Source organism: Empedobacter sp. UBA5924 (genome assembly GCF_002431085.1).
In the GTDB taxonomy this organism is placed as follows: domain Bacteria; phylum Bacteroidota; class Bacteroidia; order Flavobacteriales; family Weeksellaceae; genus Empedobacter; species Empedobacter falsenii_B.
In genome coordinates this window covers 1-44,567 of sequence record NZ_DJDM01000006.1, presented here as the reverse complement: position 1 = coordinate 44,567, position 44,567 = coordinate 1, and the positions used below count along the sequence as shown (strand labels likewise).

The following is a 44,567-nucleotide window of genomic DNA, read 5'->3' as shown; positions in this document are numbered from 1 at the left end:
ATTTAAAATGCACAACGGGTATATATTAATTATTTTAGTACTAAAATACAAAAAAAGGTAGACTTTTTGTATTATTTATTTTAACTTTGGTTACAAATTAATTATCGTCATGAAAAAATTAATGTTTTTAGGTGCTTTTGCTTTAGGCGTTACAAGTTTATTTGCTCAAACACTTAGTTTAGAAAAAGAAGAAATTCAATTTGGAAATATAAAGTTGAATACCGAAGTAACAGCTAAGATGAAAGTAACCAACTCAGGTGATAAACCTTTAATTCTTAAAAGCGTTGTTGGTTCTTGTGGATGTACAGTTCCTGAATATCCTACAACACCTATCGAACCAGGAAAATCTGCGGATATTACCGTTAAATATTCAAGTGGTTCTGTGACTGGAGATTTCAATAAATCTGTAACAATCACATCTAACGATCCAGTTTCTTCTCGAAAAATTTTCAGAATAAAAGGAAAAGCGGAATAATTGTAAAGCAAGTTAAATAACTTGCTTTTTTAAGTTAAATAACTTGCTTTTTTCTTTTTATAAATTAAAAACCATTATCTACCTAATAATCTTGAAGTCACATGATTACTAAATATTTCAATTTCATTTGATTTTAGGAACTTAACCTTCATTGTTCCATCAAAATCTTCAACAGAAATGATTTCAATTTCATCATTCAAATGAATATTTTTTGAATTCAAATACTTCAAAAATTCATCAGAAGAACCAATAACAGCGCATATTTCTACTTTATCACCTTCTTTAAATTCGGCCAATTTTTTGTAATTGATAATTTCTATTTTTCCATTTTTATCTGGAATTGGAGAACCATGCGGATCTAATTTAGGAAAATTCAATAATTCGTCCATTTTATCGAAAAAAATTGGACTTTGAATATGTTCTATTTGCTCAGCAATTTCATGAACTTGTTCCCAACCAAATCCCATTTTATCTACCAAAAACATCTCTGTTAATCGGTGTTTTCTTACAATCAAAGAAGCTTTCAGAATTCCTTTATCAGATAACCGAAGTGGTTTATACGATTCATAAATCACCAATTCTTTTTCAGCTAATTTTTTCATCATACTGTTTACAGTAGGCATTTTTATTTCCAAATGCTTACTCAAATCCTTCACATTCACTTCTCCTTTCCCATTTTCAGAAAGATGAAATAATGCTTTTAGGTAATTTTCTTCGACCAATGAATTCATGGAAACAAATATAGTTGAAAATTAAGTAAAATTTAAAAATTCATTTTTAATAATATTTTTGTTAGATTTGTCTAACTTTTTAATTTGATTATAAATTTTACTTAACATGAAAACAACATTTTATTTATTCATCACCTTAACCTCCATTCTATCAAATGCTCAGGAACAAAAAGATTCTATTTATATGGAAGATTCTTCAGAAAATTTAGATGAGATTGTAATTACAGGAACAATGAAAGCTGTAAGAAAATCTGATAGTCCAGTTCCAATTGAAATCTATACACCAAAGTTTTTTCAAAAAAATCCAACACCTTCATTATTTGACGCTGTACAATTAATAAATGGTGTTCAACCACAACTAAACTGTAATGTTTGTAACACAGGTGATATTCATATTAACGGAATGGAAGGTCCATATACCATGATTTTAATTGACGGAATGCCAATTGTTTCTTCTTTATCTACTGTTTATGGTTTGAGCGGAATTCCGAACTCTTTGGTAGAACGAATAGAAGTTGTAAAAGGACCAGCATCTTCCCTTTATGGAACAGAAGCCATGGGTGGTATAATTAATGTAATTACGAAATCTCCTAAATCTGCTCCAAAATTATCTTTGGATGCTTTTACAACTTCTTGGTTGGAAACCAATCTTGATGGTGGATACAAATACAATTTAGGAGAAAAGGTAAATAGTTTATTTGGTTTTAATTACTTTAAATATGGTAATAAGAAAGATAAAAATAACGACGGTTTTACGGATGTAACGTTACAAGATCGCATCACGTTATTCAATAAATTTGATTTTGAACGTCAAAAAAATAGAACAGCATCAGTAGCTTTACGTTATTTATACGAAGATAGATGGGGAGGTCAAATGAATTGGAAAAGAAAACTACACAGAGGAAGTGACGAAGTTTATGCCGAAAGTATTATGACAAATCGTTTTGAAGCGATAGGAATGTATCAATTACCTATAAAAGAAAAAATAATGACTCAATTTTCTTATAATTTTCATCAACAGAATTCATTTTATGGTCCAGAATCTTATCAAGGAAAACAACAAGTTATTTTTGCTCAAGCTTATTGGGATAAGATAATTGGACAACATAGCTTACTTTTAGGATCTTCATTTAAATATACTTATTATGATGATAACACAAGAGGTACTGGAGAATATGATGAGGATAATAATCTAATCAAGAATAACCCAATGAATACACAGATTCCTGGTATTTTTGTACAAGACGAATGGACATTAAATTCTGAAAACAAATTATTACTTGGTTATCGATTTGATTATGATAAAACACATAAAGGAATACATTCTCCAAGAATTGCATACAAATTTTCACCTTCATCTCATCATACTTTAAGAGCAAGTTTTGGTACGGGATTTCGTGTTGTGAATGTCTTCACAGAAGATCATCGTGCATTAACTGGAGCTAGACAAGTAGTTTTTAAAAATGAATTAAAACCTGAAAAATCATATAATGGAAATATTAATTATGTATTCAAACTACCAACTTCTTTCACCGCTTTAAACTTTGATTTTACAACATTCTATTCTTATTTCACAAACAAAATTATTGCTGATACAGATACTGACGAAACAAAGATTATCTATGACAATTTAGATGGACACGCAATATCTCAAGGAGTTTCTTTAAACATAGATGCAACATTTGACTTTCCTCTAAAAATAATGCTTGGCGCAACCTATATGGATGTATACAAAAAAGAAGATGGAGAAAAAGAAGTTCAATATCATGCACCAAAATGGTCTGGAAATTTCTTAGCAAGTTATACATTCAAAAAAGGTTTTACTGTTGATTTAACCGCCAATTATAATGACAAAATGAAATTACCTCAAGTAGAAAATGATTATCGACCAGAATATTCAAAACCAACTGTTATTGCAAATATTCAATTAAGTAAATCATTTAAGAATAATATTGAAATCTATGGTGGAATCAAAAATATTTTTAATGTTTTACCAAAAGGCGATGTTATTGCTCGTTGGTGGGACCCATTCGGAGAACCTGGAAATGGCGTTACTCCTCCTAAAGGAAGAAACGATGTTATTTTTGAACCAAATGATTACAGCTATACACCTATGCAGGGAACAAGAGGTTTTATAGGTGTTCGATACAATTTACGTTAATGAAAATCTGGTACTTCATATTCATTTTATCATCATTGAATCTCCAAGCACAGATTTCATTAGAAAAATTTAATTCAATTTCTAATGAAAATCCTAAACCAATTCTACTTTATTTTTCGACAAATTGGTGTAGTTACTGTATGATTCAAAAGAAACAATTAAAAAAGGATAAAGAATTACTTCAAATTCTAAATAATGACATTTATTTTATTGAATTTGAAGCAGAAACAAATGAATCTATTATCTTTTTAAACAAAAAATATGAACCTAAATCGAATAAAAAAACTCACCTATTTTTAGAAGAATTCATTGATAAAAATGAACAAATTAGTTATCCATATTGGGTTTTAATCTCAAAAGATTATAAAATTGAAATGACTTATACTGGATTAATTAAAAATAAACCCCTAAAACTTTTATTGGAAAAGTATTTACAAAAACCTTAATTTTTAGATTTACAAAAAAGCCTCAATTAATATTGAGGCTTTTTAATCACAAAAATTTACTCAAACGCAATTATCGAAAGTTTTGGATTTTCAATAGTCTCTTTTTGTTTGAGCTTTTCTATATCAATCACACCAACAATATGATTGTAATTTTTACTCTGATAACGTTCTTCTATTTCATCAAAAATATTTGAAACATCATCTGCTTGATTCTCAAAACCGATATAAATTCGCTTCTTTCCTGTTTGATTAAAAACTCCTTCTTCTTTGTTTTCATATTTTCGAATCGAATATTGATAATCATATTTCAACGCAGAAATATCACTCAAAACAGCCGAAGAAGTTGGGAAACGCCCTGCTCCTTTTCCATATAAAAATTGCTCATCTGAAAGCGAACTTCCAATCAAAACTCCATTATATTCGTTATTCACAAGCGCAATTGTTTTATTTAATTCAACAAAAGTTGGCAAAACTGTTGATGTAATTTCACCCGTTTGATGATTAATTTTAGAATTAGCAATCAACTTTATTGTATAATTTTTTTCTTTTGCGTATTTAAAATCTTCAACTTTCAATGAAGTAATTCCTTTTCGAATAACTTGATCAACATCAATCTTTTTACCGAAAGCATGCAACGTAATAATTGCTAATTTACTCGACGCATCAAAACCTTCTACATCAGCCGTTGGATCAGCTTCTGCAAAACCACTTTCTTGCGCTGCTTTTAAGGCATCTTGATACGACTCATTTTCATTCGCCATTTTCGTCAAAATGTAATTTGTTGTCCCATTTACAATTCCAGATACATAATTCAATAAATCGTTATCAAAATATTCTTCTAGATTTCTAATAATCGGAACTGACCCGCAAACAGAGGCTTCATAAAGAAAAGAAACATTGTTTTGTGCTTGCAAATCCAATAATTCTTTGTGATGATCTGCAATCAATTTTTTATTTGCACTTACCACATGTTTACCTTTATTGAACGCTTTTATAATGATATCATGTGCCGCATCAGCATCCGAAATTAACTCAACAACAACATTTATTTCATCGTCATTTAAAATATCATCCGCATTAGTCGAAAATAATTCAGACGGAGCATTTCTAGATTTAGAATTATCTTTAATTACAATTTTTTTAATTGCAGCATTCAATTGTGGTTTTTCTTCCAATACCTTGTAAATTCCTTCTCCTACAACTCCAAATCCGAACAATCCGATATTTATTTTTTTCATTTATTTGTTTTGTTTTTAATTATTTACCAAAGAAAAGTGAAGAAAAAAAATGGTTCAATCGCATAAAAACAATTGAACCATTTTGAATAAAGAATATTATTGAAGATTGGTTTACAGTAGTTTTTATTCATCTTTCCTATAAGGATGGATTTAGCACCTTGATTCATTAATCAGGTTGCTAAAGTTTCTTTGGGCCATTTCCCTCCACTTTTCTTGATAAAATGTAAATTTTAATGAACTATTTCTGAGGACAAATTTAGGCGAAAGAATTCTATATATCCAAATTAATTTCATTTCTTTAATTTAATATTTTCCGTAATTATAGATAAAAATACACAAATAATGAATTTTATTCTATAAATATTTATAGACAAAAATAATTTTCTAAAAAATACAATTAAAAGAAAAAACAAATCTTAATAATTTTTAATAAAACCCTATTTTTATTAAAAATATTCTAAAAACTACAATTTTCAATAACTAATTAAAATATTATTTCTTTAAAATAGTAATTTTAAAGAAATATTTTCTAAAATAAATTTCAAAAATGACCTATTAGAGATTTTGAACTATTTCAAACAAAAATTATTTCTATGAACCAAATTCTAAACTCGTTTTTTTTATTCTTGATTTTTTTATTCTCAATACTTTAAATAATTTTGCACATAGCTTTATAAAGAAAGATGGAGGGAATAGGCCCGTTGAAATCTTAGCAACCCAAAGTATAGTTGGGTGCTAAATCCTACTCAAATAGAGAAAGATAAGGACACTCACCTCACACTTCTTCCCATAAGGCTTTTAAAATATTTAGAATGAAATTAGTTGATATACTAAAAGAGCGTATTGTTATTTTAGATGGTGCGATGGGAACAATGATCCAAAAGCTTAATTTACAAGAAGAAGATTATCGTGGAGAACGATTCAAGGATTTTCATACTTCTTTAAAAGGAAATAACGATTTATTGGTTTTAACGCAACCGCAAATTATCAAAAATATTCACCGAGAATATTTGGCTGCTGGCGCGGATTTGATCGAAACAAATACGTTCAATGCCAATATTATTTCTATGGTTGATTATGATATGGTTGATTTGGTTGATGAATTAAACTACGAAGCCGTTCGTTTAGCGAAAGAAGCTTGTGAAGAGTTTTCTACGCCAGATAAGCCTCGTTTTGTTGTTGGTTCTTTAGGCCCTACAAACAAGACAGCCTCTATTTCGCCACAAGTAAATGATCCGAGTTATCGCGATGTGGATTTTGATTTATTGGCAAATGTTTATTATCGTCAAGCAAAAACAATGTTAGAAGCTGGTGCCGATATTTTACTTGTCGAAACTATTTTTGATACGTTGAATGCAAAAGCAGCATTTTATGGAATTCAAGATGCAATAGAAAAAACAGGAATTAATGTTCCATTAATGGCTTCTGGTACAATTACAGATAAATCTGGACGCACCCTTTCTGGGCAAACAACCGAAGCTTTCTTGATTTCATTAGAACATATTGATTTAATTTCAGTTGGATTAAATTGTGCTTTAGGTGCAACAGATTTGATTCCATATTTGGAAGTTTTAGCCGAAAAAGCGCCATTTTATGTGAGCGCATATCCAAATGCCGGTTTACCAAATGCTTTCGGAGGATATGATGAAACTCCTGAAATGATGCGAGATTTTATCAAACCCTTCTTGGATAAAAAATTGGTAAATATTTTAGGCGGATGTTGTGGAACTACACCTGACCATATCAAATTGATGGCAGATTTAGCAAAAGAATACGAACCTCGAAAAATTAATGTAGAATGTCAAGCGTAAAAATTCAACTTTCTGGATTAGAACCTTTAATTGTACGTGAAAATTCAAACTTTGTAAATGTTGGTGAACGTACAAATGTAACTGGTTCTAAAAAATTCTTGCGATTAATCAAAGAAGAAAAATTTGAAGAAGCACTTCAAGTTGCACGTGATCAAGTAGATGGCGGCGCGCAAATTATCGACATCAATATGGATGAAGGTATGCTTGATGGTGTGGCTTCTATGGTAAAATATTTACGTTTGATTGCTTCTGAACCTGATATTTCGAAAGTGCCAATTATGATTGATTCTTCGAAATGGGAAATTATCGAAGCTGGTCTGAAAAATGTTCAAGGTAAAGCAATTGTGAACTCAATTTCTTTGAAAGAAGGAGAAGAATTATTTATTGAACATGCCAAAAAAATTAAGCGTTTTGGTGCTGCAACAGTGGTTATGGCGTTTGATGAAAAAGGTCAAGCAGATAATTATGAACGTCGAATCGAAATTGTAAAACGTTCGTATGATATTTTGGTGAATGAAGTAAATTTCAATCCAAGAGATATCATTTTTGATGTGAATATTTTCCCAGTTGCAACAGGAATGGACGAGCATCGACGAAATGCAATCGATTTTTTTGATGCAACAAAATGGATCAAAGAAAATCTTCCGCATGCATTAGTTTCTGGTGGAGTTTCGAATGTTTCGTTTTCATTCCGTGGAAATAATGCGGTTCGCGAAGCGATGCATACAGCGTTTTTGTATCATGCCATCAAACATGGAATGGATATGGGAATCGTCAATCCAGAAATGATTGAGATTTATGATGATATTCCAAAAGATTTATTAGAACACGTTGAAGATGTATTATTGGATCGACGTGATGATGCAACAGAGCGTTTGATTGATTTTGCCGAACATCTAAAAGGTGTTACAAAAGAGAAAAAGAAAGATGATGCTTGGCGCGAATTACCTTTGGAAAAACGAATTGAAATTTCTTTAGTAAAAGGAATTACAGAATTTATTGATGAAGATACTGCCGAAGCTTTAGAAAAAATCGGTTCTCCTTTACGCGTTATTGAAGGTCCTTTGATGGATGGAATGAATGTCGTTGGAGATCTTTTTGGAAGCGGAAAAATGTTCTTACCTCAGGTGGTGAAATCAGCGCGTGTAATGAAAAAGTCGGTTGCTTATCTAACCCCTTTTTTAGAGGAAGAAAAACTTAGAAATAAAACAGATAAAGAGCCTTCAAAAATCTTAATGGCCACTGTAAAAGGAGATGTTCACGATATTGGAAAAAATATTGTTTCTGTCGTTTTAAGCTGTAATGGTTTCGAAATTATAGATTTAGGTGTAATGGTTTCTTCTGAAACAATTTTAGATGAAGCGCAAAAAAATAATGTCGATGTGATTGGTCTTTCAGGATTGATTACGCCTTCGTTGGATGAAATGGTGCATGTTGCCAAAGAAATGAAACGTCTTAATCTTGATATTCCACTGATGATTGGTGGCGCAACAACTTCTAAGGCACATACAGCTGTAAAAATTGCACCAGAATATGACAAAGCAATTCATGTTTTAGATGCTTCTCGTTCGGTTACGATTTGTCAAAAATTGATTGGAAATCAACAGGAGGAATTGCTAACAGAAACTACTACTGATTACATAAAAATTAGAGAAGGTTTCTTAAATCGTGCTGTATCAAAGGAATACTTATCGATTGAAGATGCTCGAAAAAATAAACTAAAAGTTGATTTTGAAGAAAATAAACCTTTTAAACCAAATAAATTAGGTGTTTTTACACATCAAACAACAGTTTCTGAATTAAGAGATTTTATCGATTGGACGCCATTTTTCAAAACATGGGATTTACATGGTAAATTTCCTGCGATTTTAGATGATGAAATTGTCGGAACAAATGCCAAAGAATTATATGTAGATGCTTTGTCAATGTTAAATAAAATTGAAGCTGAAAATTTAGCTAAACCGAAAGCTGTTTTTGGACTTTTTAAAGCGAATACAGTAAACGATGATACGATTGAATTGTTTGATGAAAATAATAATAAAATAGAGGAGTTTTATACACTTCGTCAACAAGCGAAAAAATCGAAAAAACAACCAAATATTTCGATTGCTGATTTTATTGCGCCGAAAGATTCAGCAATTCAAGATTATATCGGTGCATTTGCTGTCACAGCTGGTCATGAAATTGAAGAAGTTGCTAATGCTTACGAAACAAATTTAGATGATTACAATTCGATTATGGTGAAAGCAATTGCCGATCGTCTAGCTGAAGCTTATGCAGAATATTTGCACAAATATGTTCGTACAGAAGTTTGGGGTTATGCGAAAGATGAAACTTTATCAAATGACGAATTAATTTCAGAAAAATATAAAGGAATTCGCCCTGCTCCTGGTTATCCTGCATGTCCTGACCATTTAGAAAAAGAAACAATTTTCAAAATTTTGGATGTAGAGAAAAATGCAGGGATTGAGTTAACAAGTTCGTTGGCGATGTATCCAGTTTCATCTGTTTCGGGTTATTATTTTGGAAATCCAGAAGCAAAATATTTCGGAGTTGGTAAAATAAAATTGGATCAGGTTGAAGATTTTGCGAAACGTAAAAATATAGAACTTGATAAAGCTGAACGTTGGTTGAGTCCTAATTTGGCGTAAAAGCGTTAAGTAAAAATAAAATTTATCATTCAAAATGAGCATTTCGAAATAAAGAATCTCAGATTCCTCGACAAGCTCGGAATGACAACGAACGTAGAACAAAATAAAAAAATGCGTTAGGGATTGTAGTGAAAATCCTTTTTTGTTGATTGGACGAAGTCGAAATTAACAAAAAAGATTGTAACGAAAAGCCCGCCCGAAGGAAACGCCCATATAAAAGAAAATATATAATCGAAATTCGAGATTCGAACTTCGCTAAACGATAAAATAAAGAATGAAAGTTACCGAACATATAGAACGCGCAAACGGAAAACCATTATTTTCTGTAGAGATTTTACCGCCTTTGAAAGGACAAGATGTCAATGCGACGTTCAAAACTTTAGACCCGTTAGTTGAGTTAAATCCAGCTTTTATCGATGTAACTTATCATCGTCAAGAGTATATTTACAAACAGAAAGAAAATGGGTTATTGAAACGTTATCAGGTACGAAAACGTCCTGGTACAGTTGCAATTTGTGCTGCAATACAGAATCATTATAAGATAGACGCAATTCCGCATTTGATTTGTGGTGGATTTACAAAAGAAGATACAGAAGATGCGTTAATCGATTTGAATTTCTTGGGAATTGACAATCTTTTGGTTTTACGTGGAGATCCTATAAAATCGGAAAAATCTTTTGTTCCTGAAGTTGGTGGACATGCAAATGCTTCGGAATTGATTGAGCAAATTACTGCTTTGAATACAGGAAATTATCTAGACGACGAACTACAAGAATCGCATGCAATGGATTTTTGTATTGGTGTAGCGGGTTATCCTGAGAAGCATTTCGAATCACCAAATCTTGCAATGGATTTGTATTATTTGAAAAAGAAAGTGGAATTGGGAGCTGATTATATCGTGACGCAAATGTTTTTTGATAATCAGAAATATTTTGATTTCGTTAAAAAATGTCGCGAAATGGATATTAATATTCCGATTATTCCGGGTATAAAACCTTTGACAACTTTCAATCAACTAACGTCGATTCCACAAAATTTCTATTTGGACTTACCAGAAGCTTTGGCAATGGAAGTTTTGAAGTCGAAAGATAAGGAACGAATCAAGGAAATCGGAATTGAATGGTGTATTCAACAATGTAAAGAGTTGATCGATTTTGGTGTTCCTGGATTACATTTTTATACAATGAGTAATTCTATAAATACAAAAAGAATCGCTGAGGCAGTTTATTAAAATAACAATAGTTGGTTGTTTATCTTTTCACAAATAAACAACCAAAATTATTAATTAAATTAATACGTAAAAATTAATCCATAGAAAAATTGTTTTTCCCCCTTATAGTCTTATAACTCATCATTACAGCGATAAGCGAAATAATTGTAACCGAGAAACTGATGTTCAAGATAAAATCCGCATGATCTACATTTAACATTTTTAAAAAGACAGAAACAAGAAGTAAAATACTACTTACAAGGAAGAACTTAATTGTGTTCTTAAAAATCAATTTATTCATATTGTGTTAAATTTTGGTTAAATAAAAATAAATAAAAAATTATATAATCCAATTTTTTTTTGACTTATTCAATATTAAATTTTAAATAACAAACGTTAGTAAAACTTTATTTATCTGCACATTACATTAACTGAATTAAATCTAAATTCCTTATTTTTGATCATATAAAACTATAAATGGATCTTTTTAACGATTTATTTGACGGACAACAAAATCTACTTCCAAAAGATGGAACTGTAAATTATTTTGGACAAATTATGACCGATGAAAAAGCGCATCATTATTATTCTATATTATTAAATGAAATTGAATGGAAAAACGATCAAGCAATAATATTTGGAAAATTGATAGAAACTAAACGAAAAATTGCTTGGTATGGAGATTTTCCATTTGCTTATACCTATTCCAAAATCATGAAAACAGCTTTGCCTTGGACTGATACTTTACTTGAATTAAAAAAATTAGCTGAGGAAAAAACTGGCGAAACTTATAATTCTTGTTTGGTAAATTTATATCACGATGGTTCCGAAGGGATGGCTTGGCATAGTGATGGTGAAAAACAATTGAAACGTCATGGCGCAATTGCCTCGCTAAGTTTCGGCGCTGAACGTAAATTTGGTTTTAAACATAAAGAAACTAAAGAAGTAATTGCTTTAAATCTTGCAAGTGGTAGTTTATTAGTTATGAAAAATGAAACACAAGATTATTGGCTGCATCGCTTACCTCCTACTAAAAAAGTAAATTCGCCACGAATTAATCTAACATTCAGAACAATAGATTTGGAGCAATAATTATTTTTGCTTGGAGATTTCAGCTTTATAAAAAGTCAAACTTTGTTGATTAAATTTATTCAGAAATGCATCATTAAAATCATTCAAAGAAATAACATCCAAATCAATTTTAGTTTTTAGCGTTGGTAAAGCAATCACTTTATTTGATGATTTATCCAAACTATTCCATTTCGCAATAAACTCTTTTGTAGCTGTAATAAAAGTTGATTCGCCATTTTCTTTCGAATAATCATCCGAAACTATTGAACGTTTTATGGCAGATAATTCAATCTTTTTTGTCTGACGATTGTATCGAAAATAAGATGTAAACAAAACATCTCCTATTTTATTGATAATCTTGAAACCTTTCTTTGTTTCCTCAATCTTCGTATTACGATCCAATTCATTAAAAGCTAAACTACTCTGCTTTTTATATTCAGTATCAGAAAGTAAAAACTCTATTTTATTCGTTTCAAAATTAATTGAAACCTTGTCAAACTTTCCATCGCCATCCAAATCTTTCACAATCGATTGTTTGGCAAAAGTTAGTAAACTCATGCTCAAAAATAACGATATGAAAAATGTTAATCTCATCAGAAAGTATAATCTCTTAAATTTTATTTAAAGATACCACAAAAAAAGCTCCAAAAAGGAGCTTTAACTATTTAATAACAGGATTTATATCCAAAATATTTTCTTTTCGATATTTTTCGATAAAATCATCTGTAAAATTTTCGCTTCCTAACAATTTATTTTCTTGTAAAACCTTTTTAATATCAAGCTTTTTATAAGCTTGTAACATCGGTTCAGAAATCGCTTTATACGTAAAATGCCACGGTTCATATTTGAATCCTTTTCTCGCTGAATTATCCGTGTACACCAAATAAAAACCATATTTAGATGCATTTTCATCTAACCAAAGTTTAAATTTATGCATTGATCCTCCTTCGTTAAAATGTTTCTCATTCAACGGATCTGCTGGTATTCCGCGCGTTCCGTCTATAATATCCAAATCAGTTCCCCAATGGTGACGAGAAGTTCCTGGAATGGTAGAATATTCAATAATCTTTTCGATGTTTTCTTTCGCTGCAATTTTCTTCGCTTGATTTGCTTTATACTTGCGCTCCCAAATTCCGTTTTGATACGTATAATTTCTATAGCTCGAAATCACTTGTATTTTAAAACCTGCTTTTTGTGCATCAGCTTTCATTAATTCAAATTGTTTTGCAACTTCTGGCAACAATTTATACCCATTTCCAACCATCGTAGGGTTGCCTTTACCAATCAATTCAGCCGTTGTAAAAGTAGGTAAAATAGTATCTGTTTCTTCTGGAGTTTGATCGCTGTTACCGAAAGCACAACCAGCATTTAGCATAAAAGCAAGTAAAATTAAATAAGAAAATTTCATAATATTAAATTGAGACATTATGGTAAGTATTAGATTTTGGTTTATTTTTATCAAAATTAAAGAATAAAAGTGGAGATTGTTATAATAATCGTATTGATTTTATTGAACGGAATTTTTTCCATGTCAGAAATGGCACTTGTTTCGTCAAGAAAATTCAAATTAGAAAATCAAATGAAGAAAGGAAGTTCTGGTGCTAAAACGGCTTTAGAACTTGCTGAGAATCCGAACAAATTTTTATCAACCGTACAAATCGGAATTACCCTTATTGGTATCTTATTAGGGGTTTTCTCGGGTGATAAACTAACTGCAAATTTAACAGAATTTTTAACATCTATTTCTTTCATTGCACCTTACGCCAAAACACTTTCTCCAATTATTATGGTAGTAATCATCACTTATTTTTCGATTGTATTTGGCGAATTATTACCAAAACGTTTGGGAATGAAATTTCCTGAAATGGTTTCTACTATTGTTTCGAAACCGATGAAATGGTTATCTATCATCACTTCTCCATTCGTTTGGTTGTTAACAGTTACCAATAATTTTTTCTTAAAATTGTTTGGTATTAAAGACGATAGCAGCGAAGTTGTTTCGGAAGAAGAAATTAAAAATATCATCAAAGAAAGTACAGAAGGTGGTGAAATTCAGGAAAAAGAACACGAAATCTTAGAACGTGTTTTCGAGCTTGGAGATCGTCGTGTGAACACGTTAGCAACGCATCGTTCGGAAATTGCTTCATTAGATATTTCGGATGATTATGAGAAAGCACGTGCAAAAGTTAAGAAAAATAAATATTCAGCCTACCCTGTTACGAAGAACAATAATCTGGACGAAATCGTTGGTATCTTGAAACTAAAAGATATGTTTGGTGTAAGTAAGGAAGATTTTAGCCTGAAAAAATTTATACACAAACCTATTTTTGTCAATGAAAATTCGTTTAGTTATCCTTTGTTGGAAATGTTACAGAATTCACAAGCACATTTTGCCATTATTTTAGACGAATATGGTACGACGGCTGGAATTGTAACAATAAACGATATTTTGGACGAATTGGTTGGTGATACACCAGAGAACCAAGACGAAGATTACGAAATCGTAGAACGTGAAGATGGTACATGGTTGATCGATGGGCAATTTTCGATCTATGAATTCGAGAAGTTTTTTGAGATTGATATCGACGAAGACATCGAAAATAGATATGTTACCGTTGCTGGAATTTTCTTAGATAAATACAAAACCATTCCAAATGTTGGTGATAAGGTAGAAGTAGAAGATTTGACACTAGAAATTGTAGACAAAGACGGTAATCGTATTGATAAAATATTGGCATATCGTAAGAAATAAAAAACTCAACCAAATGGTTGAGTTTTTTATTAACTCACTAATTTATTTTTTGAGCAGTAATATAATTTTCTCCATTAGCACTAATCCCTAGACCAGTAAATAGATTTATAGCGATGCTGTCTGGGTAGTGGTATTTGAATTATTCTAATTAGAATATTTTCTAGAACCTTGTCAAAATGTTGTAATTTGTTGTTTCTCTTGTCCCTTCACCTATTATATTAATTCAATAACTGAAAAGGCTGTTTTATAATAAATTATAAAACAGCCTTTTATTAAATTACTAAATATTAAATCTTCCTAATGTCCTCCTTCAGATTTAACTTCACCAAGATTTATTCCTTGTTTTTTAAGAATTTTAGGCGTTGCAATTGCATAAAATACAAGATACACAAAACATAAAATACAAACAATATAACTAGAATGAACAGTTGATAAATCTGCAATATACCCTTGGAATATACTTACTAATCCTCCTCCCATAATCATCATAATTAAGAAGTTACTTCCTTGCGAAGTGTTTTTTCCTAAACCATTAATTGCTAATGCAAAAATACAAGGCCATAATGTACTACAGAACAAACCAACACTTGTAATAGAATAAATAGAGACTAAACCAGTTGTATTCATTCCGATTAATAATGCTACAATTCCAATAATTGAGAAAGTTAATAACATTTTAGCAGGGTTTCCATTTGTCCATAAAGAAGCTAAAATCATTATTAAAATAATTACACTATATAGATAAAATGGTTTCAAATCATGCCCTGCAATGTAATTAACTAATAAGAAAATCCCAAAAGCTAAATAAGGTGCTATAAATTTAAGAGCCAATGTTTTTGTCTTATCTAAACCAAATGCTTCTGCTGCACCACCCCAACGACCAATCATCATACTTGCCCAATATAACGAAACATATGGTGTTACTCCTTGTATATCGAACCCTAATTCATTGTGCATATATGCTGGTAAATTACTTACAGTAGAAACTTCTACACCTACATATAAGAAGATCGCAAGCATTCCTAATAATAATTGAGGATATTTTAAGGCTGATGATTTATCATTTTTTGAAGTTGCAATCGCACTATCCTCTTCTTGTTCTGGATGATTTGGTAAAGACGAAAATTTCAAGAAAATAGCAACAGCTAAAAAAGCAACACCCAAACACAAATATGGAATTTTAACTGCTTCTATACTCAAAGTTGTTTCTCCTTCTCCTCCTGCACCAAAAATTGCATAAGCAACAATTAAAGGTCCAATTGTAGTTCCTAAGTTATTAATACCTCCAGCTAATGTTAAACGTTGAGATCCAGTACTTGCATCTCCTAAAGCAATTGCAAGCGGATTAGCAACAGTTTGTTGCAACGAAAAACCTAGACCTACAGTAAACAAACCTGTTAACATTAAAGGAAATGATCCTGTATTGGCTGCTGGAATAAAAAAAAGCGTTCCAATAGCTGATAAAAGAAGTCCAAAAGATAATGAATTCTTATACCCAAATTTATTGATTAAATCTTGTTTAGCTAATAATGAAACGCCCATATAAATTAAAGCTCCAACCGTATAAGCGATATAATAAGCTACTGCGACTAATTGACTTTCGGCTTGGGATAAATCAAATGATTTTTTAAAAACTGGAATTAAAATTTCATTACTTGCCGCTACGAATCCCCAAAAGAAGAATACTGTAACCAGTGGGATAAATTGACCCCAATTAGTTTTTTGTGATTGACTCATGTGTTTTGATATAATTTTTTTTTAAATATTGGTTGATGATTGCCTAAACAACCAGCTTATAAATATAGGTTATTTATAGTTTAATTTACAAATAGGTGAATGCTTAAATATTATACAGCACAAAGAAAAAAACTATATATTCAATAAATAAATATTATTTTTTTACAGATCAAATAATAATTAATAGATTATTTTTAACAAAAACATGTTAAATGTATTTAAAATTTAATTTCTCACTTTTTTATAAATCAAAAAAAAACTGTCCGATTAAGACAGTTTTCATTGTGTATTTATTCTTTATTTCACAGGAGTTTCTCTCGCAGCTTCGTATATAATCGAATCTCTTTGCTCTTGCGTCAAGTCATATTTGTAATCAAATATTGCAGATTCCCAATCTCCATATCCAACATTCGGCAATACAATAAATCGTTTTCCAAATTCAGATTTTAAAGTTTCTACAGCTGCCGCTCTTTCTTTTTCAGATTTATGATTATCAAATAAAGAAGAAAAATCTGTTAAACTATCTCCTAACAATAAAACAATGTCATAATCTTTCGAAATATTTTGACGACGTGCTTCTTTGCTACTTTCTTTACTTCTCAAAATCAAATTCTGAGCACTTTGAATTGGATAATTGTATTTTTCTAAATTTGCCAAAGTTCCAGGACGCTCTACTTCGTATCGATTTGTAACGTAAAAAATCTGAACACCTTTACTCGCTGCATACTGAAAAAACTCTTGAGAACCAGCCAAAGGAGTTGCAATTCCTTTCGACGTCCAATTTGCCCAAGTTTCTTGCGACCACGTTTTTCCTTGACGCGCCATTTCTACTGCATAGTACGAATTATCCAAAAAAGTTTCGTCAATATCCGTTACAATCGCTAAAGGTTTTGCGCCTTTTGTCGCAATTGCTTCATCCAATCTCATTTTAGCAACATTATAAGCTTGCTGGCTTAAGGCTTGATATTCAGCAGCACGTTGTTGAAAAAATGCAGCATAAATTTTACCATCAACTTGTAAACTTTTTTGCTGAACTGGTTGTTGTTCAGTAACTATTTTTGGTGTTTGACAAGCTGTTAATCCAAAAAGCATCAAGCTTCCAAGCATCAATTGTATATGTTTCATATCTCTAAATTCTGAAATGCAAAATTAAGCCTTACAATTCAAATCAAAAAATCAGATTACTGAATGTATTTAATCGATTCGAAAGTTGTTTGATGAAAATAGTTTTTGAACTGATGATGTTCTCCATTAATTTCTATATCAATTTCCAGATAATCGTTTTGATTAAAATGAATTAAATCTGTTTCGAAAAAATAAATATTTCGGATAACGTGAGAATCAGGTAAAATGGTATTTTTCAATAAAATATCATTTGTCCCCATTGCCAATTCTCCATAAAATGTAACATCAGCTTTGATTTTTTTTTGAGAAAAATTTGAATAAAAATCAGCTTCAACGATATTTATACGAACTGTTTTTTCGGTATTATTTTGAATAGAAATTAAGAATTCTAATGTATTTTTTTTCTTTGTTACCGAATCTATTTTTACTTGAAATTCTGAAATTTGTTGATTAGAATCATCAATCAAATCATCATTTTTTTCAATTTTTAAAAACGATATTTTTGGTTCTTCTTCTTTCGGAAGTGGTTTTTCAATTGGAACTGTTTTTAATTTTTTGTAAATAACAAACAGCACTAACAATACAAGTAAAATGAATAAATATTTCATTTTACAAATTTAGAAATTAAATCGTTTTTCTGATTTCGAAAAAATGATTTGTTTCGTTTTAGACAATTTTTTTTCTGAAACGAAAAGCACAAAAAGCTAAAACAAATACACTTCCTGCTACAGCAAAACTAATAGGATTTGAAGATTTAGAGCTATTTTCAGTAAAATTTGTTTGTATTAATTGACTATTTAAACCAGAAGATTGAGCAAATGAAATAGTTGTACTTGCAATGAATAGTAATAAAAATTTGAAGAGAGTTTTCATAATAATGAATTAAATAAAAAGTTTGGTTTTGATATTAAGAATCGATAAAACAAATACAATGCCTAATTTTCTTAAAATTAAATAATTTGCAATTTAGTAATGCCACTCAAATTCAATAATCAATTTTTTGGAGCATAACAATTAGGAGATAAAATATAAACTATTTATCAAAACCCTATAAACAAAATAACTCAATTCATTTTCAGAATTGAGTTATTTATTAATGATGTAAAAACTTTAATCTAGTTCTATTTTCACGAAATGATTGTCCAATAAATGATCAATTAAATCTTGCGATTTATAATCAATCGGATCTTTTATTTGTTCTTTTGCTTTTGTATGTTCTTCAATTCGATGCAAAGCTTTATAAAAGCGTCGAACTTCGTTCAGATTCTTCAAAATTAATTTTGGAGCTTCTGCTTTTTCACCATTTTCTTCTTTGCATATCATCGTAAAATAAGACGAATTACAATGTTTAATTTCACTTGTTTGGATATTTTGACTTTCTACTCGAATTCCTACGACGATTGACGTTCTTCCGACATAGTTTACCGATGCTTTTAGCGTTAATAATTCTCCTACTTCTACTGGCGTTAAGAAATCTACTCTATCCACAGACGCCGTAACACAGTATTTTCCAGAATATTTGGAAGCACATGCGAATGCAATTTGATCGAGTAGAGAAAGAATGAATCCACCGTGTATTTTTCCACTAAAATTGGAATGTGACGGAAGCATTAATTGCGAAAAAGTTACCAATGAACTTTTTACCGTTTTGTAAATCATTTTATCTATTGTTGTGTGTGTGTTCAATTTGTAGTAATTAAGTTTAGACTGTAAAATTCATCTGCAATTTCGCGATTATTAGACAAACGAGGAACTTTATTTTGTCCACCTAATTTCCCTATCGATTTCATATAATGCTGAAAACCTTCTGTTTTAACTTCAGAAACGACAAGCGGACGCAAGATATTTCCCGTAATCAAATCATCATAATACGTATTTTGGCGACGCATTTGTGTATCTAATTCTTGATTAAAAATAGTTATATCTTGTGGTTTTTGATCAAATTCTATTAACCATTCGTGATATGGCAAACCTTCTGCTGGATTAACTTGAGGCGCAACTGTAAACTCATTTACACTCGCTGGATATTTTTCTAAAGTTTTTTGCAACGCCTGTTCCACTTCGTGACCAATTACATGCTCACCAAAAGCAGATGTATAATGTTTAATTCGACCAGAAACAACAATTCTATAAGGTTTTATCGAAGTAAAACGAACTGTGTCACCAATATTATATCCCCACAAACCTGCGTTTGTATTGAGAATTAGAACATAATCTTTTCCTACTTCAACATCTTTCAATGAAATTCGGGTTGGATTTTCATCAAAAAACTCTTCAACTGGAACAAATTCATAAAAAATTCCATTATTCAATAAAAGTAATAAATCATCATTTTTTTGAGAATCTTGATACGCAATAAACCCTTCTGAAGCTGGATATGTCTGAATACAATCTATTTTTCGACCAATTAGTTGATTCACTTTATCGCGATAAGGTTCATAATTTACACCTCCTGTTACCATTAGTTGTAAATTCTTAAAAATCGACTGAACGTTTTCTTTTTCAGAAACTTTAATCAATCGTTCAAAATACATAATCAACCAAGGCGGAATCCCAGAAATCAGCGTCATATCAGCTTTCACCGTTTCATCCACTACCCTATCCACTTTTGTTTCCCAATCTTCAATCACATTTGTTTCATAAGATGGTAAACGATTTTTTTGCAAATAATTTGGAACAAAATGTGCGCTAATTCCAGAAAGTCGACCTACTTTCAATCCATTTTTCTCTTCAAGAATTGGACTTCCTTGTAAGAAAATCATTTTTCCGTCAACAAAATTAGAATTCTTTGTTTCATTAATATAAAACAATAAAGCATTTCGAGCAGAATTTATATGAGATGGAACAGATTCTTTTGTAAGCGGAATATATTTGGCTCCAGAAGTAGTTCCTGAAGTTTTAGCTAAATAAAGAGGTTTTCCAGGCCACAGAATATCAGGTTTCCCTTCAATTACTTCATCAAAATAATGTTTCAAACCTTCATAATCATTGATTGGAATTTGCGATTTGAAATCTTCATAATTTTTGATTGATTCAAAATGATGATCAACTCCAAACTTTGTATTTTTTGCAGCAATAATCAATTCATTTAGAATTTTGTCTTGTGTTTCTAGCGGATTATTTATCCACTTTTGTTCTTTGTTGACAATGTATTTTGCAAAAATTTTCGCTAAAAAAGCTTTCATGCTGTTCCTTTAAAACATTATTATTGGTCGAATTTAAACGAATATTCTAAATAATTTAACAACAATTGCAATGATTTTTCTTAGTCAAATCACTAATTACATTAAAGCTAAAACGTTAGCTATCATTTTATAATCATCCCGTAAAAAGTCGCTTCTCTATTATTTCTATTCCACATAAAATTATCTTATTTTTTCGAAGGATACAAGATTTTTTCTAATCGAACGTTTTATTGTAGATTTGTTTTTATTCGCTATCATGAAAAAGATTGTACTGAGTATCTTCGCCGCAAGTTTTTTAATCGGCTGTTCTACGCAAAAAAATAGTTTCAAAAACCGACAATATCACAAGATGACATCGTGGTTTAATGGAGTATTCAATGCTGAGGATGAGTTAGAAAAAAAGAACACAGAACTACAAACAAATTATGTAGAAAATTACTCGAAGATTTTACCTGTTGGAATAGAATATTTTTCTGTTTCGGACTCTGCTAATTTAGGTGAATTTAATACGCCCAATTTTGGTATTGGAAGTGGAAATCGAAATAATCAAGATAAAGTAGAAAAACCTGTTGGATTTGCTGCTGTAGAGGCAAAAGCTTCGAAAGCAATCGAAAAACATTCGATGTTAATTAAAGGAAAAGAAAATAATCCTTTGATGGGTCGCGCTTATTTATTGATTGGAAAATCATTATTTTATCAAAAAAAATACTTTGAAGCGCTTGATGCTTTAAACTATGTTGTCAAAAATTTCAAAGATTCTAAATACGCGCAAGAAGCGCATGTTTACAAAACTGTTGCCGAAATAAAAGGTGGAAATTACTTTGATGGAATCGAAACTTTACAAAAACTTTACGAAAACGATCCGTATAAAAGTAAAGAATTAAAAACAATGATTGCGCGTACCTATGCTCAATTTTTAATTGATCAAAAAAAGTACGAAGAAGCACTTGATCCATTGCAAAAAGCCGAATATTTTTCTACAAATAAAGATGAACGAGTTCGAATATTTTATACGTTAGGACAAGTTTTTTCTAAATTAGGAAAACAACAAGAAGCTGGTGAAGCTTTCACGCAAGTTTATAAAATGAAGCCTGGATTTGATATGGAAATCAAATCGCAGTTGGCGATTGCAGCTAATTTTGATCCAAAAATTAATAATTACGGAAATTACAAGCAAAACTTGTTGGACATCTCGAATAAAGGAATTTATGCATCGAAGAAAAACGAGTTATATTACGGAATTTCTGAAATGGCTTTTCGAGCTGACAAAATGGATGATGCTGTAGAATATGCAAAATTGAGTTTGAAGGAACCAATGTCTGATCCTTATATTCGTGGGCGCGCTTTCGAAAATTATGGTGATATAAAGTTCAAGCAAAACGATTATGTTTACGCATCGGCTTATTATGATTCGGCACAAACAAGTTATAATTTGCCAGAAGATCAAACGCGTATTCAGAAACGAAATGATGTTTTGAAAAAATTGATGGAAAAACATTATTTAGTTCAGAAAAATGATTCAATTCTAAAACTTGCTGCACTTCCAAAAGAAGATCAATCAAAATTCTTCACAGATTATATTGAAAAATTAAAGAAAAAAGAAGAAAAGCAAGCTATAGAAGAGCAAAAAGAAATGGAAACTTTTCAGTTAGAGAATAAAACAGCAAGTTTTACGACGAGTTTCAATAATGCTGATAAAGGAAAATTCTATTTCTATAATCAAAATTTAAAATCGACTGGACAGCAAGAATTCCAACGTATTTGGGGAGGAATTTCGTTGAAAGATAATTGGAGAAATTCGAATGCGATAAGTACTGTAATTGAGGACAAACAGAATGAATTGACAGGGCAAATTGCTGCTGGCGATCCAAGACGTTTTGAACTTGATTATTATTTAGATCAAATTCCAACTTCTCAAAAAGCATTGAATGAGTTGAAAGTTGTGAGAGATACAACGCAATTGTCTTTAGGTACTGGATATTTTGATATTTTCAATAACTCAGAATTAGCTGGAAAAGAGTTGAAAGCCTTGGTTGCTTCGCCTCCAAAATCGGAAGATGTGTTATTAAAAGCGACTTATCAATTGTATCGTATTTATAAAAATCGTGATCAAAAATTAGAAGATGAATACAAAAATATCATTCTAACAAAATATCCAAATACGATTTATGCAGGTTATATTCTTAATCCAGAAGTTGAATACATCACTGCTGAAACAAAAGAAGCTTTAGAAGCCTACAAAGTTGCATACACGTTGTATCAAGATAAAAAATATGATGACGTAAAGAAAAAAGTACAAGAAGCAATTGTGAAATTTCCGACAGAAATTATCGTTGCTAAATTTGCTTTATTAAATGCTTATGCAATCAAACAAACTGGAAAAGATAGCGATTTTGAGCAAGCTTTAGAAATTGTAGTTACCGCTTATGACGGAACTGAAGAAGCTAAGCAAGCAAAACGTTTGTTGGATAAATTGCGTAACACCAACCGAAAAACTACTGAAAATCAAAAGATTGAAGAAAACCAACCACAAATTAATGCTGTAGATAGATCACCTACACAAATCATTGAAAAAGAAATAAATCAACCGAAGAATAACAATGATGATAAAAATGTTCTTAAAAAAACTGTAAAAGAATCAAATACAGTTAGTCTTGAAGGAGGGGATACGAATTATTAAAATATAAATTAAATTAACACCATGAAAACAATTCATTACATCTTATTCTCTCTTTCCGTTTTGGTTGGAGGAAATGTAATCGCACAACAAACAAAAACTTATGACATTCCTTTGGTTGGAAATGCTTTTGAAGTCGGTCATAAAGAAGGATCATCTTCTACAGTTACAAAAGTGAATGCTTTAATTTCTCCACAAACTAAAAATGTAACAAAAACGTATTTCAAAGTTTTAGGAACTGGAAATGTTAATATTCAATTAAAGGGTGAAGCTAAAAATGACGCTCAATTAAATGTTGGTTTCAATAAAAAAACAAAAAAATACAATTGGAAATCTACTGATAAAACTATTTCTGTAGGTACATTCGCTATTTCAAAACCGGGTTATGTTTCTGTTGATTTAAGCGGATTGAAAGGCGAAATCCCTATTACAGATTTGATAGTTAGTGGAACTGCAGTAGACAACGGAATTATTTATAGCAACGATCCGCAGTACTATTATTGGGCGAGACGTGGACCTTCTTGCCATTTGGCTTACGAAATCCCTACAGAGAAAAATGTTTCATATTACTACAATGAAATCGTTGTACCAAAAGACGCTGATATAATTGGTTCTTATTATATGGCAAACGGTTTTGGAGAAGGATATTTCGGAATTCAAGCTAATTCACAAACGGAAAGACGTATTTTGTTTTCAGTTTGGAGTCCTTTCGTAACTGATGACCCAAAAAGTATTCCTGATGATGAAAAAATCGTTTTGTTAAAGAAAGGAGACAATGTGAAAACAGGAGAATTCGGTAACGAAGGTTCTGGTGGACAAAGTTATATGAAATACAATTGGAAAGCCGATACAACGTATAAATTCTTATTGAAAGGTGTTCCAAATGGTGATAATTCGACAACTTATACAGCTTGGTTTTTTATGCCAGAAACGAATAATTGGCAAATCATCGCAAGCTTTAAACGCCCTAAAACAAATACATACCTAAAAAGATTTCACTCTTTCCTATAAAATTTTATGCCAACACAAGGTTACTTAACTAGAAAAGTAAACTTCAACAATCAATGGGTTTATGATGGAGAATGGAAAAAAGTAAATGGAGCAAAATTAACTGTTGATGCAACTTATAAAGCAAATCAACGTATTGATGCAACTGGAGGAACAACATCTACTGGATATTTCTTGAAGATGGGAGGCTTTTTTAATGAAATTGAACAACCTGGAACAGCTTTCAAGTTTGATAACAAACAAACTGCACCACAAATTGATTTTTCGAAATTACAATAATCAATATTGTATAAACTAAATAAAAAATCGGTTGGAATTATCCAACCGATTTTTTATTTACCTCAACTTCATATCACCATCTTTTATCCAGTTTTTCTTTTTCATGAAAATGTAAATTAAATATGAAATAATTGCTGGAGCAATGATTTGCAAAATTAATATTGAAGTTAAAATATATGAAGTATCATATTTAGATTTCATAGCATTGAAAGTTCCTATTTGTCCAACCAAACCACAAGAACCCATCCCCGATTCTAGAGCTGTATTTTCCATATTGAAATAAATAATTGCAATTGGACCTATAATCGCTGAAGCTAAAGTTGGTGGAATCCAAATTTTCCAATTTTTATAAATGTTCGGAACCTGTAACATACTTGTCCCTAATCCTTGTGCTAAAACACCTTTCAAACCATTATCCTTAAAACTGATTGTAGCAAATCCAATCATTTGTGCACAACAACCTATTGTTGCAGCTCCAGCTGCTGAACCGTCTAATTCTAACATTAGACACAAAGCAGCTGATGAAATTGGTAAAGTCAAAACCATACCGACAATTACAGCAATTACAACTCCCATTATCAAAGGATTAGAATCGGTTGAAAATATAATTATTTCACCAATCCATTTCATCATTTGTTGAACAGAAGGACCAATGATTTGTGCTAAGATTACTCCAACCAAAACAGTAATAATCGGTGTAATTACAATATCTATACGTGTTTCGCCTGCTACCATTTTTCCCACTTCAACCGCTACAATTGTCGCTATAAAAACACCTAAAGGTCCACCTAATTGATATGCTGCAATTCCTATAACTGCTGACGAAAATAACACCAATTGAGGTGCTCGTAAACTATAAGCAATAGCCAATGCTATCGCAGGTCCTGTCGCTTGATTCGCAACTGGCCAAACAATATCAGTTAAAAAAGAAATATCTAACTCTTCACCAATAGTTTTCAAAATTGTACCAACCAATAAAGTCGCAAATAAACCATAAGCCATTGCGCCCATTGCATCGATAAAATATCGTTTTGCAGAAATTTGTATATCTTTTTTGAGTAGGAAATTTTTCATGTTTGAAATTAAAAAAATCTATTATTTGTATAAAAAACTAATCTATTTCATTCTCTTTTTTACACCAATCAAGCATATATTCATATAAATCAGTCATATTAATTGATGGATTTTCTTTGTACTTTGCAAGCATTACTTGATTAAAATCTGTAAATTTCGCAAAACCTCTCATATTACTCATCATTCCATTCAATTCTGGCAAATATTTATCCAAATCTGTTTTGCTATAATTATCATGAACATATAATATATAAACAGCAAAAGTCATGTATTCGTTAAAAACCTTGTAAGGTGATTCATACATATCAGTTATTGTAGGTTTCGCCCACTTTTTACGATTTGACAATGCTTCATTGATTTGTTTCACATATTTATCAGAAACAGGATTTACATAATTATGATCGATTTCAGTAAATACAACACGTGATTCTAACAATTCATTTTGCGTAGGAGTCAATTTTGAATCAAAATCTGCACGAGCAATGAACATAATAGTTTGTGTAAATCCGTTATCCTCAAAACGCGATGTAGAATGCGCTCCATAAATTAACGGCGAAAAATATACTGCGTATGAACCATAACCAAATCCGAACTTTTTATCCAACCAATTTTGCATTTTCTGAATTGGATTTAATTGATTATACCTTTGCAAAAGTTCTGTATAATACGGTTGGTTGTTCTTATAGAATACTCTAAAATTACTCACTTTTGCAAAATCTTGGAACACTTTTGCATCTTTCATCGGATCAAACGTATACCAGCCTTTTGCCATTTGACCTATGTTTCCATTATTTTTAATCTCTCCGTTTTTATCAAAATTATATGCACAAGCATTCATTTTCAAGGCATAATAATAGCGATAACTTGTATTAGAAAACATATTTCCTTTGTAATCCTCAATATACTGTAAATCTGTAATATATTTTTTAATCGTATCTATCGCAGGATGATTCAAATAAGGCTTAAAGTACTCTTTTACTTGTTTATAATATTCTGTTTTGGTGTCAAACATATTAATTTCTTTCTCAGCATCGGGATGCAAAGCCATTAAAATATTGACCAATTCACTCACTTCCGGAATCGCAACTTCAGTTTTTCCTTTATATTTATTGATATAATCTTTTGTAAAATTTACGTTAGGTGCAATTCCAATAATACGTTGATAAGCGGTATCTTTCTTATTCTGAATGATTAAAAAATCAATCGTTTCACCTTTTTTTAAATCAAAAGAAAGATTATTCTTTCCATCAGAATAAATCACTTCACTCTTTTCATTTGAAACTTCTGCCATAAAAACATCTGGCTTAATTTTAGAATTAATAGCCCAAGATTTGCTTGATATTTTACCATTTACTTTTATTTCAAGCATTTTTTCATTGGTATGTAAAACTTTTTGTGCAAAACTTGGCATTGCTAACAAGGTGAATAAAGCTACAATTACATTTTTTTTCATATTAGTTTATAAGTATTTTTAAAAGAAAACAACCCCATCAAAAGATGAGGCTGTTAAAGTATTATTAATAAAAAAATTACATATTTCTACGGTACTGTCCGCCTACTTCGAATAAGGCAGAAGTGATTTGTCCTAATGAACAAACTTTGGTTGCTTCCATCAACACTTCAAAAATATTTTGATTGTTAATAGCCGCTTGTTGTGCAGTTTCTAATGCACTTTCAGCTTGTTGTTCATTAATTTTATTCAAGTTTTCTTTAGTTTTAATTTGAAATTGTTTTTCCTCTTCTGTTGCACGAATAACCTCCGCAGGAACCACTGTTGGCGAACCTTTTGAACTTAAGAACGTATTTACACCAATAATTGGGAACGTTCCGTTGTGTTTCAATGTTTCGTAATACAATGATTCTTCCTGAATTTTAGAACGTTGATACATCGTTTCCATCGCTCCTAAAACGCCACCACGTTCTGTAATACGATCAAATTCTTGTAAAACTGCTTCTTCTACTAAATCCGTTAATTCTTCAATTATAAATGAACCTTGAATTGGATTTTCGTTCTTCGCTAAACCTAATTCTTTATTGATAATCAACTGAATAGCCATTGCACGGCGAACCGATTCTTCTGTTGGCGTTGTAATTGCTTCATCGTACGCATTGGTATGTAACGAGTTACAGTTGTCGTAAATCGCATATAAAGCTTGCAACGTCGTACGAATATCGTTGAAATCAATTTCTTGCGCGTGTAACGATCGACCCGAAGTTTGAATATGGTATTTCAACATTTGTGCACGTTCGTTAGCTCCGTATTTATTTTTCAAGGCTTTTGCCCAAATTTTACGCGCCACACGACCAATTACTGAATATTCTGGATCGATACCATTGGAGAAGAAAAACGATAAGTTTGGCCCAAACGCATTGATATCCATTCCGCGAGATAAATAATACTCAACATACGTAAATCCGTTAGCTAACGTAAACGCTAACTGCGTAATAGGATTCGCTCCTGCTTCAGCAATATGGTAACCCGAAATAGAAACCGAATAAAAATTACGTACATTTTGATTGATGAAATATTCTTGCACATCGCCCATTAAACGCAACGCAAATTCTGTTGAGAAAATACACGTATTTTGTGCTTGGTCTTCTTTTAAAATATCTGCCTGAACAGTTCCACGAACCTGAGCTAACGTATTTTTCTTAATTTCAGCATAAACTTCTGCAGGTAAAACCTGATCACCAGTTACACCCAAAAGCATTAACCCCAAACCATCATTTCCTTCTGGTAAATCGCCATTATAACGAGGTCTTTCCAAACCTTTGTCTTCGTAAATAGCTTTGATTTTTGCTTCAATTTCAGTTTCTAAACCATTTTCTTTGATGTATTTTTCACAATTTTGATCAATTGCGGCATTCATAAAGAAACCTAACAACATAGGCGCAGGACCGTTAATCGTCATAGAAACCGAAGTAGCTGGATGTGATAAATCGAAACCAGAATATAATTTCTTCGCATCATCTAAACAACAAATCGAAACTCCAGCATTACCAATTTTTCCGTAAATATCAGGACGATGACCTGGATCATTTCCATACAAAGTTACCGAATCAAACGCTGTAGACAAACGCTTTGCTGGCATTCCTTTCGATACATAATGGAAACGACGATTGGTACGCTCTGGTCCACCTTCACCCGCAAACATACGCGTTGGATCCTCACCTTCACGTTTAAATGGATATAATCCCGAAGTAAAAGGAAACTCACCCGGTACGTTTTCTTGTAAAACCCAACGTAAAATATCGCCCCAAGCTTCGTACTTTGGCAATGCAATTTTAGGGATTTGTAAATGCGATAAAGACTCAGAATGTGTCTGAATTTTAATTTCTTTATCACGCACTTTAAATGTATAAACTGGATTTTTATATTTGTTTACCTTTTCGTCCCAAGTCGTGATTACTTCCCAGTTGAAAGGATCTAAATTCATTTTTAATTTATCAAATTCAGCTAAAAGAATTTTAACTAAATCTGCATTTTCAGTTCCAGAAATATCAATTCCGTGTTGAGAAATTGTTGGCTTTTTTCCAGAAAGTGTTTCAATTGTTTTAAAGAAACCATATAGTTTTTGAGCTACATCTCTCTGTGCATTTGCACGAACATCATATCCACGATTATTTTCAGCAATCTCTGATAAATAACGCGTTCTTGATGGTGGAATAACAAAGATTTTCTCTGACATTTCTTTTGTAATTTGAAAAGAAGATTTCAAATCTGCATTTGTTTTTTCAACCACTTTATCAATGATTGATTGGTATAATTGATTGGTTCCTGGATCGTTAAATTGTGAAGCAATTGTTCCAAAAACAGGCATTTCATCAGGATTTATATCCCAAAGATTATGATTACGTTGGTATTGTTTTTTTACATCGCGTAAGGCATCTAACGCACCACGTTTATCGAATTTATTAATCGCCACAATGTCAGCAAAATCTAACATATCAATCTTCTCTAATTGCGTTGCAGCACCAAATTCTGGCGTCATGATATACAATGAAGCATCAGAATGATCTAAAATTTCGGTATCTGACTGACCAATTCCAGAAGTTTCTAAAATAATCAAATCATATTTCGCAGCTTTCAACACCTGAATCGCTTCCTCCACATATTTCGATAACGCTAAATTTGATTGACGAGTAGCCAGCGAACGCATATAAACACGAGGATTGTTGATAGAATTCATTCGAATACGATCTCCTAACAAAGCACCACCCGTTTTCTTTTTTGATGGATCGACAGAAACCAAAGCAATTGATTTTTCTGGAAAATCAATCAAAAAACGACGCACTAATTCATCTACCATAGACGATTTTCCTGCTCCTCCTGTTCCCGTAATTCCTAAAACCGGTGCAGATTTATCAGCTACTTTATCGAAATCAAATGCCTTCAAAAAATCTTCTTCACGATTTTCTGCCAACGAAATTAGTCGCGCAATCGTCGTGATATCTTTATCTTCTAATGATTGATAAACATCTTTTCCTTCTGGCAATTCTAATGGCCCTGTCGGAAAATCTGCTTTCTCCACCATATCATTAATCATTCCTTGCAAACCTAATTCGCGACCATCATCAGGAGAGTATAAACGTGTAATTCCGTAATCCATCAACTCTTTAATTTCTGACGGTAAAATTACTCCACCTCCACCTCCAACGATGCGGATATGACCCGCTCCTTTTTCTTGAAGCAAATCGTACATATATTTGAAATATTCGTTGTGACCTCCTTGATAAGATGTCATTGCAATTGCATTTGCATCTTCTTGTATCGCAGTATTTACAACATCTTCAACCGATTTATCGTGACCTAAATGGATTACCTCGCAACCCGTTGCTTGAATAATGCGACGCATAATATTAATCGACGCATCATGCCCATCAAACAAAGCAGCAGCAGTTACAATACGTACTTTGTTTTTAGGAGTGTATACTTCTTGTATTGGATGTACAAACTTTTCTTTCTTTTCTTCTTGAGTAATTTGTGACATTTATTTGTGATTTTGATTTTTTATGACTCTTGCTAAGATAACATAAATTTCAATGTTTTTCGTGCAGATAAAATTATCATATTCAATAAAATATTAATGTTTTATTAATAAATCACTATAATTTATATTGATTTATTTACAATATATTATTAACTTTAAAGAGAACTATTTTAGAATTCTACTTATGAATACTTATTCTCTAAAAGATCTATCAGATCTGTCAAGACTAGATGAACAAATGATTGTTTTATGGGATAAAAAGTTCAAATTGTTTAACGAGGATAAGATTGATAAAAATTCATTATTTAACCACGATCACTTAAAAAAAGTTATTATTATTTCTTTTTTAATTGAATCAAACAAAAAATATACAGTAGAAAATTTAAGTGTAAAATCACTTTCAGAAATACAACTTTTATCCGAATTTGAAATTCAAAATTATATCCAGAAAAACAAAAGTTATGAACCAATTATTGTGTTATTAATCTGTTCTTGTTTTTCATATGATACACGTTTCTTTGACGCTATTCTTACACTTTGTTTCAATAAAATTGGAATCGAAAAATGTTGTATAGATATTGTTTTTCCTTTTTTAAGCAAAATGTCTATCATTATGGAAAAGTATACTATTCAAGAATCGGTTATTTCGTTTTCTAAAAACCTAATTAGAAAACATCTTTTTTATTTGATTAAATCAATTCCATATTCAGATCAAAATTCTCGTAAATGGCTTTTATTTTTACCTGAAAAAGAAAATGAAGATTTAGAATTAATTTATACTCATCTTCTTTTAAAAATTAATAACGAAAAAGGAATTTATTTAGGGGAAAATCAGAGTTTAAATTCTATTTTAGAATGTATTGAAAATACTCAAATAACACATATTTTTATTTATATCTCTAAAAATTATGATTCCACTTCTCTTGAAATTTATCTCGAATCAATCACGAAAAATCTTCCAAATGTTACCATTTTTGTAGCTACTTATACTATTCTAAAAGAAAAAATAACCGAAAAAGTTCCGTATATAAACGTAAACACCCCAACAGCTTTTAATTCTTATTTACAAAAAATTATGGCGATGTAAATTATTTACTTTTGATTTCCCAATTTATAGGTTGTAGATTCTTACTTTTCAAAAAATTATTAGTTTTCGAAAAAGGTTTACTTCCCCAAAAACCTCTGTAAGCTCCTAATGGAGAAGGATGAGCAGATTCTATAACAACATGCTTATTTCGGTCAATTTTTGCTCCTTTTTTTTGAGCATAAGCTCCCCAAAGTATAAAAACTAAATTTTCTTTTTGATCAGAAAGCTTCTGTATTACAGCATCTGTAAATATTTCCCAACCTTTTTTCTGGTGCGAACCTGCCTTAGAAGCTTCAACCGTCAATGTTGCATTTAATAATAATACACCTTGTTTAGCCCATGTTTCCAAATTTCCAGAAGTAGAAATTCTTATTCCTAAATCATCATTCAACTCTTTATAAATATTTTGCAAACTTGGAGGTAATTTAATTCCATCGACAACCGAAAAAGACAAACCATTTGCTTGTCCAATCCCATGATAAGGATCTTGACCAATCAAAACCACTTTAACATCATCAAAAGGCGTATAATCTAATGCAGAAAATATTTTGGATGCGGGAGGATATATTGTTTTTGTTTCATACTCATTTCGTACAAAATCTGTCAATATTTTAAAGTAATCTTTTTCAAATTCATTCTTTAAAACTTCTTTCCAAGAAGCATCTAATTTCACATCCATTTTCATATATTTATACAGAAACAAAATTAACCAATTTTAACCTCTATGAAAAAGTTTCTTTACCTAATTCCCTTTTTTATACTAAATTCTTGTATAGATTTTGCTGATGATGATCCTTATGATTTAGGCCGGAAAATTGAAAATAATATAAAAGTTTTGAATACAGATATGATATATAATGCAGACCGAACATACAACATAAGCACTGAAGTGAAGAATAAAAACAAGGATTTTTCAGTAAAAGTTAAATTAACTTTTGAATTTAAAAATCCAAATCCGACAATCAATTCCGAAACTTTAACTATTGATTTAAAACCAAATGAAACTAAAAAATCAGTTTTCAGAAGTAGCAAAGCAAATACTAACACAGATCAAATGACATATATTAATAAGGTCAAAATTAATGTCATTCACTTTGATCGGTCATAAAAAATCACGGATTTCAAAGTATTTCATGATTTTGAATTTGTCGAAATTTTATCCGTAATTTTGCGTTAATGCAAATATCAGAACAAACTTTAAAAGATTTAGAATTTAATGCGGTTCAAAAAGAAATCGCAGAATTTGCTTATACAGAAAAGGTTGAGGCACTTATTTTTAACTTAAAACCTTATCAGGATCACCAACTTTTGGTACAAGATCTACAAACGACAAACGAATATTTAACAAGTTTCGAGACGGGAAATCGTTTTCCGTTTTCAGAATATTATATTTTAGATGAAAATCTAAACCGATTAGAAATTGAGAATTATTATTTGCCTGCAGAAGAATTCTTCAAAATCAAGGCAAATACGCTTCAAGTGAAAGAAATCTTGAAATATTTGACAGCTTTCAACGAATATGCACCTGTTTTGTTTGAGAAAGCTTCAACGATTACTTACGAAAAAAATATCATAAAATTAATCGATCAAGTATTCAATAAATTTGGAGAAATCAAGGACGACGCAAGTCCTGAACTGAAAATTGTACGCGATCGTTTGCGTCATTTGAATGGACGAATTACCGAATTATTCAATAAATCGATGTCTTATCATTCGGATTATTTGGATGACATTCGTGAATCTGTTGTTGGAAATCGTCGCGTTTTGGCCGTTAAATCTGCTTTGAGAAAACGTGTGAAAGGGCAATTTTTAGGTACTTCTAAAACTGGATCGATTACGTTTATTGAGCCAGAAAGTGTACAAAATCCTCGTCGTGAATGGGAAGAATTAAAAGAAGAAGAAAAACATTTGGTTATTCAGATTTTATTAGATTTAACTGCTCAAATTGCAGAATACAAACCAAATCTTGAAGAATATCAAACGTTTTTAGAATACATCGATTTTACACAAGCGAAAGCAAATTATGCTTTTTTGATTAATGGAATTTTACCTCAACTTTCTGAGAATCGAATTATCAAATTAGTCGATGCTTATCATCCTGTTTTATTTTTAAACAATAAAAGAAAAGCTCAAAAAACGATTCCGCAGAGTTTAGAAATTAACGAAGATTGTCGAATTATCATTATTTCTGGTCCAAATGCTGGAGGAAAATCAATTACGTTAAAAACAATTGGTTTACTTCAAATTATGATTCAGAGTGGTGTTTTAGTTCCTGTAAAAGATCAAAGTCAATTTGGATTTTTTAATCAAATTTTCACAGATATTGGAGATAATCAATCCATTGAAAATCATTTATCAACATACAGTTATCGTCTAAAACAAATGTCCTATTTCTTGAAGAATGCAGACGATAAAACATTATTGTTAGTTGATGAATTTGGGACAGGTTCTGATCCAGAATTGGGTGGAGCTTTGGCCGAAGTTTTCTTTGAAGAATTTTATGAACGTAATTCTTTCGGTGTTTTTACGACGCATTATACAAATATCAAATTGAGCGCAGAAAGTTTGCCAGAAGCGATAAATGCTTGTATGTTGTTTGATAAAAAAACATTGGAACCACTTTATCGTTTGGAAATTGGACAAGCCGGAAGTTCATTTACATTTGAGGTTGCTGAGAAAAATAAAATTCCGTTTCGTTTGATTAATCGTGCGAAGAAAAAAGTTGAACGTGAAAAAGTGAGTTTGGATAAAACTATTTTAAAACTTCAACAAGAAAAATTTGAAATTCAGAAAACAAAAGATCATGTTGAAGAGTTGCGCGAAACAAATCTTGAGCACAACGAAAAATTAGAGCAAACGAATGAAAAAATTCAGCAAAAACTATATGATTTTCAGCAATTATATGATCGCGAGCAAAAACGTTTGAAACTTGGAGAACGTATTTCAGACATGGCGGATTCTTACTTGAAAACGAAAAATAAAAAGCAAATGATTTCGAATTTCTTGAAATTAATTGAAATGGAAAACTCGAAAAAAACGAAAGAAGTTCAACGATTAAAGAAAATTGAAAAGATTGTAGAGAAAGAAGTTAAACGCGAGTTAAAAGAAAATTCAGAAACAATTTCTCAACAAAAAGAAGTCATCGAAAAGAAAGAAAAAGCAGCTACTCAGAAAAAAATTGATGCGTTGAAAGTTGGTGATCGTGTCAAAATTCATGGTTCGTCTAGTGTTGGAACAATTGATAAGATAAAAAAAGAAATTGTTTTTGTAAATTACGGTTTATTTACAACTCAAATCAATGTTAATGAGGTATATAAAATTTAGTTTTTTCGTTTAATTAAAAAGTTTTCAATCTTGTTTGTGGCAAGATGATGACATTAAACACTATTCTTGTTCTTTTATAATAGATGTAACAAATTGAAATAACACATTGAGTGATTGTAAATATATAGTTACTATCAACAATCGAGGAATGATGAATGAAAAAGGTATTTTTTAATTTAAGTTTAAGAATTCTTCAAAAATTTACACAAAAAATTCAGCTATATAAACTGTTAAATCTGGTGTTAATAATATTCCGGTTGAAATTAGCAACTGTAATTATGAAGATGAAATAATCGAAGTTTGTTTTATGCAATACAAATAACACACGATATATAAATTATTTATAAAAGATTAATTACCCAAACTTTATTTCTAAATATTACTAATTGTGCATTCGCACAAACGAATAATAACTGGGGTTGGTTAATTGGAAATTGGGGAGGAATTGGTATTGGAAAACCTGGCGAAGGAAAAGGAACTTTTTCTTTTGGTCATCAATTAAATAACAATATTATTGTCCGAAAAAGTCATTCTGAATATCCTTCACGAGATTCTAAAAAAATGACAGTATATGATGATTTACTGGTTGTTTATTTAGATGAAAATAAAAATTTATCGAAAGCTATTTATTTTGATAACGAAGGTCATATTATCAATTATTCGATTACTTATCCCGAAAAAAAGATTACATTTCTGAGTGAAACAAAACCCAATCAACCCATATTTAGATTGATTTACTCGCTACTCGAAAATAATGAAGTTAACACAGCTTTTGAAATTTCAATGGATGGAAAAAATTTTAATACCTATATCGAAAGAAAAATTAAAAAAATATAAAACGAAAAAGGTTAGTGAATTCACTAACCTTTTTCGTTTTAATATCTTAATCTTTCTCTATGCCTTGTGAACTTATCATTAAATCATAATTATCACAGTCGTTTTTAAATAAAATTTAATTCATTTTAAATAATCATCAACATAATGAATATCATTCTTTAGGGTAAATAATCTTCGTAAATTAGCGTATAAATAAGATAAAAAGGCTGTTGTATTGAATTTCAATAGAATATTAACTCAATAATTATTATTAATCATATATCATAAATATAATTTATAGTATAATCTATATTTGAAATTGAAAATATATGGACAGTTTAAAATATCAGTCTAAATTTGTATCAGTAAAAGAGATAAAAACTATTACAAGTTTTATCACATCGAGAAGTAAAAAACAAAATATAAAAAATTAAAATTATGTCATTAGTAGGAAAAAAAGCGCCTTTATTCACAGCGCCAGCAGTAATTGATGGAGACGAAATCGTAGAAAACTTTTCAATGCCAATCGGAGAGAAAAACATCGTTTTATTCTTCTACCCAAAAGATTTTACATTTGTTTGTCCAACAGAATTACACGCATTCCAAGCTAAATTAGCTGAATTCGAAAAAAGAGATGCTGTTGTAATCGCTGCTTCTTGTGATTCAGAAGAAACTCACTTAGCGTGGTTAAACACTGCAAAAGATAACGGAGGTATCGAAGGTGTTACTTACCCAATCGTTGCTGACTTAGCAAAAACTATCGCTATGGATTACGGAGTTTTAGCTGGTGAGTATGTTTACAATGAAGAAAATGATTCTTTAAAATTTGAAGGAGCTCCAGTTGCTTACCGTGGTACTTTCATCATCGACAAAAATGGTGTTGTTCGTCACGAAACAATCAACGATTTACCATTAGGACGTAACATCGATGAGTATGTACGTTTATTAGATGCAATTTTACACGTTGAGAAATATGGTGAAGTTTGTCCAGCAAACTGGGAAGAAGGAAAAGATGCTATGAACGCTACTAAAGATGGTGTAGCTTCTTACTTAGCTTCTCACTAAAAATAACTTGAAAATCTTTTGATTTTCAAAATTCACGAAGAGGCTGTCTAAAAAATTTGACAGGAGATTTTAACGAATTCATTTTCAATAAAAATCACTAAGCTCAACACTTAGACAGCCTTTTTTATACCCAATTTTTAACTTATAAAAATTAATAAAATGTTTGCAGAATTAGAACAAGATAACTTAGCACAAGTAGTTGCTGATAACAATATAGTAATTGTACAATATGGTGCTGGATGGTGTGGAAACTGCCGTTTAGTAAAACCAAAATTCAAAAAATTAGCGGCTGAATATGAAGGTCAAGCTGAGTTTTTATATGTTGATGCTGAAAAATTAGTAGAATCAAGAAAATTAGCTGAAGTTCCAAATTTACCAACTTTCGCGGTTTTCAAAGGAGGAGAAAATGTAGGACAAGTAACTGCGTCTAAAATTGATGCTGTAAAAGAATTGATCAATGAAGTTGCCGGTATTTAAGAATTTAGCAAAAAACGTTTCTATTGAAGCAATGGAAACAGCTTTAGAAGTTTTGGAAGTTTATGCTGATTCTCCAGCTGTAAAGGAGCCAGAACAAGAAGTAATTGGAGAAATGATTTCTAACATTTGTGGAGCTATGGAAATGAAGCAAATGATGGAAGAAGAAGGATTGGACGAGCGTACTGCTGCCAATACTTTTATGCAACGCGTAATGGGTTCGATTGATAAATAATTTTATCAATTAGTTAGTATAGAAAAAGGATTTCAATTGAAATCCTTTTTTGGTTTTATATAATTAATGTTGAATCCTATAAATAATCTTCAATATCACCCTTACCTTCACGTAAAACCTCTACTCCATCCGTCATATCAACAACAGTAGACGCAATATTATCTCCATAACCACTATCAATGACAGCATCTACAAGCTTCTCCCATTTTTCAAAAATCAATTCAGGATCTGTTGTATATTCTACAATTTCATCTTCATCATAAATAGAAGTTGAAGCAATAGGATTTCCTAATTTTTCGACAATCATTTGCGGAACAGCATGATCTGGAACACGAATACCAACCGTTTTTTTACCTTTGTAAGCAACAGGTAAATTGCGCGATGCATTCATGACAAATGTAAAAGGACCTGGTAAAGCGCGTTTCAAAATTTTGAACGTACTGTTATCAATTGGTAAAGTATATTGTGACAAATGGCTTAAATCATTACAAACAATAGAAAAATGAGATTTTTCAAGTTTAACACCTTTCAATCGAGCAAGTTTCTCCATTGCTTTAATATTCGTAATATCACATCCTAATCCATACACAGTATCGGAAGGATAAATAATTAAACCTCCATTTTGTAAAATCTTAACCACTTGATCAATCGCTTTTTCTTGTGGATTTTCTGGATGAATTCTGATATAATCTGCCATTTGTAAATCTTTATTCAAAGATACGAAATAGTTAACAATTCTTTTCGAAATCTATTCTATCTCCTAACCTTTAGCTAAACCTATTATTTTCTTAACTATTGTGACAAGTACCACAACCAATAATCCTGCAATCAAAGCAATCAAAGCTTCGCTAATCATCATTGGAATTGCTGTAGGTAAATGATGATGAATATAATCGATGTTATGAACAAATATCCCGCCTGAAACCAATAAAAGCGCAACAGTCCCTACAAATCCTAAAATTTTGATCACATATGGTAATGCATCAACCAAAAAATGTCCTAATTTAGAAACAGCTCCTTTGTCGTGTGATGCTTTTATCAGTTTAAAACCTGCATCATCCATACGAACAATTAAGGTTACAATCCCGTAAACACCAATGGTTGCTAAAATTGCAATAAACGAAACTGTAAAAACTTGTGTCAACATTGGTTGTTCCAAAACTGTACTCAATGCAATAATCACAATTTCTATCGAAAGGATAAAGTCCGTAATAATCGCAGATTTCACTTTTGATTTTTCCGAAACTTGCTTCTTATCTTCTACTTTATCTTCATGAATAACTTCTGAACCTTTTTTTGGACGGTGAAAAATAAACTCGATTATTTTCTCTACACCTTCAAAAGCTAAATAAAAACCTCCCAAAATCAAAACATATTTTATCACTTCTGGCATATAATGATTTAGTGTCAAAACAATTGGAACAATGATCAATTTATTGATAAAAGAGCCTTTTGTTATTGCCCATAAAACTGGTATTTCGCGCGAAGATAAAAATCCCGTTGCTTTCTCAGCATTTACAGCCAAATCATCTCCTAAAATCCCTGCTGTTTTACTCGCTGCTACTTTACTTGTAACCGCTACATCATCCATCAATGCTGCAATATCATCTAAAATTGCAAATATTCCTGAAGCCATATTATTGTTATTTTTTGGTTCGTAAAAGTAAAAAAAAATGTCAAATCTTTATAGATTATTTTTATGTTCTTTCGACGATTCATTTCAAGTAAATTGCACTCCAAATTCTGACTATAAACCTGATTAATTTTAAACTAAATTAAGTCCTTTCGGAAACTAATCATTAATTTTAAAGAGAAATATATTAAGCTTATAAAATGGAAAATTCTTTCGGTCAGTTAAAGAAACATATTCAAATTTTCACTTCAATTTCTGAAGAAGAATTTCACGATTCAGTCCAATATTTTGAGAAATTTTCGGTGAAGAAAAAAGAAATGATTCATAAAGCTGGAACAGTTTGTACGTACAATTATTTTATTATTTCTGGATGTATTCGATTATTTTTCATCAATGAAAAAGGTGTAGAACAAACCATTGATTTTGCTATCGAAAATTGGTGGTTGACAGATTTGTTTTCTTACATTAATCAACAAAGTTCTGAGTTTTATATTCAAGCTGTAGAAAATGCAATTATTATGAAAATGAGTAAAACGAACGAAGAAATTTTATGCGAAAAACATCCTATTTTCAATTCGTATTTCAAACAAATTTATCAAAAAGCAAATGCTGCTGCTCAAATGCGTTCCAAATATTTGAAAGAGTTTTCGAAAGAGGAGTTTTATCTTCACTTCAAGAAAAATTTTCCTGAGTTTTTACAACGTGTTCCGCAATATTTATTAGCTTCTTATTTAGGTTTCACACCCGAATATTTAAGCGAAATCCGAAAGAAAGAGTTTTCTTAAACCAGTTTAATTTTATTGAATAAATAATCAACGAACTTTGTAAAAAATTAAGAAATGAAATCACGATTAAACATTCAAAAATTAGAACCAAAAGCTTACGAAGCAATGTATGGTCTAGAGAATTATTTAGCAAATTCTGAATTAGATAAATTACATTTAGAACTTATTAAAATCAAAGCTTCACAAATCAATGGTTGTGCTTTTTGTATTAATATGCACACCAAAGACGCGATGAAATTAGGCGAAACAAATCAACGTATTTTTTTGTTGAATGCGTGGCGAGAAACGACACTTTTTACAGAAGAAGAGCGTGTGATATTGGAGATGACAGAAGAAATTACAAATATTAGTCAACATGGTTTATCAGAAGAAACTTATCAAAAAGCATTAACACTTTTTTCTGAAAATTATATTGCGATTATCATTATTGCAATTACCACGATTAATGCTTGGAATAGAATTGCAATCAGTTCTCATATGACGGTTTAAAATTTTAGCTTCAGAAATCTGAAGCTTTTTTTGTGCTAAAAATCGGCTTTCGGATTAAAATAGTTTATTTTTGAGTCTTGAAGTAAAATTGATATGAATATTTACGATTTAATTGTTGACGATAAGGAAGAAATTTCTTTGAATGATGTTTTTTTAGATGATCAAAATCTTGCTCAAGTAAAACAACTTATCAAAGAACATAGATATATAGAGGAATTGAGTAAATATAATTTACCTGTCAATAATAAAATTTTGTTGCATGGATTTTCAGGTTGTGGAAAAACAACAACTGCAAAAGCAATTGCAAATGAAATCGGAAAACCAATATTGATTTTGAATTTAAGTAATATTGTTTCATCAAGAATTGGTGAAACTTCGCAAAATATTCGAATGCTTTTTGATAAAGCTGCTCGTGAAAAAGCAATTCTATTTTTGGATGAGTTTGACCAAATCGGAAAAGCGCGTGGAAATGATGACAAAGATGTTGGCGAAATGCGTCGTTTAGTGAACACAGTAATTCAATTAATTGATTATTTGCCACAAAATTCGTTGTTGATAGCCGCAACAAATCATCCACATATTATTGATGTTGCATTGTTGAGAAGATTTCAATTAAAAATTGATTTCAAAATGCCAACTTCTGAAATGTTAGATGTTTATTATGATAAACTTTTAAACGATTTACCAAAAGATATTCAATCACTCAAACGAAAATATAACGTTTCATTTGCAGAAGCTAAAGATTATGCACTTACAAACGCAAAAGCATTACTGATTGAAAAATTAGAACGTCAAGCAAATTCTTAAAACCAAAATATGGAAGACGAATTAATTTATTTCAGAGAACTTTTGGACACTGATGTAGCACGACTTTTCGAAATTTATTCGAATGCAAAAGCCATGAAATACCGCGAAACCGCTCCAATGAAAACAATCGAAGATTCGTACAAAATGCTGGAAAGAGATAAAGAAAAAAAGAATTCTGGATATGAATTTCGTTTTGCTGTTATCGAAAAATCTTCTGAAACCTTGATTGGTACTGTGATGTTTCAACCTGTTCACGACAAAGCGATTATTGGCTATTCGATTGATGAACAATTTTGGAACAGAGGTTACGCAACACGAATCATCAATCTGATTTCGAAAGAGTTGAAATCGAGAAAATATATGCTGATTGAAGCTTGGGTGAAAAAAGAAAATATCGCCTCGTCTAAAGCCTTATTAAAAAATAATTTTCAACAGATTTCGCAAACAATTTATCCGAAAAATCATCTTTTTCAATTAAGATTTACTTATTCTTAAGTTTTACTTAAGATAAGTCTTTAAGCATTAATTTCTAAAATCATCGTCCTAATTTTGTAACAGAATAAAATTTCTGGTCATGATTTTTACTATTTTTCTCCTATTTATTGGAGCTATTTTAGCATTTTGGATAAGTGCAATTTGTGGCGGTGGCGCAAGTTTAATCTTAATTCCAATCCTCAATCTTATTATTCCAACTTCGTTAGTCCCTTTTTCGTTAACAATCGGAACATTTACAAGTTCTGCCTCTCGAATAGCGGCTTTCAGAAAATCTGTACATTGGAAAATCTTCTTTTGGTTCGTGCCATTTTCGATTCCAGCAGTTTTAATGGGCGCTTATTTAATCAAATTTATCAACCCAATTTATTTACAAATTATTGTAGCTGTATTATTGATTTCAAATGTTCCACAATTATTTCTAAACAAAAAACAACAAGACAATGAAGAAAAACCTTCACCAAAATATATTTTGGCCATTGTTGGTTTTTTAGCTGGATTCGTTTCTGGAATAACAGGAGCAATAGGTTTATTATTCAATAGATTTTATTTAAAATATGGATTAACAAAAGAAGAAATTATTGCAACGCGAGCTGCCAACGAAATTATACTTCATATCATAAAATTAATCATTTATATTGTTCTTGCTTTATACTCAAAGAACGCATTATTACTTGGATTGACGATTGCAATTGCCTCAATTATTTCTTCTTATACGGTCAAATATATTTTACCTTATTTTAGCGATTTTATTTTCAGAAAAGTTGGCTATGCAGCGATGGTTATTTCTGGAATTACACTTTTTTATACAAGTTCCCAAAAAATCATTCAAGAAGATAAAGTTCAACTTACAACAACAAGTAAAGGTGACGAAAATGAAACCACTTTAAAATGGCGAAACAGCGATTTTGTGATGGAATATTCGTTAGATGGTGAATTTGAGATTGAACGTCCAATTCAACCGAATGAATTACCTAAAAATTTATTAAAGAAATACAATGAAATTTTACCTAATTACGATAAAATCCATCTCGAAAAAGTATTCAGAATTGGAGAAGATAGTTATGAGTTTTATTGTTACAAAGACAATAAACTGACCAAATTTGAACTGAAAGAATAGAAGATTGAACAATTAATTTTTACGAAACATTATTTTTGATAAATTATTCTTAAGTTTAACCAACATTACTATAAAAAATTTATGAATACAAAAGATAATCCCAAACTAATACGAGCTTGGATTTCTTACGACTGGGCAAATTCTGTTCATTCTTTAGTTATTGCCTCTGCTATTTTTCCGGTTTATTACACTTTAATGACCTATGATGCGAACGATCACCCAATTAAATTTTTAGGATTATTACCAGAGTCCGCATTCAATTTTTCATTGGCAATTGCTTTCTTTTTTGTGATTGTTTTGTCTCCTGTTTTATCTTCAATTGCAGATTTAATCGGAAATAAAATAAAATTTCTTCGCTTTTTTTGCTATTTAGGATCTTTCTCATGCATCGGAATGTTTTTCTTTACATCAAGCGATTTAGTTTGGTTAGCTTTATTACTCAATATCACTGCAAGCATAGGTTTTTGGGGAAGTTTAGTTTTTTACAACGCCTATTTACCAGAAATTGTCTCAGACGAAAAAATGGACAAAGTTTCGGCGCAAGGTTATATGTTTGGTTATATTGGTTCTGTCATTTTATTGACGATTTGTTTGGCAATGATACAATTCGCCCCAGAAGAACAACAAGCAATGTTTACTCGAATAAGTTTCTTATTAACAGGAATTTGGTGGTTAGGATTTGGACAAATTGCATTAAGTAAATTACCAAACCACAAATATGATCGCGAAATTCCAAAAGATATCATCAAATCGAGTTTTAGAAATTTAAAACATACCTTCAAAGATCTTAATCAATACAAAAATATTCGTGTTTTTTTGGCTGGATTTTTCTTTTACAGTTTAGCAATGCAAACTATCTTTTTGATGGCGGCAATGTTTGGAAGTTCAGAAATAGGAATGGAATCTTCAGAATTGATTATGACCATTTTATTAATTCAAATTGAAGCTGTTTTAGGTGCATGGTTATTCTCTTTTCTATCAGGAAAAATAGGAAATAAGAAAACCTTATTAATCGGGATTTTTATCTGGATTATTACATGTATTATTGGTTATTTGATTAATAAAAATGATCCTAATGTAAAAACTCAATTTTACGTAATGGCTGCAATGGTTGGTCTTGTAATGGGAGGTTTGCAAGCTTTATCACGTTCTACATACGCCAAATTATTACCAGAAACAGAAGATACTACAACCTATTTTAGCTTTTACGATGTTTTCGAAAAATTTGCCTTATTTTTAGGTTTAGTTATTTATGGATTATTGATTGAATATTCTGGCGGAATGAAAGCTTCGGCACTTGCAATGGGCGTTTCGTTTGCGATTAGTTTCGTTATTTTATTGTTCTATAAAATGGAAAAGAAGTAAAGTCATTTATATCAAATAAAAAAATAAACCCCAATATTTTAAATCAATATTGGGGTTTATTTTTAACAATTTACAATCTTCCTTTTTCCGAACTACTTTTTGATTGTTCTATTGTGAATGATTTTCCGAAATTGTATCGAATTCCAACACGATAATAGCGAGCGGATTGTCCTGTATAAACAAATTTTGTATCGTTACTAAAACTTTGATCTTGCCAAGCTCTATCTTTAAATAGTCTCTCCTTAAACTACTT

General features: G+C 30.9%; 38 protein-coding genes, 1 pseudogene and 2 riboswitches. Of the genes and pseudogenes, 23 read left to right on the top strand and 16 right to left on the bottom strand.

Annotated features, from left to right (window positions below; translation table 11 throughout):
• Positions 1–109: 109 nt before the first annotated feature.
• On the top strand, positions 110–475 hold the full coding sequence (locus B3792_RS01350) for a DUF1573 domain-containing protein (RefSeq protein WP_038334454.1): 366 nt from the start codon (positions 110–112) through the stop codon (positions 473–475).
• A gap of 74 nt (positions 476–549) precedes the next feature.
• On the opposite strand, the gene B3792_RS01345 is transcribed toward B3792_RS01350, so the two are convergent.
• Positions 550–1,206, bottom strand: coding sequence for a metal-dependent transcriptional regulator (locus B3792_RS01345; RefSeq protein ID WP_286496173.1), 657 nt, complete (start codon positions 1,204–1,206; stop codon positions 550–552).
• Between the two features lie 106 nt (positions 1,207–1,312).
• Between B3792_RS01345 and B3792_RS01340 the strand changes: the two genes are divergently transcribed.
• Complete coding sequence (locus B3792_RS01340) at positions 1,313–3,367, top strand: TonB-dependent receptor plug domain-containing protein (protein WP_221856803.1); 2,055 nt, start codon at positions 1,313–1,315, stop codon at positions 3,365–3,367.
• Positions 3,367–3,813, top strand: coding sequence for a thioredoxin fold domain-containing protein (locus tag B3792_RS01335; RefSeq protein ID WP_125350313.1), 447 nt, complete (start codon positions 3,367–3,369; stop codon positions 3,811–3,813). Before B3792_RS01340 ends, B3792_RS01335 begins: the two co-directional genes overlap by 1 nt.
• Before the next feature lie 56 nt (positions 3,814–3,869).
• Here the strand turns inward: B3792_RS01335 and B3792_RS01330 are convergent, their stop codons facing one another.
• Positions 3,870–5,051, bottom strand: coding sequence for a homoserine dehydrogenase (locus B3792_RS01330; protein ID WP_221856801.1), 1,182 nt, complete (start codon positions 5,049–5,051; stop codon positions 3,870–3,872).
• A 124-nt stretch (positions 5,052–5,175) separates the two neighbouring features.
• A riboswitch (SAM riboswitch) is annotated at positions 5,176–5,274 on the bottom strand.
• Between the two features lie 445 nt (positions 5,275–5,719).
• A riboswitch (SAM riboswitch) is annotated at positions 5,720–5,818 on the top strand.
• A gap of 45 nt (positions 5,819–5,863) precedes the next feature.
• Here B3792_RS01330 and B3792_RS01325 point away from each other — a divergent pair.
• The 4 genes from B3792_RS01325 to B3792_RS01310 all read left to right on the top strand — a co-directional run bounded on the left by B3792_RS01325 (position 5,864) and on the right by B3792_RS01310 (position 11,815).
• Positions 5,864–6,862: a homocysteine S-methyltransferase family protein gene (locus tag B3792_RS01325; protein ID WP_291068656.1), complete on the top strand. Its 999-nt coding sequence runs from the start codon at positions 5,864–5,866 to the stop codon at positions 6,860–6,862.
• Complete coding sequence (gene metH, locus B3792_RS01320; RefSeq protein WP_291068654.1) at positions 6,850–9,513, top strand: methionine synthase; 2,664 nt, start codon at positions 6,850–6,852, stop codon at positions 9,511–9,513. The genes B3792_RS01325 and metH overlap by 13 nt, the downstream gene beginning before the upstream one ends.
• Before the next feature lie 274 nt (positions 9,514–9,787).
• Complete coding sequence (metF, locus tag B3792_RS01315) at positions 9,788–10,744, top strand: methylenetetrahydrofolate reductase [NAD(P)H] (RefSeq protein WP_125350316.1); 957 nt, start codon at positions 9,788–9,790, stop codon at positions 10,742–10,744.
• A gap of 456 nt (positions 10,745–11,200) precedes the next feature.
• Positions 11,201–11,815, top strand: a complete 615-nt coding sequence (locus B3792_RS01310) for an alpha-ketoglutarate-dependent dioxygenase AlkB family protein (protein ID WP_219035071.1) — start codon at positions 11,201–11,203, stop codon at positions 11,813–11,815.
• Here the strand turns inward: B3792_RS01310 and B3792_RS01305 are convergent, their stop codons facing one another.
• Both B3792_RS01305 and B3792_RS01300 read right to left on the bottom strand, forming a co-directional pair.
• A complete protein-coding gene (locus B3792_RS01305) occupies positions 11,816–12,352 on the bottom strand; it encodes a hypothetical protein (protein ID WP_219035070.1) in 537 nt (178 codons plus the stop codon).
• A gap of 103 nt (positions 12,353–12,455) precedes the next feature.
• Complete coding sequence (locus B3792_RS01300; protein WP_280037621.1) at positions 12,456–13,202, bottom strand: M15 family metallopeptidase; 747 nt, start codon at positions 13,200–13,202, stop codon at positions 12,456–12,458.
• Positions 13,203–13,271: 69 nt separating this feature from the next.
• Between B3792_RS01300 and B3792_RS01295 the strand changes: the two genes are divergently transcribed.
• Entirely contained in the window at positions 13,272–14,546 is a 1,275-nt protein-coding gene (locus B3792_RS01295) for a hemolysin family protein (protein ID WP_291068652.1), read from the top strand.
• Between the two features lie 297 nt (positions 14,547–14,843).
• On the opposite strand, the gene B3792_RS01290 is transcribed toward B3792_RS01295, so the two are convergent.
• The 6 genes from B3792_RS01290 to B3792_RS01265 form a co-directional block, all read right to left on the bottom strand.
• Positions 14,844–16,283 (bottom strand): MFS transporter, encoded by a 1,440-nt coding sequence (locus B3792_RS01290; RefSeq protein WP_125350321.1) that lies wholly within the window; start codon positions 16,281–16,283, stop codon positions 14,844–14,846.
• A gap of 297 nt (positions 16,284–16,580) precedes the next feature.
• Positions 16,581–17,408, bottom strand: a complete 828-nt coding sequence (locus B3792_RS01285) for a 5'-nucleotidase, lipoprotein e(P4) family (RefSeq protein ID WP_125350322.1) — start codon at positions 17,406–17,408, stop codon at positions 16,581–16,583.
• Between the two features lie 56 nt (positions 17,409–17,464).
• Positions 17,465–18,016 (bottom strand): hypothetical protein, encoded by a 552-nt coding sequence (locus B3792_RS01280; RefSeq protein WP_219035068.1) that lies wholly within the window; start codon positions 18,014–18,016, stop codon positions 17,465–17,467.
• A gap of 58 nt (positions 18,017–18,074) precedes the next feature.
• Positions 18,075–18,281 carry a hypothetical protein gene (locus B3792_RS01275; RefSeq protein WP_125350324.1) on the bottom strand — a complete coding sequence of 69 codons (207 nt, stop codon included), beginning with the start codon at positions 18,279–18,281 and terminating at the stop codon, positions 18,075–18,077.
• Between the two features lie 237 nt (positions 18,282–18,518).
• Positions 18,519–19,094: an acyl-CoA thioesterase gene (locus B3792_RS01270; protein ID WP_376741545.1), complete on the bottom strand. Its 576-nt coding sequence runs from the start codon at positions 19,092–19,094 to the stop codon at positions 18,519–18,521.
• Positions 19,091–20,593 carry a GH3 family domain-containing protein gene (locus tag B3792_RS01265; RefSeq protein WP_125350326.1) on the bottom strand — a complete coding sequence of 501 codons (1,503 nt, stop codon included), beginning with the start codon at positions 20,591–20,593 and terminating at the stop codon, positions 19,091–19,093. Before B3792_RS01265 ends, B3792_RS01270 begins: the two co-directional genes overlap by 4 nt.
• A 349-nt stretch (positions 20,594–20,942) precedes the next feature.
• Between B3792_RS01265 and B3792_RS01260 the strand changes: the two genes are divergently transcribed.
• Together B3792_RS01260 and B3792_RS01255 are read left to right on the top strand one after the other, a co-directional pair.
• The gene (locus B3792_RS01260) at positions 20,943–23,273 is read left to right on the top strand and encodes a tetratricopeptide repeat protein (RefSeq protein WP_291049244.1); all 2,331 of its coding nucleotides are present in this window, start codon (positions 20,943–20,945) and stop codon (positions 23,271–23,273) included.
• A 21-nt stretch (positions 23,274–23,294) separates the two neighbouring features.
• A pseudogene (locus B3792_RS01255) lies at positions 23,295–24,557 on the top strand (DUF3472 domain-containing protein).
• 57 nt (positions 24,558–24,614) lie between these two features.
• Here B3792_RS01255 and B3792_RS01250 read toward each other — a convergent pair.
• The 3 genes from B3792_RS01250 to B3792_RS01240 form a co-directional block, all read right to left on the bottom strand.
• A complete protein-coding gene (locus B3792_RS01250) occupies positions 24,615–25,631 on the bottom strand; it encodes a PTS transporter subunit IIC (RefSeq protein WP_125350329.1) in 1,017 nt (338 codons plus the stop codon).
• Between the two features lie 37 nt (positions 25,632–25,668).
• Positions 25,669–27,084 (bottom strand): DUF4932 domain-containing protein, encoded by a 1,416-nt coding sequence (locus tag B3792_RS01245; protein WP_291049241.1) that lies wholly within the window; start codon positions 27,082–27,084, stop codon positions 25,669–25,671.
• Positions 27,085–27,160: 76 nt separating this feature from the next.
• Positions 27,161–30,622 carry a methylmalonyl-CoA mutase family protein gene (locus B3792_RS01240; protein ID WP_291049238.1) on the bottom strand — a complete coding sequence of 1,154 codons (3,462 nt, stop codon included), beginning with the start codon at positions 30,620–30,622 and terminating at the stop codon, positions 27,161–27,163.
• Positions 30,623–30,806: 184 nt separating this feature from the next.
• On the opposite strand from B3792_RS01240, the gene B3792_RS01235 reads away from it, so the two are divergent.
• The gene (locus B3792_RS01235) at positions 30,807–31,709 is read left to right on the top strand and encodes a hypothetical protein (RefSeq protein WP_280049674.1); all 903 of its coding nucleotides are present in this window, start codon (positions 30,807–30,809) and stop codon (positions 31,707–31,709) included.
• Between the two features lies 1 nt (position 31,710).
• On the opposite strand, the gene B3792_RS01230 is transcribed toward B3792_RS01235, so the two are convergent.
• A complete protein-coding gene (locus tag B3792_RS01230) occupies positions 31,711–32,388 on the bottom strand; it encodes a uracil-DNA glycosylase (protein ID WP_219034364.1) in 678 nt (225 codons plus the stop codon).
• 45 nt (positions 32,389–32,433) lie between these two features.
• Between B3792_RS01230 and B3792_RS01225 the strand changes: the two genes are divergently transcribed.
• From B3792_RS01225 to B3792_RS01200, 6 genes are all read left to right on the top strand, one after another.
• Positions 32,434–32,817, top strand: a complete 384-nt coding sequence (locus B3792_RS01225; protein WP_115000084.1) for a DUF5004 domain-containing protein — start codon at positions 32,434–32,436, stop codon at positions 32,815–32,817.
• Between the two features lie 68 nt (positions 32,818–32,885).
• The gene (locus B3792_RS01220) at positions 32,886–35,033 is read left to right on the top strand and encodes an endonuclease MutS2 (protein WP_286495176.1); all 2,148 of its coding nucleotides are present in this window, start codon (positions 32,886–32,888) and stop codon (positions 35,031–35,033) included.
• 561 nt (positions 35,034–35,594) lie between these two features.
• Positions 35,595–35,870, top strand: a complete 276-nt coding sequence (locus B3792_RS01215) for a hypothetical protein (RefSeq protein ID WP_291068650.1) — start codon at positions 35,595–35,597, stop codon at positions 35,868–35,870.
• Between the two features lie 417 nt (positions 35,871–36,287).
• Positions 36,288–36,914, top strand: coding sequence for a peroxiredoxin (locus B3792_RS01210; protein WP_038336698.1), 627 nt, complete (start codon positions 36,288–36,290; stop codon positions 36,912–36,914).
• A 159-nt stretch (positions 36,915–37,073) separates the two neighbouring features.
• Positions 37,074–37,391 (top strand): thioredoxin family protein, encoded by a 318-nt coding sequence (locus tag B3792_RS01205; RefSeq protein ID WP_286495177.1) that lies wholly within the window; start codon positions 37,074–37,076, stop codon positions 37,389–37,391.
• Positions 37,372–37,623: a DUF6952 family protein gene (locus B3792_RS01200; RefSeq protein WP_038336694.1), complete on the top strand. Its 252-nt coding sequence runs from the start codon at positions 37,372–37,374 to the stop codon at positions 37,621–37,623. The genes B3792_RS01205 and B3792_RS01200 overlap by 20 nt, the downstream gene beginning before the upstream one ends.
• A gap of 76 nt (positions 37,624–37,699) precedes the next feature.
• Here the strand turns inward: B3792_RS01200 and B3792_RS01195 are convergent, their stop codons facing one another.
• Both B3792_RS01195 and B3792_RS01190 read right to left on the bottom strand, forming a co-directional pair.
• A complete protein-coding gene (locus tag B3792_RS01195; RefSeq protein ID WP_219034359.1) occupies positions 37,700–38,320 on the bottom strand; it encodes an L-threonylcarbamoyladenylate synthase in 621 nt (206 codons plus the stop codon).
• A gap of 63 nt (positions 38,321–38,383) precedes the next feature.
• Positions 38,384–39,259: a DUF808 family protein gene (locus B3792_RS01190; RefSeq protein WP_115000953.1), complete on the bottom strand. Its 876-nt coding sequence runs from the start codon at positions 39,257–39,259 to the stop codon at positions 38,384–38,386.
• A 197-nt stretch (positions 39,260–39,456) separates the two neighbouring features.
• On the opposite strand from B3792_RS01190, the gene B3792_RS01185 reads away from it, so the two are divergent.
• The 6 genes from B3792_RS01185 (at position 39,457) to B3792_RS01160 (ending at position 44,314) form a co-directional block, all read left to right on the top strand.
• Positions 39,457–40,041, top strand: coding sequence for a Crp/Fnr family transcriptional regulator (locus tag B3792_RS01185; protein WP_286495180.1), 585 nt, complete (start codon positions 39,457–39,459; stop codon positions 40,039–40,041).
• Between the two features lie 54 nt (positions 40,042–40,095).
• Complete coding sequence (locus B3792_RS01180) at positions 40,096–40,530, top strand: carboxymuconolactone decarboxylase family protein (RefSeq protein WP_286495181.1); 435 nt, start codon at positions 40,096–40,098, stop codon at positions 40,528–40,530.
• Between the two features lie 93 nt (positions 40,531–40,623).
• Positions 40,624–41,337: an AAA family ATPase gene (locus B3792_RS01175; RefSeq protein WP_115000956.1), complete on the top strand. Its 714-nt coding sequence runs from the start codon at positions 40,624–40,626 to the stop codon at positions 41,335–41,337.
• A gap of 9 nt (positions 41,338–41,346) precedes the next feature.
• The gene (locus B3792_RS01170; RefSeq protein ID WP_286495182.1) at positions 41,347–41,832 is read left to right on the top strand and encodes a GNAT family N-acetyltransferase; all 486 of its coding nucleotides are present in this window, start codon (positions 41,347–41,349) and stop codon (positions 41,830–41,832) included.
• Between the two features lie 79 nt (positions 41,833–41,911).
• Entirely contained in the window at positions 41,912–42,949 is a 1,038-nt protein-coding gene (locus B3792_RS01165) for a sulfite exporter TauE/SafE family protein (protein WP_286495183.1), read from the top strand.
• An 81-nt stretch (positions 42,950–43,030) separates the two neighbouring features.
• Positions 43,031–44,314 (top strand): MFS transporter, encoded by a 1,284-nt coding sequence (locus B3792_RS01160; protein ID WP_280061172.1) that lies wholly within the window; start codon positions 43,031–43,033, stop codon positions 44,312–44,314.
• Positions 44,315–44,567: the final 253 nt, after the last annotated feature.

Coding starts and splice junctions, on each gene's coding strand:
- B3792_RS01350 (WP_038334454.1), top strand. CDS start 110: ATGAAAAAATTAATGTTTTTAGGTGCTTTTGCTTTAGGCGTTACAAGT.
- B3792_RS01345 (WP_286496173.1), bottom strand. CDS start 1,206: ATGAATTCATTGGTCGAAGAAAATTACCTAAAAGCATTATTTCATCTT.
- B3792_RS01340 (WP_221856803.1), top strand. CDS start 1,313: ATGAAAACAACATTTTATTTATTCATCACCTTAACCTCCATTCTATCA.
- B3792_RS01335 (WP_125350313.1), top strand. CDS start 3,367: ATGAAAATCTGGTACTTCATATTCATTTTATCATCATTGAATCTCCAA.
- B3792_RS01330 (WP_221856801.1), bottom strand. CDS start 5,051: ATGAAAAAAATAAATATCGGATTGTTCGGATTTGGAGTTGTAGGAGAA.
- B3792_RS01325 (WP_291068656.1), top strand. CDS start 5,864: ATGAAATTAGTTGATATACTAAAAGAGCGTATTGTTATTTTAGATGGT.
- metH (WP_291068654.1), top strand. CDS start 6,850: ATGTCAAGCGTAAAAATTCAACTTTCTGGATTAGAACCTTTAATTGTA.
- metF (WP_125350316.1), top strand. CDS start 9,788: ATGAAAGTTACCGAACATATAGAACGCGCAAACGGAAAACCATTATTT.
- B3792_RS01310 (WP_219035071.1), top strand. CDS start 11,201: ATGGATCTTTTTAACGATTTATTTGACGGACAACAAAATCTACTTCCA.
- B3792_RS01305 (WP_219035070.1), bottom strand. CDS start 12,352: ATGAGTTTACTAACTTTTGCCAAACAATCGATTGTGAAAGATTTGGAT.
- B3792_RS01300 (WP_280037621.1), bottom strand. CDS start 13,202: ATGAAATTTTCTTATTTAATTTTACTTGCTTTTATGCTAAATGCTGGT.
- B3792_RS01290 (WP_125350321.1), bottom strand. CDS start 16,283: ATGAGTCAATCACAAAAAACTAATTGGGGTCAATTTATCCCACTGGTT.
- B3792_RS01285 (WP_125350322.1), bottom strand. CDS start 17,408: ATGAAACATATACAATTGATGCTTGGAAGCTTGATGCTTTTTGGATTA.
- B3792_RS01280 (WP_219035068.1), bottom strand. CDS start 18,016: ATGAAATATTTATTCATTTTACTTGTATTGTTAGTGCTGTTTGTTATT.
- B3792_RS01275 (WP_125350324.1), bottom strand. CDS start 18,281: ATGAAAACTCTCTTCAAATTTTTATTACTATTCATTGCAAGTACAACT.
- B3792_RS01265 (WP_125350326.1), bottom strand. CDS start 20,593: ATGAAAGCTTTTTTAGCGAAAATTTTTGCAAAATACATTGTCAACAAA.
- B3792_RS01260 (WP_291049244.1), top strand. CDS start 20,943: ATGACATCGTGGTTTAATGGAGTATTCAATGCTGAGGATGAGTTAGAA.
- B3792_RS01250 (WP_125350329.1), bottom strand. CDS start 25,631: ATGAAAAATTTCCTACTCAAAAAAGATATACAAATTTCTGCAAAACGA.
- B3792_RS01245 (WP_291049241.1), bottom strand. CDS start 27,084: ATGAAAAAAAATGTAATTGTAGCTTTATTCACCTTGTTAGCAATGCCA.
- B3792_RS01240 (WP_291049238.1), bottom strand. CDS start 30,622: ATGTCACAAATTACTCAAGAAGAAAAGAAAGAAAAGTTTGTACATCCA.
- B3792_RS01235 (WP_280049674.1), top strand. CDS start 30,807: ATGAATACTTATTCTCTAAAAGATCTATCAGATCTGTCAAGACTAGAT.
- B3792_RS01230 (WP_219034364.1), bottom strand. CDS start 32,388: ATGGATGTGAAATTAGATGCTTCTTGGAAAGAAGTTTTAAAGAATGAA.
- B3792_RS01225 (WP_115000084.1), top strand. CDS start 32,434: ATGAAAAAGTTTCTTTACCTAATTCCCTTTTTTATACTAAATTCTTGT.
- B3792_RS01220 (WP_286495176.1), top strand. CDS start 32,886: ATGCAAATATCAGAACAAACTTTAAAAGATTTAGAATTTAATGCGGTT.
- B3792_RS01215 (WP_291068650.1), top strand. CDS start 35,595: ATGACAGTATATGATGATTTACTGGTTGTTTATTTAGATGAAAATAAA.
- B3792_RS01210 (WP_038336698.1), top strand. CDS start 36,288: ATGTCATTAGTAGGAAAAAAAGCGCCTTTATTCACAGCGCCAGCAGTA.
- B3792_RS01205 (WP_286495177.1), top strand. CDS start 37,074: ATGTTTGCAGAATTAGAACAAGATAACTTAGCACAAGTAGTTGCTGAT.
- B3792_RS01200 (WP_038336694.1), top strand. CDS start 37,372: ATGAAGTTGCCGGTATTTAAGAATTTAGCAAAAAACGTTTCTATTGAA.
- B3792_RS01195 (WP_219034359.1), bottom strand. CDS start 38,320: ATGGCAGATTATATCAGAATTCATCCAGAAAATCCACAAGAAAAAGCG.
- B3792_RS01190 (WP_115000953.1), bottom strand. CDS start 39,259: ATGGCTTCAGGAATATTTGCAATTTTAGATGATATTGCAGCATTGATG.
- B3792_RS01185 (WP_286495180.1), top strand. CDS start 39,457: ATGGAAAATTCTTTCGGTCAGTTAAAGAAACATATTCAAATTTTCACT.
- B3792_RS01180 (WP_286495181.1), top strand. CDS start 40,096: ATGAAATCACGATTAAACATTCAAAAATTAGAACCAAAAGCTTACGAA.
- B3792_RS01175 (WP_115000956.1), top strand. CDS start 40,624: ATGAATATTTACGATTTAATTGTTGACGATAAGGAAGAAATTTCTTTG.
- B3792_RS01170 (WP_286495182.1), top strand. CDS start 41,347: ATGGAAGACGAATTAATTTATTTCAGAGAACTTTTGGACACTGATGTA.
- B3792_RS01165 (WP_286495183.1), top strand. CDS start 41,912: ATGATTTTTACTATTTTTCTCCTATTTATTGGAGCTATTTTAGCATTT.
- B3792_RS01160 (WP_280061172.1), top strand. CDS start 43,031: ATGAATACAAAAGATAATCCCAAACTAATACGAGCTTGGATTTCTTAC.